This window comes from Parapusillimonas granuli (genome assembly GCF_013416525.1).
In the GTDB taxonomy this organism is placed as follows: Bacteria; Pseudomonadota; Gammaproteobacteria; order Burkholderiales; family Burkholderiaceae_B; genus Parapusillimonas; species Parapusillimonas granuli.
Window position 1 is genome coordinate 338,626 of record NZ_JACCEM010000002.1, and the last position, 57,671, is coordinate 396,296.

Annotated in this window: 49 protein-coding genes and 1 pseudogene (2 of these 50 only partly in view); 20 read left to right on the plus strand and 30 right to left on the minus strand. The window is 64.4% G+C overall.

The annotated features are described in order from the left end of the window. Together H0A72_RS04345 and H0A72_RS04350 are read left to right on the plus strand one after the other, a co-directional pair. Positions 1–345, plus strand: partial view of an LLM class flavin-dependent oxidoreductase gene (locus H0A72_RS04345; RefSeq protein ID WP_180153827.1) — the 3' portion only. It extends 642 nt beyond the left edge of the window; only the last 345 of its 987 coding nucleotides appear in the window; its start codon lies off the left edge, out of view; its stop codon occupies positions 343–345. Positions 346–350: 5 nt separating this feature from the next. After that, positions 351–1,097, plus strand: coding sequence for a YggS family pyridoxal phosphate-dependent enzyme (locus tag H0A72_RS04350; protein ID WP_180153828.1), 747 nt, complete (start codon positions 351–353; stop codon positions 1,095–1,097). A gap of 6 nt (positions 1,098–1,103) precedes the next feature. Here the strand turns inward: H0A72_RS04350 and H0A72_RS04355 are convergent, their stop codons facing one another. The 3 genes from H0A72_RS04355 to H0A72_RS04365 are packed head-to-tail and all read right to left on the minus strand — an operon-like array spanning position 1,104 to position 4,186. After that, positions 1,104–1,661 carry a DUF924 family protein gene (locus H0A72_RS04355; protein WP_180153829.1) on the minus strand — a complete coding sequence of 186 codons (558 nt, stop codon included), beginning with the start codon at positions 1,659–1,661 and terminating at the stop codon, positions 1,104–1,106. Positions 1,662–1,717: 56 nt separating this feature from the next. Further along, positions 1,718–3,034, minus strand: a complete 1,317-nt coding sequence (locus H0A72_RS04360) for an NTP/NDP exchange transporter (RefSeq protein ID WP_180153830.1) — start codon at positions 3,032–3,034, stop codon at positions 1,718–1,720. Between the two features lie 18 nt (positions 3,035–3,052). Next, complete coding sequence (locus tag H0A72_RS04365; RefSeq protein WP_180153831.1) at positions 3,053–4,186, minus strand: DSD1 family PLP-dependent enzyme; 1,134 nt, start codon at positions 4,184–4,186, stop codon at positions 3,053–3,055. A 153-nt stretch (positions 4,187–4,339) separates the two neighbouring features. On the opposite strand from H0A72_RS04365, the gene H0A72_RS04370 reads away from it, so the two are divergent. Next, positions 4,340–4,759: a PaaI family thioesterase gene (locus tag H0A72_RS04370; protein WP_180153832.1), complete on the plus strand. Its 420-nt coding sequence runs from the start codon at positions 4,340–4,342 to the stop codon at positions 4,757–4,759. A gap of 16 nt (positions 4,760–4,775) precedes the next feature. On the opposite strand, the gene H0A72_RS04375 is transcribed toward H0A72_RS04370, so the two are convergent. Further along, positions 4,776–6,065: a PQQ-dependent sugar dehydrogenase gene (locus tag H0A72_RS04375; RefSeq protein WP_180153833.1), complete on the minus strand. Its 1,290-nt coding sequence runs from the start codon at positions 6,063–6,065 to the stop codon at positions 4,776–4,778. Beyond that, the gene (locus H0A72_RS04380) at positions 6,062–6,493 is read right to left on the minus strand and encodes a DUF2231 domain-containing protein (RefSeq protein ID WP_180153834.1); all 432 of its coding nucleotides are present in this window, start codon (positions 6,491–6,493) and stop codon (positions 6,062–6,064) included. The genes H0A72_RS04375 and H0A72_RS04380 overlap by 4 nt, the downstream gene beginning before the upstream one ends. Before the next feature lie 210 nt (positions 6,494–6,703). Here H0A72_RS04380 and H0A72_RS04385 point away from each other — a divergent pair, with 210 nt between their 5' ends. Continuing rightward, positions 6,704–7,921, plus strand: coding sequence for an MFS transporter (locus tag H0A72_RS04385; protein ID WP_180153835.1), 1,218 nt, complete (start codon positions 6,704–6,706; stop codon positions 7,919–7,921). Positions 7,922–7,931: 10 nt separating this feature from the next. Here the strand turns inward: H0A72_RS04385 and H0A72_RS04390 are convergent, their stop codons facing one another. Further along, entirely contained in the window at positions 7,932–9,998 is a 2,067-nt protein-coding gene (locus H0A72_RS04390) for a TonB-dependent receptor domain-containing protein (RefSeq protein ID WP_180153836.1), read from the minus strand. A 216-nt stretch (positions 9,999–10,214) separates the two neighbouring features. On the opposite strand from H0A72_RS04390, the gene H0A72_RS04395 reads away from it, so the two are divergent. Further along, positions 10,215–10,463, plus strand: coding sequence for a putative signal transducing protein (locus tag H0A72_RS04395; protein WP_180153837.1), 249 nt, complete (start codon positions 10,215–10,217; stop codon positions 10,461–10,463). A gap of 138 nt (positions 10,464–10,601) precedes the next feature. Beyond that, entirely contained in the window at positions 10,602–17,117 is a 6,516-nt protein-coding gene (locus H0A72_RS22310; protein ID WP_180153838.1) for an autotransporter outer membrane beta-barrel domain-containing protein, read from the plus strand. Positions 17,118–17,297: 180 nt separating this feature from the next. On the opposite strand, the gene H0A72_RS04405 is transcribed toward H0A72_RS22310, so the two are convergent. Next, positions 17,298–17,753: an NUDIX hydrolase gene (locus H0A72_RS04405; RefSeq protein WP_180153839.1), complete on the minus strand. Its 456-nt coding sequence runs from the start codon at positions 17,751–17,753 to the stop codon at positions 17,298–17,300. A gap of 241 nt (positions 17,754–17,994) precedes the next feature. On the opposite strand from H0A72_RS04405, the gene H0A72_RS04410 reads away from it, so the two are divergent. Together H0A72_RS04410 and H0A72_RS04415 are read left to right on the plus strand one after the other, a co-directional pair. Beyond that, entirely contained in the window at positions 17,995–18,615 is a 621-nt protein-coding gene (locus H0A72_RS04410) for a hypothetical protein (RefSeq protein WP_180153840.1), read from the plus strand. A 210-nt stretch (positions 18,616–18,825) separates the two neighbouring features. Further along, the gene (locus tag H0A72_RS04415; RefSeq protein WP_180153841.1) at positions 18,826–19,677 is read left to right on the plus strand and encodes an IclR family transcriptional regulator; all 852 of its coding nucleotides are present in this window, start codon (positions 18,826–18,828) and stop codon (positions 19,675–19,677) included. Between the two features lie 266 nt (positions 19,678–19,943). On the opposite strand, the pseudogene H0A72_RS04420 reads toward H0A72_RS04415, so the two are convergent. The 6 genes and pseudogenes from H0A72_RS04420 to H0A72_RS04445 form a co-directional block, all read right to left on the minus strand. Continuing rightward, positions 19,944–20,876 (minus strand): annotated as a pseudogene (locus tag H0A72_RS04420) (transposase); the annotation flags it as partial. A gap of 116 nt (positions 20,877–20,992) precedes the next feature. Then, complete coding sequence (locus tag H0A72_RS04425) at positions 20,993–21,814, minus strand: enoyl-CoA hydratase-related protein (RefSeq protein ID WP_218953163.1); 822 nt, start codon at positions 21,812–21,814, stop codon at positions 20,993–20,995. Then, entirely contained in the window at positions 21,807–22,811 is a 1,005-nt protein-coding gene (locus H0A72_RS04430) for a Bug family tripartite tricarboxylate transporter substrate binding protein (RefSeq protein ID WP_180153842.1), read from the minus strand. Before H0A72_RS04430 ends, H0A72_RS04425 begins: the two co-directional genes overlap by 8 nt. Before the next feature lie 22 nt (positions 22,812–22,833). After that, the gene (locus tag H0A72_RS04435) at positions 22,834–24,000 is read right to left on the minus strand and encodes an acyl-CoA dehydrogenase family protein (RefSeq protein ID WP_180154041.1); all 1,167 of its coding nucleotides are present in this window, start codon (positions 23,998–24,000) and stop codon (positions 22,834–22,836) included. Then, entirely contained in the window at positions 24,000–25,250 is a 1,251-nt protein-coding gene (locus tag H0A72_RS04440; protein WP_180153843.1) for a CaiB/BaiF CoA transferase family protein, read from the minus strand. Before H0A72_RS04440 ends, H0A72_RS04435 begins: the two co-directional genes overlap by 1 nt. Next, on the minus strand, positions 25,247–27,058 hold the full coding sequence (locus tag H0A72_RS04445; protein WP_180153844.1) for an acyclic terpene utilization AtuA family protein: 1,812 nt from the start codon (positions 27,056–27,058) through the stop codon (positions 25,247–25,249). Before H0A72_RS04445 ends, H0A72_RS04440 begins: the two co-directional genes overlap by 4 nt. A 374-nt stretch (positions 27,059–27,432) precedes the next feature. Between H0A72_RS04445 and H0A72_RS04450 the strand changes: the two genes are divergently transcribed. Then, positions 27,433–29,193, plus strand: coding sequence for a SulP family inorganic anion transporter (locus H0A72_RS04450; protein WP_246814990.1), 1,761 nt, complete (start codon positions 27,433–27,435; stop codon positions 29,191–29,193). Between the two features lie 73 nt (positions 29,194–29,266). On the opposite strand, the gene H0A72_RS04455 is transcribed toward H0A72_RS04450, so the two are convergent. Beyond that, complete coding sequence (locus H0A72_RS04455) at positions 29,267–30,136, minus strand: MBL fold metallo-hydrolase (RefSeq protein ID WP_180153846.1); 870 nt, start codon at positions 30,134–30,136, stop codon at positions 29,267–29,269. Positions 30,137–30,223: 87 nt separating this feature from the next. Here H0A72_RS04455 and H0A72_RS04460 point away from each other — a divergent pair, with 87 nt between their 5' ends. Further along, on the plus strand, positions 30,224–30,535 hold the full coding sequence (locus tag H0A72_RS04460; protein WP_180153847.1) for an ArsR/SmtB family transcription factor: 312 nt from the start codon (positions 30,224–30,226) through the stop codon (positions 30,533–30,535). Here H0A72_RS04460 and H0A72_RS22315 read toward each other — a convergent pair. Next, positions 30,523–30,657 carry a hypothetical protein gene (locus tag H0A72_RS22315; RefSeq protein WP_281389233.1) on the minus strand — a complete coding sequence of 45 codons (135 nt, stop codon included), beginning with the start codon at positions 30,655–30,657 and terminating at the stop codon, positions 30,523–30,525. The genes H0A72_RS04460 and H0A72_RS22315 overlap by 13 nt on opposite strands. Between H0A72_RS22315 and H0A72_RS04465 the strand changes: the two genes are divergently transcribed. From H0A72_RS04465 to H0A72_RS04490, 6 genes are read left to right on the plus strand one after another with little or no spacing between them, the layout of a single operon-like run. After that, complete coding sequence (locus H0A72_RS04465) at positions 30,656–31,714, plus strand: efflux RND transporter periplasmic adaptor subunit (protein WP_180153848.1); 1,059 nt, start codon at positions 30,656–30,658, stop codon at positions 31,712–31,714. The genes H0A72_RS22315 and H0A72_RS04465 overlap by 2 nt on opposite strands. Positions 31,715–31,721: 7 nt before the next feature. After that, on the plus strand, positions 31,722–35,024 hold the full coding sequence (locus H0A72_RS04470; protein ID WP_180153849.1) for an efflux RND transporter permease subunit: 3,303 nt from the start codon (positions 31,722–31,724) through the stop codon (positions 35,022–35,024). Continuing rightward, positions 35,021–35,230 carry a YgaP family membrane protein gene (locus tag H0A72_RS04475; protein ID WP_180153850.1) on the plus strand — a complete coding sequence of 70 codons (210 nt, stop codon included), beginning with the start codon at positions 35,021–35,023 and terminating at the stop codon, positions 35,228–35,230. The genes H0A72_RS04470 and H0A72_RS04475 overlap by 4 nt, the downstream gene beginning before the upstream one ends. 2 nt (positions 35,231–35,232) lie before the next feature. Continuing rightward, the gene (trxA, locus tag H0A72_RS04480; protein ID WP_180153851.1) at positions 35,233–35,664 is read left to right on the plus strand and encodes a thioredoxin; all 432 of its coding nucleotides are present in this window, start codon (positions 35,233–35,235) and stop codon (positions 35,662–35,664) included. Between the two features lie 8 nt (positions 35,665–35,672). Next, positions 35,673–37,073, plus strand: a complete 1,401-nt coding sequence (locus tag H0A72_RS04485; RefSeq protein ID WP_246436771.1) for a TolC family protein — start codon at positions 35,673–35,675, stop codon at positions 37,071–37,073. Between the two features lie 31 nt (positions 37,074–37,104). Continuing rightward, a complete protein-coding gene (locus H0A72_RS04490) occupies positions 37,105–37,728 on the plus strand; it encodes a class I SAM-dependent methyltransferase (RefSeq protein WP_180153853.1) in 624 nt (207 codons plus the stop codon). 66 nt (positions 37,729–37,794) lie between these two features. On the opposite strand, the gene H0A72_RS04495 is transcribed toward H0A72_RS04490, so the two are convergent. The 6 genes from H0A72_RS04495 to H0A72_RS04520 form a co-directional block, all read right to left on the minus strand. Further along, positions 37,795–39,366: a DHA2 family efflux MFS transporter permease subunit gene (locus H0A72_RS04495; RefSeq protein ID WP_180153854.1), complete on the minus strand. Its 1,572-nt coding sequence runs from the start codon at positions 39,364–39,366 to the stop codon at positions 37,795–37,797. Beyond that, on the minus strand, positions 39,363–40,613 hold the full coding sequence (locus H0A72_RS04500; protein WP_180153855.1) for an HlyD/EmrA/EmrK family protein: 1,251 nt from the start codon (positions 40,611–40,613) through the stop codon (positions 39,363–39,365). The genes H0A72_RS04495 and H0A72_RS04500 overlap by 4 nt, the downstream gene beginning before the upstream one ends. A gap of 67 nt (positions 40,614–40,680) precedes the next feature. Next, positions 40,681–41,667: a Bug family tripartite tricarboxylate transporter substrate binding protein gene (locus H0A72_RS04505; RefSeq protein ID WP_180153856.1), complete on the minus strand. Its 987-nt coding sequence runs from the start codon at positions 41,665–41,667 to the stop codon at positions 40,681–40,683. A 27-nt stretch (positions 41,668–41,694) separates the two neighbouring features. Next, entirely contained in the window at positions 41,695–42,462 is a 768-nt protein-coding gene (locus H0A72_RS04510) for a maleate cis-trans isomerase family protein (RefSeq protein WP_180153857.1), read from the minus strand. Between the two features lie 71 nt (positions 42,463–42,533). Further along, positions 42,534–44,000, minus strand: coding sequence for a dihydroorotase (locus tag H0A72_RS04515; protein WP_343060094.1), 1,467 nt, complete (start codon positions 43,998–44,000; stop codon positions 42,534–42,536). A gap of 9 nt (positions 44,001–44,009) precedes the next feature. Beyond that, positions 44,010–45,074: a CobW family GTP-binding protein gene (locus H0A72_RS04520; RefSeq protein ID WP_246436773.1), complete on the minus strand. Its 1,065-nt coding sequence runs from the start codon at positions 45,072–45,074 to the stop codon at positions 44,010–44,012. 83 nt (positions 45,075–45,157) lie between these two features. Here H0A72_RS04520 and H0A72_RS04525 point away from each other — a divergent pair, with 83 nt between their 5' ends. Then, entirely contained in the window at positions 45,158–45,928 is a 771-nt protein-coding gene (locus H0A72_RS04525; RefSeq protein ID WP_180153859.1) for an IclR family transcriptional regulator, read from the plus strand. A 12-nt stretch (positions 45,929–45,940) separates the two neighbouring features. Here the strand turns inward: H0A72_RS04525 and H0A72_RS04530 are convergent, their stop codons facing one another. The 3 genes from H0A72_RS04530 to H0A72_RS04540 all read right to left on the minus strand — a co-directional run bounded on the left by H0A72_RS04530 (position 45,941) and on the right by H0A72_RS04540 (position 47,149). Next, the gene (locus tag H0A72_RS04530) at positions 45,941–46,453 is read right to left on the minus strand and encodes a DUF4351 domain-containing protein (protein WP_180153860.1); all 513 of its coding nucleotides are present in this window, start codon (positions 46,451–46,453) and stop codon (positions 45,941–45,943) included. Between the two features lie 28 nt (positions 46,454–46,481). After that, positions 46,482–46,634, minus strand: coding sequence for a hypothetical protein (locus tag H0A72_RS04535; protein ID WP_180153861.1), 153 nt, complete (start codon positions 46,632–46,634; stop codon positions 46,482–46,484). Between the two features lie 65 nt (positions 46,635–46,699). Then, on the minus strand, positions 46,700–47,149 hold the full coding sequence (locus tag H0A72_RS04540) for a GNAT family N-acetyltransferase (RefSeq protein WP_180153862.1): 450 nt from the start codon (positions 47,147–47,149) through the stop codon (positions 46,700–46,702). 62 nt (positions 47,150–47,211) lie between these two features. Here H0A72_RS04540 and H0A72_RS04545 point away from each other — a divergent pair, with 62 nt between their 5' ends. Continuing rightward, positions 47,212–49,059 (plus strand): ABC transporter ATP-binding protein, encoded by a 1,848-nt coding sequence (locus H0A72_RS04545; RefSeq protein WP_180153863.1) that lies wholly within the window; start codon positions 47,212–47,214, stop codon positions 49,057–49,059. Between the two features lie 31 nt (positions 49,060–49,090). On the opposite strand, the gene H0A72_RS04550 is transcribed toward H0A72_RS04545, so the two are convergent. From H0A72_RS04550 to H0A72_RS04565, 4 genes are read right to left on the minus strand one after another with little or no spacing between them, the layout of a single operon-like run. Next, complete coding sequence (locus H0A72_RS04550) at positions 49,091–50,296, minus strand: MFS transporter (RefSeq protein WP_180153864.1); 1,206 nt, start codon at positions 50,294–50,296, stop codon at positions 49,091–49,093. Positions 50,297–50,351: 55 nt separating this feature from the next. Continuing rightward, a complete protein-coding gene (locus tag H0A72_RS04555) occupies positions 50,352–51,371 on the minus strand; it encodes an alcohol dehydrogenase (RefSeq protein WP_180154043.1) in 1,020 nt (339 codons plus the stop codon). 55 nt (positions 51,372–51,426) lie between these two features. After that, positions 51,427–52,263 carry an isocitrate lyase/PEP mutase family protein gene (locus H0A72_RS04560; RefSeq protein WP_180153865.1) on the minus strand — a complete coding sequence of 279 codons (837 nt, stop codon included), beginning with the start codon at positions 52,261–52,263 and terminating at the stop codon, positions 51,427–51,429. A 19-nt stretch (positions 52,264–52,282) separates the two neighbouring features. Beyond that, positions 52,283–53,500, minus strand: coding sequence for an MFS transporter (locus H0A72_RS04565; RefSeq protein WP_343060095.1), 1,218 nt, complete (start codon positions 53,498–53,500; stop codon positions 52,283–52,285). 220 nt (positions 53,501–53,720) lie between these two features. On the opposite strand from H0A72_RS04565, the gene H0A72_RS04570 reads away from it, so the two are divergent. Then, positions 53,721–54,389, plus strand: a complete 669-nt coding sequence (locus H0A72_RS04570; protein ID WP_180153867.1) for a 7-cyano-7-deazaguanine/7-aminomethyl-7-deazaguanine transporter — start codon at positions 53,721–53,723, stop codon at positions 54,387–54,389. 118 nt (positions 54,390–54,507) lie between these two features. After that, entirely contained in the window at positions 54,508–55,962 is a 1,455-nt protein-coding gene (locus H0A72_RS04575) for a phospholipase D-like domain-containing protein (protein WP_180153868.1), read from the plus strand. A 12-nt stretch (positions 55,963–55,974) separates the two neighbouring features. Here the strand turns inward: H0A72_RS04575 and H0A72_RS04580 are convergent, their stop codons facing one another. Together H0A72_RS04580 and H0A72_RS04585 are read right to left on the minus strand one after the other, a co-directional pair. Further along, complete coding sequence (locus H0A72_RS04580) at positions 55,975–56,901, minus strand: Bug family tripartite tricarboxylate transporter substrate binding protein (RefSeq protein WP_425502472.1); 927 nt, start codon at positions 56,899–56,901, stop codon at positions 55,975–55,977. Positions 56,902–57,064: 163 nt separating this feature from the next. Continuing rightward, positions 57,065–57,671: the final stretch of a malonate--CoA ligase gene (locus H0A72_RS04585; RefSeq protein ID WP_246436774.1), read on the minus strand. It continues 926 nt past the right edge of the window; 607 of the gene's 1,533 nt are visible here — the last part of the coding sequence; the start codon falls outside the window, past its right edge; its stop codon occupies positions 57,065–57,067.

The following is a 57,671-nucleotide window of genomic DNA, read 5'->3' on the forward strand; positions in this document are numbered from 1 at the left end:
GTGATGCTGGGCTTCAACGTCTTTGCCGCCGACACGGACGACGAGGCGCAGTTCCTCGCCACCTCGTGGCAGCAGTACTTCGTGAACCTGCGCAGCGGCCGCCCCAGCCGCCTGCCGCCGCCGGTGCGCGGCTATCTCGAACAGCTGGGCCCGCAGGCGCGGGAACTGATCGAGCACGTTCTGTCGTGCTCGGCGATCGGCTCGGCGGAAACGGTCGCCGGGCGGCTCAAGGAATTCCTGGCCGCGACGGGCGCCGACGAGCTGATGATCACATCCAACATATTCGATCACGCGGCAAGGCTGCGTTCCTATGAAATCACCGCCCAAGTGCGCGATGCGCTTTGAATGACATGACAGAAGCAGACACCATTTCCTCCCGCCTCGCCCGCATGCGCGAGCGGATCCGGGCGGTCGCGGTCCGCGCGGGCCGCGACCCCGACGCCGTGCAGCTGCTGCCCGTCAGCAAGACTTTCGGCGAGGCCGCCATCCGGGAAGCCGTCGCCGCGGGCGCGCGGCGCTTCGGCGAGAACAAGGCCCAGGAGATGCGCAGCAAGTATGAGCCGCTGATCGACTGCGGGATCGAATGGGTGATGATCGGCCATTTGCAAACGAACAAGGCGAAGGACGTTGCCCGCATCGCGTCCGAGATCCAGTCCCTGGACCGCATGGACCTGGCCATGGCGCTGGACCGCCGCCTTCAGAAGGAGGGCCGCGCGATGGACGCGCTGGTGCAGATCAAGACGTCCACGGAGCCCAGCAAATACGGTCTGCCGCCTGAGGAACTGCCGGAATTCCTGCGGCGCGTCGCGCGGGAGACGCCGACCCTGCGTGTGCGGGGGCTGATGACGCTGGCGATCAATGCTCCCGATCAGGACGCGGTGCGGGCGTGTTTCCGGACGCTGCGGGAACTGCGCGATCGGGTGCGCGAAGAAGGGATCGGCAATGTGGAGCTGGAGCGTTTGTCGATGGGCATGAGCGGCGATTTCGAGATCGCGATCGAAGAAGGGTCGACGGAAGTCCGCATCGGCACGGCCATTTTCGGGGGCCGGGTCTATGGCGATTCTTACTATTGGCCCGAGGACCAGGCCGTGCGTTGACCGGCCCTAGCCGGCGAAGCCCCCGGCATCGATGAACGCCCGCTCCGCGGCCGTCGTCTCGCGCCCGAGCATGGGGTTGCGATGCGGAAAGCGCCCGAATCGCCGGATGATGTCCAGGTGATCCTCGGCGAACGGCAAAGACGGCCCGCCCAGAACCCGATAGAGCGCCACCGACCGCTCCTGCGCATCCAGCCGCTCCGAATGCATGAACGGCAAATAACAGAAGCCGCGCAGATCCGGCGGGATTTCCTGGTCGAGCCCGGCGTCCACCATGCGCCGGGCGAAATGCAACGCAAGCCCGTCGGCGGCGTACATATGGCCCGTGCCCCGGAACGCATTGCGCGGAAACTGGTCCAGCAGGATCAGCAAAGCCAGCCCGCCCTCGGCGCCATCCGCCCAGCCGTCCAGCTCCCGGCGGGCCGCCGCCATGTGCAGGCCAAGAAAACGGTCGCGAAAAGCCTGGTCGAAGGCATCCGACTTGGTGAACCATTTTCCCGGCCCCGCCTCGCGCCAGAACGCCACGACCGACAGCGCTTCGGGCGCCGCGCCCAATTGATCTTGCATGGATTTCCCCTCGTCGAAAACAGGATTCCGCTACCTTACCGCGCTTGGCATCGAGGCTACAAGCCGCCATGGCCCGACGCCGAAGCGCCTTCCAGCGCCCGTTCGCGCCGCCCCAGGAAATAGCCGCAAGCGCCCCAAAGCGCCGCCAGCACCGCGGCGAAGAGCATGGCCACGGTGGGCGTTTCGCTGATGACGTCTATGCCGCGCTTCAGCCAGCCGCTGACCGCGTCGCCGCCCCGGTACACGACCGTGTCGATGAAATTCTTCGCCTTGTACTTTTGCGCCGGCGGGACCACGGTGTAGAGCATTTCGCGCCCCGGCCTCACCAGCGCGTACTCCCCCACCCTGCGCATGACCATGACCACGACGAAGACGGCGAACACCGGCGTCATCGCCAGGGCCAGGAAACCCAGGACCATGGCGGCGGGCACCGAGACGAGCAGCACGCCGACGCCCAGCCGCTTGGCCACCCGGCCCGTGAAGAAGGCCTGGATGATCAGCGACAGGGCCTGCACCACCGCGTCGATCATGCCGAACACCCGCGTCTGGGCGGCCCGGTCCGGGAAGTATTCCGCGACCAGCCGCGCTTGCTCGAAATACAGAAAGGTATTGATGCCGGCCAGCAGCAGGACGAACACCGTGATGCCGAGCAGATAGGGAGAGCGCAGAGTCTCGGTCGCGCCCTCGAAGGGGTTGCCGCCCAGGGGCTCGCTGCGGGACGCATCCTCGCCGTCCGCCTGGACGGGATGGGCGTCGCGCCAGCGATGCAGGCCGGAAGCCGCCGCCGCGCTGGCCAGCAGCAGCATGGCCGAGATCAGCAGCAGGCCGCCGTGGCCCACGAACCCCACCAGCACCGCGCCGGCGATCGGCCCCGCCAGCCCGCCTATGCTCGCGCCCCCGGCGATCAGCGCGAAGGTGCGCTTGGCTTGCGGGACGCGCAGGACGTCGGCCAGCACGCTCCAGGCCAGCGATATCGCCACCAGGTTGAAGACGGACAGCCAGATATAGAAGCCGCGCGCCACCCAGAGATTGTCGGGGTCCAGCCGGAAGCTGGCGGCGAACCCCGCCAGCACCAGCGCGCAGCCGGCGTACAGCCAGGGCAGCAGCGTGCGCCGCGGCAGCCTGGAGGCCAGCCATCCGAAGACCGGCAAGACGATCAGCGTGGCGATGAAGGTGCCGGTGAACAGCCATTGCAGGTTCTTCACGCCGCCCGCCACGCCCATGGTCTCGCGCACCGGGCGCAGCATGAAGTAGGCGGTGAACAGCAGGAAGAACATCGACAGCCCGGCGACCACCGCCGGCGCTTCGTGCGGCTCCACATTGAACAGCCTGGCTATGCGGCGCAGGAAACGCTGCGACAAGTCTCTGGACATGGCTCCGCCTCCGGCCGTTCACCAGCCATAGAAACGCGGCCAGGCCTGGACGCCGCCCTCGGGCGGCAGGACCTGGTATTCGGGAAACTGGGCGGCGGTGGCGCAGGCGTGGTTGGGCAGGATGCGCAGGCGGGTGCCGATGGGAAAGCGTTCGGCGATGCCGAGGTCCGGCTCGCCGGCCCGGGACACGATGCCGTGTTCCTGGTTGGCGCCGCTCATGAGATAGCCGTCGAGCACCGCGCCGTCTTCGGCGCACACCTGGCCATAGCCGAAATCATGCTTCTGCTTCTGCGTGCCGCGGTCCCGGCTCATTGCCATCCAGCCCGCATCGACGATGGCCCAGCCTTTTTCTTCCTGGTGGCCTATCACGGTGGTCAGGACGCTCATGGCGATCTCGTCGGTCGTGCACACGCCGACATTGTGCATCACGAGATCGAAGAAGACATAGACGCCGGCGCGCACTTCGGTGACGCCTTCCAGCCGCGCGGCCGACAAGGCCGTGGGCGTGGAGCCGACGCTCACGCCCGGGCAGGCCATGCCATGGTCGCGCAGGCGCTGGGCGGCGAGGACGGCGCCGGCGCGCTCCTGTTCCGAAATGGCGAGCAGGGCCTCGCGGCTGTCGCAATCGTAGCTGGACCCCGCGTGGGTCATCACGCCGCCCAGCCGCATTCCGGCGTCATGCAGCGCCCGGGCCGCGTCCAGCAGCACCGCATCGCCGGGCTTGATGCCCGAACGGTGGCCGTCGGTGTCGATTTCTATCCATACTTCTAACGCCGCCCCGTGCCGTTTGCCGAAGCTGCCGATCTCGCGCGCCATCGCGACGCTGTCCGTGATGATCTTGAGGTCGCATCCGCGCCGGCAAAGCGCAAGCGCCCTGGGGAGCTTGTCGGGCGTCATGCCCACGGCGTAGAGGATGTCGGCGATGCCGCCCTCGAAAAACTGCTCGGCTTCTTTCAGGGTTGAGACCGTGATGCCCCGCGCGCCGGCGGCGATCTGCGCCTGGACCACGGGCAGGCATTTCGCGGTCTTGGCATGCGGGCGGAAGCGCAGGCCGAAGGCGTCCATGCGGCTTTGCATGCGCTCGATGTTGCGCTGCATGCGCCGGGCGTCGACCACGGCGGCGGGTGTGCTCAGCTGACGGATAAGGGTCATGGGCGGCCTTTCGAGTGGAGCCGTGCGCCCCGGCGTGCGGGCGCATCGCGAAGGATCAACCATACTCCATGGCGGCGCGCCCGTGTGTATCAAAAGCACGACAAGTACAGGAATCGGCGAGCGGCGGGAAGGTCTCGTGGTAAAAGACCCTTCATGAACGAACTCGAAAAACTCGTATCCGACAGCTTCCACGCGCAAGGGCTGATGCGCACGCTGGGCGCGGAACTGGCGCTGGTCGCGGACGGCGAAGTCCACATCGCGCTGCCGTTCTCGCCGACGCTCTCCCAGCAGCACGGCTATGTCCACGCCGGCGCCGTCACCAGCGTCGTCGACAGCGCTTGCGGCTACGCGGCGCTGACCAAAGCCCCCGCCGGCTTTGAAGTGGTCACGGCGGAATTCAAGGTCAATTTCCTGCGCCCCGCCATCGGCGAGCGCTTCCTGGCGATCGGCAAGGTGGTGAACGCCGGCAAGCTGCTGGCCGTCTGCACCGGGGAAGTCCGGGCCTTCACGGGCGCGTCCGCCAAAGTCGTCGCGCTCATGCAGGCCACCATCGTTTCCGTGGGGCCCAGATAAGGCCCGGCCTTTTGCCCTATTTCTTCGGCGCCACGCGCCAAACGGTGTTGGACAGGTCGTCGGCGATGATGAGCGCGCCGCGCGGGTCCACCGTCACACCGACCGGGCGCCCGCGGGTGGTGCCGTCGTCGTCGCGAAAGCCGCTGACGAAATCCACTGGCGGCCCGGCCGGACGGCCGTCGCGAAACGGCACGAACACCACTTTGTAGCCCACCGGATCCGGCCGGTTCCAGCTGCCGTGCTCGCCCACGAAGACGCCTTCGGCGTATTCTGGCCCCAGCGCCGGATCGGAGAACGACAGGCCCAGCGCCGCCACATGGGATCCCAGGCTGTAATCCGGCTTGATCGCCGAGGCGACCTTCTCCGGATTCTGCGGCCGGACGCGTTCATCCACGTTCTGCCCCCAGTAGCTGTAGGGCCAGCCGTAGAAGCCGCCTTCCTGGACGGCCGTGAGATAGTCCGGCACCAGGTGGGCGCCGATCTCGTCGCGCTCGTTCACGACGGCCCACAGCCGGCCCGTTCCGGGCTGGACGGCGAGCGCGGTCGGGTTGCGCAAGCCGGTGGCGTAAGGCTTGTGCGCCCCGCTGGCGGCATCCACCCGCCATACCATGGCGCGGTCGACCTCGGCCGTCATGCCGCGTTCGGTGATGTTGCTGTTGGAGCCGATGCCGACATACAGATAGCGTCCGTCCGCGTCGGCGGCCAGCGCCTTGGTCCAGTGGTGGTTGATCGCCGACGGCAGGTCCGTGACTTTTTCCGGCGGGCCGCCGGCCCGGGTCTGGCCTTCCTCATAGTCGAAACGGACCAGCGCATCCTGGTTGGCGACGTACAGCTTGCCCTCGACCAGCGCAAGCCCGTATGGCGCATTGAGATTGTCCGCGAATACCGTCGCCAACTCGTAAACGCCGTCGCCGTCGGCGTCGCGCAGCAGGGTCAGGCGGTTGCCTCCTTTCACCGGGCTGGTGCCCCGGGCCTTGATGTAGCCGGCGATCACGTCCTTGGGCTTGAGGCTGGGCGCTCCGCCGCCCCGGCCCTCGGCCACCAGGATGTCGCCGTTGGGCAGCACCAGCGTCTGGCGGGGAATCTTCAGGCCCTTGGCGATGGCAGCGACGGTGTAGCCTTCGGGCACCGTGGGCAGCCGGTCGCCCCATTCGGCGGGCTTGGCGATGACCATGTCGGGCAGCAAGCCGCGCTCCGGCGCCGGCAGTTCAGGGTTGGGACCGTATTGCGCCGGCTGGGCTTCCGCGCCGCGCGCGCCCAGCAGCGCCGCAAGCGCGACGGCGGCATGCATGGCGATGTGTTTCATGTCTTCGCTCCCATGCGCGGGGTGCTGAAGCCGAACCATGCCGCCAGGCAGGCGAGCACGGCCGCGGCCACCGAGAGGATCAGGCCGCCGGGCATGACGGCCCATGCATCCCGGGCATGCGCCAGGGCGCTGAAGAGGCCGGCCGCCCAGGCGGCCAGCAGCAGGACCGCGTACAGGCCGATGCCGCGCGCTCGGCGATGGGCGCGCAGCAGGTCCACGACCGCGAAGATCAGCGCGATGCCGGCGAAGACCAACCCGCCGGCGACGAGCCAGGAAGCGAAGTTGGCCCACTGGATTTCATAGGTCGACGCGTAGGCGTAATCGCTCAGAGCGGCGCCCAGAAACAATGGGACGGTCCCGGCCAGAAACACCGCATGGACGGGATGGATCGCTTCGGAATACCTGCTTTCAACAATGATGACGGTCATCAAGACTTCCTCCTCGTACGACTGGGCCGGACGCTCGCGGCGCCGCGAGCGGACAGCAAGCGACGTGCCATGGACGCGCGCGCCGGCGGCCCGGCTCCGGACATCGTCTTTCGGCAAGCGGCGCGCCCGTCCCGGAGCGCCTCCGTTTGCCGCCTTGCCGTTCTTGGATCAAACTACGAGACTTTCATCGAACAGCTTCACGAGACATCCATGAAACGGGCGGCGCCTGACTGGCTTGTACCTATAGCGGCAATTTTTGTTCTCCAGACCATCGCCTCCTTCCTGTCGCGATTCATTCCCATCATCGCCCCGGCCGTTTCCGAAGAATTCGGATGGAGCGGCAGCTCCATCGGCTATCTGACCGCCGCCAATTCGCTGGGCGGGCTGGCCGTCCTGATCGCGGGCTCGGCGCTGTTCAAACGGATAGGCGGCATGCGGACCCTGCAGCTCACGCTGTTCGCCGGCGCCGTCAGCATGGCCTTCTTTCTGCATCCCGCCGTGGGCGTCGCCCTGGCGGCGTGTTTCGTGATGGGGCTGAGCAACGGCGCCGCGAACCCCGCCGGCAGCGAAGTCCTGCAACGGTTTTCCCCGCCCGGCAAGCGCAACCTCGTCTTTTCCATCAAGCAGGCCGGGGTTCCGCTGGGCGGCGTCATCGCGGGGCTGCTGATCCCGGTCATGGTCGCCTACGCGGGGTGGCGGACCGCCCTGTTCGTCTGCGCCGGGCTGGTCGTCCTGCCGACCATGCTGACATGGCGGGTGAGCGCCCGGATCGACGAAGCCCCCGCCATCGGCCGCCCCTGGCTTGGCCGGCCCAGCCTGCAATCGCTGCGGGCGCTCGATGCGCCGCTGCGGTCGCTGCTGCGCAGTCGCGGCCTGCTGAAGATATCGGTGGTGGGCAGCCTGTTCGCCGTTTCGCAAAGCTGCTGGTTCACCTTCACCGTGGTCTATCTGATAGACCGCCTGGGATTCTCGCTGGGACAAGCGGGCGTGGTGTTTGCCGTGATGCAGACGGGCGGCGTGATCGGCCGCATCGGCCTGGGCTGGCTTTCCGATTACTTGCGGTCGGCCACCGCTTCGCTGTCGCTGGCGGCGCTGTTTTCCGCGGCGACGACGGCGCTGCTGGGAGCGAGCACGCCCCAGTGGCCTTTATGGACCATCGTCCTGCTGGCGTTCATCGCGGGCTCGTCGGCCGCGAGCTGGAACGGCGTGCAGATCGCCGAAGTGGCCAGGCGTTCGCCGCCCGACCAGATATCGGAAACCGCGGCCGGGTCCAGCATCTTGGTGAACCTGGTGAACATGCTGGCCCCCACGGCGTTCGCGGCCTTCGTCGCCGTCACCGGGCGCTATGACTACGCCTTCGCCGCCGCCGGCGCATGCACGCTGCTGGTGCTCGCCGTCCTGCCCCGGGACAAGAAGCCCGGGGCATGAGGGCCGGCGCTCAAAACTCGACCCGGATCCCGGCCATGATGCTGCGGCCCTGGATGGGCGCCGCCCGGGAAATGAACGAGGCATGGTTGTAGCCGAGCTTGTCCAGCAGATTGCTGCCCCTCAGGTAAAGCAGATAGTCGGTGCCGGCCATCTTGCCTTTGTACGAGACGCCCGCGCCCAATAGGCCGTAGCCCGACGTGGCCTGCTCGTAGCCGGCAATGCGGCTCTGGCGCAAAACCTGCGTGTACTCCAGGAAACCGCCCCAGCGGCCCCAGTCCAGGCTGGTGCGCGCACCCACCCGGGCGGCGGGTATGCGGGGCAGGTCGCCCGCGCCGCCGCGCAGCTTGCCGCGCACGTAATCGCCGAAGACGGCCACCGACAGATTGGGCGAAACACGGTACGAAGCTTCGGCCTCCACGCCGGCAAAGGACGCGTCGCCCTGCGTGTACTCGATCAGGCGGAAGTCCTCGTGCCGGTCCAGCGTGTTGCCGTAGATGTATCCGTCGATGCGGCTGAGAAAGAAATTGACCGCGAAGCGCAGGTCGCCGTCGGTCTTGCGCAGGCCCAGGTCCACCGTACGGGCGGTTTCCTTGCCCAGGTCGGCGTTGCCCTTCTCGTAGGTCAGCGTGGCGAAGTGCACGCCGCGGGCGTAGAGCTCCTGCGCATTGGGCATGCGCTGCGAGCGCGAAACCGAGAACGCGGCGGCGTAGCCCGGCACGAAGTTCCAGGTCGCTCCCGCCGACAGCGAGGTGGCGCCGCCGTCGTAGTCGGGCCGGGTGCCGGTTTCCGGGCTGACCGATTGCCGCTCGTGGCGCGCGCCCAGTTCGAAGCGCCAATCGTTCCAGCGATAGGTTTCCAGCAGGAAGGCCCCGGTCGATTGCGTGCGCGTCTTGGGAATGAAGCTCTCCGAGCCGCCGAAAGAAGCGAAGTCATAGCGCGATGCCTGCATGCCGATCACGCCGTCCCACCCGCCCAGCGGCTTGTGGCGCAGTTCCAGGCGACCGTCATAGCCCCGATTGGTGAACGTCGTCCCCAGCCGGCCATCGTCGCGCTCGTCGTGCCGGTAGTCCGTGTATCCGCCGCGGAACCGCAAATCGGAGAAGCCCGCGAACGGATCGCGCAGCTCGCCCCGCACGTCCAGCCGCTTGCTGCGCAGATGCGCCGTCGCGGCATGCTCGCCGTGGCCGTGATCATGACCGTGGTCGTGGTCGTCACCGCCGTCGTCATGGCCGTGCCCGTGGCCGCCGCAGTGCAGCGTCGAGCCGTGAGGATGGCAGTCCTCGTATTCGTGGCTGTGGCCGGGCAAGCCGTAGTCGTCCTCGCGGTACGAATAGGCGGCGCCGATATAGCCGCGGCTGCCCACGAACGACAAGCCGACGCTGCCCGTGGCGCTGTCGGCGTTCGAGTTGGCCACCCTGCCGTCGGTCCAGTCCGCCACGCGATAATCCCCGGCGCGGCGCCTGGCGCCCTCCACGTGCACGGCGATATTGCCCTCGCCCGCCGTCAGGCCCACCGCGGCCGCGCGCTCCTTCGCCGCGGTGGATCCCAGCATCTCGGCCGAGCCGCTGAAGCCGTTTTCCGGCACCTCGGTGGGGATCTTGTCGTCCAGCACGTTGACCACCCCGCCGATGGCGCCGCCGCCATACAGCAGCGCCGAGGGCCCGCGCAGGATCTCCACGCGGCGGGCCAGCAAGGTATCGACGGTAACGACGTGATCGGGCGATACGCCGGACGCGTCCGCCACTTCCGACCCATCGCTCAGGACCTTGACGCGCGGCGCCGTCTGCCCGCGGATCACGGGCCGGCTTGCGCCGCCGCCGAACGTATCGGCGCGCACGCCCGGTTCGCCTTCCAGCAGCTCGCCCAGCGTGCCTCGCCGATTCAGCGTAAGGCGCTCGCCCCGCAGCACGCCGGCGGGCGTCGCCAGGCTGTCGCTGTCCAGCCTGAGCGGGTTGGCCGTCACGACGATGGGCGGCAGGCTCTCGACCGGCTCGGCCGTGGCGGCGGCCTGCGCATGGGCGGATGTGGTGGACGCCACGATCAGGGCGAGTGTCAAAGGGCGGTGGGTCGGTCGCATGAGGACTCCTGCAGAGAATGAAGATGAAGGATGGAGAACCAGGCCTTCGCTTGCGAAGGCCGCCGGAAATTGCAATGTTATAACATAACAATATCTGGCGGATTGCGCCGATGGCGCCACGATTGTGGCGCGCCCTGAAAGAACTTAAGATTTCCATGGGAAGCGAAACGCCGGCAAAACCGCCCGCCACGCCCGAGCCCGCACCGGAGGACCGCCATGCAGATCGTCTACAGAGCAGCCGATATCCTGGAAGCGCACATCGTCTCGGGCATGCTGACGGCCAACGGCATAGAGGCCTACGTCGCCGGCCATTATCTGCAGGGCGCCGTCGGCGACCTGCCGCCGCTGGGCTTCGCCCATGTCTCGGTCGCCGACGACGACGTCGAGGCGGCCATGGCGCTGATCCGGGAATACGAATCGGGGGCAAACCAGGCGGATGAGCATGCCGCCGACGGCGGCGGCTGAACGGCCGGCGGCCGCAGCCGTCCCGGGGCCTGAAAAACAGCGGCCCGCGCGTCAAAAAAACCACAATGGATCCATAATGCTTACGATATACTAGGCGGCGTCTTACCAAATGTAACACTCCGCCAGAGACTCGATATCGTGAAGCCATCCCATGCCGGGCAAATCGAAGCAAGCTGCCGTAAACACGGCGAAATTTCCCTCAATCGGCTGTCCGCCTCGCTGCTGCGCAGCGCCGGCCTGACGGCTTTCTTCGCCTGTCTCGGCGCCATCGCGGCCGGTCCGGCGCGGGCCGACTGGCCGGTCTATCAGGTCTACCGCGGAGCCGACGGCCGCGACGGCGAAACCGCATTCGCCTGGACGTCCGCCACCGAGGGCAAAAACGCCCCGCCCTCTTCCTGGGCACAGCACGGCCCCATTCCGGCCGGGAGCGGCGCAGCCGGCCAATCGGCCCTGGAAATCGGCTCCATCGGCGGCGCCGGCGGCTCGGTCTACTCCAAAGGCGTGTTCCACAACCTGCCCGGCAAACCCGGCGGCAGCGGCGGGGCCGTCGCCCTCGACGTCTCGAAGTCCGCGGACATCACCTGGACGGTGAATTACGCGGTGCAGCCTTCCGGGGCATCCAAACCGGTAATCTCCGTCTATTCGGTGGGCGGCACCGGCGGGCTGGGCTACACGTCCTGGACCGAAACCGAAGGCGGCATCGCGCGCGGCGGCGACGGCGGGCCGGTAAGCCTGAGCATCGCTTCGCGCGTCACCGCGACCAGCGGGCCCAATCCCCAGAACCTGTCGGTGCCGGCCGTCAAAGTGCTGTCCCAGGGCGGGGCGGCGGGCGTCGGCAAGGTCGACGGCAGGCCGTCTTCCGACGGCACGTATGAAAGCCGGGTCGACACCGACCGCGGCGGCTCGGGCGGCGCGGTCACCGTCACCCTGGCGGAAAGCGCCAGCATCAGCGTGACCGGGGCGCTGGCGCCGGCCGTATCGGCAAGCTCCCTGGGCGGCAACGGCGGGCGCGCCAGCAACAGCGGCGGCTACCCGTCGAATGCGGGCGGCGGCGGCGGCATCGAGTTCACCAACCGCGGATCCGTCGCGTCGAACGGCAACAATTCGGCCGCCGTCATCCTGCAGAGCGTCGGCGGCACGGGCGGCAGCGGCGCCAACGGCGCCTTCGCCTCCGGCACGCCGGGCGCCAGGGGCGGCGCGGGCGGCCGCATCAATGCCCTCAATGCCGGCGCCATCGCCACCAAGGGCGACTACAGCTTCGGCATCATGGCCCAGTCGGTGGGCGGCATCGGGGGAAGCGGCGGCGGCGCCGCCTTCGTATCGGGCGGAGACGGCGGCGGCGCGGGCCTGGGCGGCCAGGTCAACATCGTCAACCGCGGCAGCATCGCCACCACCGGCGCCGGCGCAAGCGCCATCATGGCGCAGAGCATAGGCGGCGGCAATGCCCTGGACGCCTTCCATGCGTCCAAGCCGGCCATCAGCGGCGGCGGGGGCGGTTCGGGCGGCAACAGCGGCATCCTGCCTTTCACCAGCGGCGGCACGGGCGGCATGGGCGGGGTCGGCGGCGCGGTCTATGTCGAACACAGCGGGACCATCACCACGGCGGGCGCATCCGCCTATGGCGCCCTCTTGCAAAGCATAGGCGGGGGCGGCGGCACGGGCGGCGCGGCATCGAGCTCCGGGGCCTTCCTGGCGGTGGCGCTGGGCGGGGCCGGCGGCAGCGGCGGCAATGCCGGCGACGTCACCTTCAACGGCTCCCTGGGGCGCATCGACACCGCCGGCAAATACGCGACCGCGGTCCTGGCCCAATCGGTGGGCGGCGGCGGCGGAACGGGCGGCTACGCCACGTCCAGATCCGTGGGCTACGGCCTGTCCGCCTCGTCCTCGACGGGCGGTTCGGGCGGCAAGGGCGGCTCGGGCGGCACGGTCAAGATCGTCAACAGCACCGCGATCCGCACGGGCGGCGAAGCCGCCGTCGGGCTGCAGGCCACCAGCATAGGCGGCGGCGGAGGCTCGGGCGGCGGCGCCGGCGCCTTTGCCGTGGCCCTGCCCGCGGTCACGCCCTCGGGCGAACCCCTGCCCTCCATCACCGTCTCCAACGCCATCGGCGGTTCCGGGGGCGACGGCGGCCAGGGCAAGAGCGCCGGCGTCGACAACAAGAACGCGGGCATCGAAACCTTCGGCGCCGGCGCCACCGGCATATTGGCGCAGAGCATAGGCGGGGGCGGCGGCAACGCGGGCAACGCATTCGCCTACGGCCTGGCCATTGCCGCGCCCGGCGCTTCGGCGTTCAACGCCACCAACGCCGTCGGCGGCAGCGGGGGCGGCGGCGGCTCGGGCGATTCGGCCAGGGCCTACAACGACGGCAGCGTCTACACCCATGGCGACGGGGCCATGGGCATGCACGTCCAGAGCATAGGCGGCGGCGGGGGCAACGCCGGATCCGCCTCCGCCTCGGCCGACGCGCTCAGCCTCTACCGGACGGTCGCCTTCGGGCAGACCATAGGCGGCACCAATAGCAAGGGCGGCGGCAAAGGCGGCGCGGCCTACGCCGAGAACCGCGGCCGGATCGAGACCCGGGGCGTCGGCGCCACGGGCATTCTGCTGCAAAGCATAGGCGGCGGCGGAGGCAACGGCGGCGCCGTCACGAGCTCCGCGTCATCGGGGCTGTCCTTCGACAAGACACTCAACAGCCTGGTTCAGAAACTGCCGCTGGCCGACTCGGTCACCATGGTCAACGCCATCGGCGGCAACGGGGGCAACGGCGGCGACGGCGGCGCCGTCAACGCGGTGCTCGCGTCCTCGGGGCTGATCCGCACCCGCGGCGCCCAGTCCGACGGCCTGCTCGCCCAAAGCATAGGCGGGGGCGGCGGCACGGGCGGGGGCGGCTCCGCCGCGTCCGAAGGCACGCTGTCGCTGACCTTGTCGATGGGCGGCAAAGGGGGCGCCGGCGGTTCAGGCGGCGCGATCGGCATTTCCAACGCCGGCACCATCGAAACCTACGGGGACGCCTCCTACGGTATCTTCGCGCAGTCGGTGGGCGGCGGAGGCGGCAACGGCGGCAACCTGACGGCCGCCCCCGACGACACGCCCGATACGGTCGGCGAGGTCTGGGCCGTCCTGAAAAACGCGGTCGGCGTGGACGCCTACAACAAATGGGCGGCCGACAAGAGCAATGCCGAAACCAAAGAGAACCTGGACGCGTTCATCAAGGACATCCAGGACTCCAATGCCTACAAGTCGCTGGCGGACTCCTTCAAGAATTCCGACTTCTACAAGCAGATGCAGTCCTCCGGGAAAAAAGTCACCGACTACCTGGACAAGCAGTCCAAGGGTTCGGTGAAGCGGCCCGACGTGTCCTTGACCCTGTCCATGGGCGGCGACGGCGGAAGAGGCAACCAGGGCGGCGCCGTCAAGCTTACGCACGAAGGCTACATCCTGACCGCCGGGCAGATTTCGCACGGGATCATGGCCCAGTCCATCGGCGGCGGCGGCGGCCAGGGCGGCCTGGCCTACTCTTCCGGCACCAACAAGACCAATCTCGCCGCCACCCTGGGCGGCAAGGGCGGCGAAGGCAACGCCGGCGGCTCCGTCGAAGTCAGGCATTCGGGCACCATCCATACCTACGGCGCAACCTCTTACGGCCTGTTCGCGCAGTCCATCGGCGGCGGGGGCGGCAACAGCGTCGGCGCGTTCAGCAGCGACAACAAGAATCTGGTGCTGAACTTCACCGCCGGCGGAACCGGAGGCACGGGCGCCAACGGCGGCGAGGTCAAGGTGTTCAGCTACGGCACCACGCGCACGCACGGAGACGAAGCGCATGCGATCGTGGCGCAAAGCGTGGGCGGCGGCGGGGGCGCGTTCACCATGAGCTCTCCCGGCGGCAAAACCGGCGCGCCCGCGGCGGCGGACGACAAGGCGGTCTCGGCCGCCACCGTCGCTGGGCTGCTGAAGGCGGTCGGCATCGAGAAAGTGCCGCCCGCCTCGCAGGACCCGGCCGACAAGAAGCCGTCGGCCAAGTCCGGCAGCTTCACGCTGGGCGGCTCGGGCGGGGCGTCCGGCAGGGGCGGGGCCGTCTCTGTCGTCCATGGCGGAACCATCACGACCTCCGGCACGGCCGCGTTCGGCATCTTTGCGCAATCCATCGGCGGCGGCGGCGGCATTTCCAATGCGGCGGGCAGCACCGGCGGGGTCAAGTACGCGGCATCCTATGGCGGCAGGGGCGGGTCCGCCGGCAACGGCGGCGTCATCAACGTCAGTTTCAGCAACAACGCCACCATCCAGACTTCCGGCGACCACGCGACGGCGGTATTCGCCCAGTCGATCGGCGGCGGCGGCGGTTACGGCGGCGCGTCGGTGCTGCAGGGCCGGACGCTGCCCGTGTTCGGCGGCGCCGGGGGGTCCAGCGGCGACGGCGGCTACATCGAGATCCGCGGCACCGAAGGCACAACCACCATCCGGACGGCGGGCGACAAGGCACACGGCATTTTCGCCCAGTCGCTCGGCGGCGGCGGAGGCACGGTCAGCGATGCCCTGAAGACCGACGCCACGGCCCGGGCCGCGCTCGAGGCAACGGCGTCCGCGCTTGCCGACATCGTCAAGAAGAACGGCGGCTCCGGCACGGTGCTGGACAACATCGACCAGGTTCCGGCCGATCTGCAAGGCATCGTCAAGCTGTTCGGCAACGACAAGGACACGGTCAACAGCGCGCTGGCGGCGCTGAAAGGCAGCCTGGACCAGCGCAGCATGTCGCAGGGAACGGGCGGCGACATCTGGGTCAAGCTCAACGGCGACGTCAAAACGGCCGGCTCCGGCTCTTACGGGATTGTCGCTCAAAGCGGCTTCCAGCAAAGCACGGGCGTCCTCGACCCCGGCCGCCCCGGCGGCAACATCACCGTCGACTATTCCGGCACCCTGCAGGGCGGCTCGGGCGAAGGGGCGGCCATCGTCGTGGACGGCGGCAGGAGCAACACCATCGTCATCGGCGCCGGCTCGCACGTCAGCGCGCTTTCCGGCAAGGCCGTCACCTCGACATTCGGCGAAGACACGGTACGCAACTACGGCACCCTGGCGGGCGACATCGAACTGGCCCACGGTGGCACGAAGGAGCGCAACGAGTTCAGGAACGAATTCGGCGGCACCTACATCAGCAATGCCCGCGGCGGAACGATCAGCATCAGCAACGGCTACGGCTGGTTCTACAACCACGGAACCTTCGATGTCGGCGGAGTCGGCAAGATCGCCACCGCCACGGTCAAGAATGCGGAGTTCCTGCTCGGCGGCACGCTGCTCGTCGACGTCAACAGCGTCGCGGCCGCAGGTACTCCCAAAGCCGACCTGCTGCAGGCGTCCAGGCTCACCGTCGACGGCGTCACGATCCGGCCGAACGCCGTCGAAGGTCTGCTGCCCGGCAGCTTCACCGTGGTGTCGGCCTCCTCGCTCCTGACGGGCAGGCCGGCTACCGCGGCAGGCAGCCCGGAGAGCCCCATTTCCTGGTCGGCGGCGCAGAAGGGCAACGATATCTCGATTTCCCCTTCCGCGGATTTCATCGGGAAAGCCGGCGGCGACCTCACGGACACGGAGCGCTCGCTGGTCGGCGGCCTGCAGCAAGCCTGGGATACGAGCAATGTCAACATGGCCGGGCTGTTCGCGGACATGTCCAACATCGATTCGGCCCAGAAGTACACCACCATGATCAACAGCCTCGCCACGACGGAAGACCTGGGCCAGTCGGCCATGCAGCAGACGCTGACGGGACGCAGGTCCCTCAATGCCGCGCTCAGCTGCCCGGTGTTCGACGGCGCCGGCGTGAGCCTGCGCGAAACCCAGTGCGTGTGGTCGCGCATCATCGGCTCGCGCATGAAGGACGACAAAGGCGGGACCGGCGACGGCTTCTCGCGCAACGGCATGAGCTACCGCATGGGCGGGCAATGGCGGGTCGGCCCCGACTGGTTCCTGGGCGCCACGGCCGCCTACAGCACCAGCTCCATGCACACGAACGACGACCTGACCGCCATCAAAGGCAAGAGCGGCGACGTCTCCGTTTCCTTGAAACACCAGGCCGGCCCATGGCTGCTGGCGGGAGCCCTGCACGCCGGCTACGGCAGCTACGATTCCAGCTCCATCTTCACGATAGGCAACGACGTCTGGGGCGCGTACAACAAGAACGAGGTCTGGACGGCAGGGGTCAGGCTGCGGGCCGCCTACGAGCAGACTTACGGGAATTGGTACCTGCGCCCCTATGTCGATCTCGACGTTCTGCATACCTACATGCCGGGCTATACGCTCACCGGAGACGGCGCGACGCTGCAGGCCGATTCCATGAAGGAATGGAGCGTCGCGCTCGAGCCCACCCTGGAGGCGGGCACCCGCATCGACCTGAGCGGCAACGGATGGCTGCGCCCCTATGTCTCGGTGGGCGCCACCTTCCTGAACAACAGGGCGTTGAACAGCAAGGTGACGTTCTCCGAAAACGGCGGCCCGGGCGTCAACTTCAACTCGGCCACCTCGCTGCCCAGGCGCATGCTCAACCTGGGCGCCGGCGTCCAGCTCTTCGCCCAGGACAAATACGAGTTGCGGGCGGAATACAAGGCCCAGATGGCGTCGGGCTTCCGCAACCAGGAGCTCAGCTTGCGCGTGGCGATTCCGTTCTGAGTCAGGCTCGGGGCCTGTTGACGGGCCCTAGCCGGCGAGCTCTTCGACGCTGCGCCGGCCCCTGGGCCAGGTACCCGAGCAATTCCAGCCGATGCGTATGGCCTATGGCCTGCGCGATTTCAGCCAGGCTGGCAAGGATGGCTTGTTCTCGGGCCCGTTCTGTAACACGTATGCTCCGAGTCAGGTATGGCGGGATGCGTCGCGGACGATGCGGACGACATCGACATTCAGGCGAGGGTCCGAGTCGTCCAGATCCACCAGCCGGAACCATTGTGCGTCAAGAGCGTCATCCGCCGCGACGGGCTCCCCCGCAATCCACTTGCACAGCACGGCGACCAGGACGAAGTGCCGGACGAGCCGCCCGCCCTCGTCGTGGTGCAGGACATCGAAGGCCGTCAGCACCCTGTCGGCGTCCGCGCGAACCGAGGTTTCTTCCGCCAGCTCGCGCACGGCGGCGGCTTCGATGGTTTCGCCGGGCTCGATCTTGCCGCCCGGAAAGCCCCAGCGGCCGGCATTGGGCGGATTGGCCCTGCGCACCAGCAGGACACGGCCTTCCCGGATGACGACCGCCACCGCCGCCGGGACGGGGCGGACCGCGGGCGCGCCATGGGCGGGCAGATGGACGGCATTCGGCATGGATGGACCTTTCTCATCGCTTCATTGAACACCGGCGATGCATCATATTTTTCAACATGGCATGCCTTATCTCCGGTTTGCCGGCCGGCTTGCAACAAACAGGCTGCCCGCCGCCTCGCTATCATTCAATCATATTTGAGTATGATTTTTTAAACGGCCGGGACTGTCAAGCCATGCCCGCAAGAGCCGGGCAAACTGAGGTAGCATTCGCCCCAGGATTTGACGATGAGAAAGGTAGGGAATGGACATCACCTTAACGCTGTCGATGGTGGCCGTTGCATGGCTGGTGCTGCGCGCGCGCTACCAGCGCACGCATATCGCCTTGCTGGGCCGGCATCTGGCCGGCCTGCAGCTCGAGCGCCATATGGAAACCCTGACGCAGGGCTATACCCGCGCCATCCATGAGCAGGCCGAAGCGCGCCAGCTCCAGGTATTGGAAACCTTCGCCCAGACCGAGCGCGCGGTGGCGGCCCAGGCCAAGTCGCTGGCCGACGCCATGCAGAAGGAAAGCGCGCAAGCCGCCGGCATGGGCGCGCTTTCCTTCTGCGTCCCCTATATAGAGCGCTTTCTTCCCTCGGCCACGCGGGATTTTCGCAAGCTGCTGCGCATCCATGCGGCGGGCCTGCGCCATGTGGTGGACAATGAAGACCGCTGGGACCCGAAAAGCCGCGCCTACCATCTTGCGGCGGAGCTGTATCTGCTGCAGCACAGCTGCCATTGGTTTTGCAAGTCGCGCGCCATCGCCGACGCGCGCTTGAAGCTGCGGCATCAGGTCGATCATCGGAAGGTGCTGGACTCGGTGTCCGCCCCGACCCGGTCGGCGTACCTGCAATGGCTACGGAGCGGCGACGATCGTCCGTAAATGGACTACAAAAGCCCTACGTTATCGGCCCGATAGAAGCCCGTTCGGTGCCGTATAACCCCGGGGAAATACCCTGTATTTACAATTTTGTCGGAGCGATAGAATCTGGCATCAGTGCTCTCGCTTTATCGTTATGAATTGGTCCGTCCACTGCATTTCACCGAGACCCGAAATTCAATATTCCAACGCTACTGAACATGAACCGTTGACATGACCGCATCGAGCAGGAACACACAAGCCGCAGCGCCTTCGCAGCCAGAAAGCGCCCCAGCCACAACCATGGCGCCCTTGCGGACCATGAACGTGCTTGGCATACTTGCCAAGCACCAGGAGGGCTTGTCTCTGACGCAAATGAGTGAATTCCTGGGAATGCCCAAAACCAGCCTGTTCAGCCTGCTCAAATCACTCAATCAAGGCGGCTATGTTAGCTCCACGAACGGGCTTTACAATCTGGGTGCCGAAGCGTATCACCTCGCCACCATCATCTCGAAAAGAAGCCCGTTTCCCGATTGTCTGCGGCCCGAGCTGGCAAAGCTTCATCAAGCTTGCGGAGAAACCGTCAGCATAGGCATTCCTGCTGAGTCTTGGGAAGAGTTCATTTATATAGATGTTATTGAGGCGGACAGCAGCCTTAGGTTCCGCGCCAATGTCGGTGCGCGCCGCCCTTTGTATTGCACTTCACCCGGACTGGTTCTACTCGCCTTCGCACCCCGGCACATACAAGAAAAATACATCAAATCTGTCAAGCTAGAGCAGATCACCCCCACGACGATCACATCCAGGAAAGTACTGGCTGCAACGCTCGAAGACATTGCACACCGCGGTATAGCGATAAGCAACGGATCGGTAGAAGGCGCCACCGGGATGTCGGCCCCTATTTTCGATGTCCATCACAATCTCCGTGGGGCGGTAGGGCTTGCCGGCGTGTCCACAAAGATTTTGCGGAACGAAGCCCGATACACAGAACTGCTGCTCGAAACAGCATCAAGAATGTCGTGTATCCTGGGCTTTGACGGGGAATATCCCCCCGCGCCAAGTACCATGGCCGCCGCGGTATCTTAAGAAGGGGCAGTGACTTGTTTCGAAGCCACTGCCACAATCAGACTATCTAGTCGGTCCTGATTTATTCATTTCCGCATGCGTCAGCCGCCCGACCAGCGGCTTTATGCCGCCCAGGCTGGTGCCAGCCATTCACCCCGGCGGCGGTTTAATCCGCGCCTGAGCCGCCAACGGGTCATCGTTTGCCAAGACCACCCTGTGATCGGTTCCTTTTTCAGGCGCAAAAAAATTCGCCACAGGAAGCCAACACCCTTCTTGGCGATCATAATCAGAATCGTGGCCTGTTCCATCTGGACACGCAGCGTATGGCCGTCGTAGGGGTTGCGGTGGAAGGCCTGCGCACCCACGATCAGGTTGCACCTTGAAGGTGCTGACGATACCCACCTTCACCCCGAACTCGTAGGGATGGCGCCCCTTGCCCTTGCTGATGCAGGCGACCTCTGGCGCATGCCAGGCGTACAGCTTGGGCGGCCCACAATGGTGCGTTGACGCCGAATCGCTCGGCGCATGCGCTTGAACTGGCGCGCGTGGACATAGCGCCCAGCCTGGCGACTGAGCGCCTGACCTTCCTTGGCAAAGGTCTGCTTCAACGCAATGCCGGCCTCCTTGGCGGCTTCCACCAGCTTGGTGCGCGCCACTTCCAGCAATCGGCTGTCCGTGGGGTGGGCAATGGCCTTCTCCTGCACTGTCGTATCCACGATCACCCGGCTCGGCTCCTGGGGCTTGATCAGCTTCAGGTCCGCCACGTTGATGGTCTGGGCCAGCAGTTCCTCCACCCCTTCTTCACCGAGCAGCTTGCGAAACTTCACCAACGTCGTGGCATCGCAGGGCTGGCGATCCTCGTAGTAGGCCTGGCCACTGAAGAACTGCCAGCGTGGCGTGTCGGCCCAGCGGGCCACGACACCCTCATCGGATTCGTTGAAGGCGTGCTTCAGGTACAGCAACGAAATCATGACGCGCAGCGGCACGCGAGGGCGTCCCGCATGGCGGGGTGACGCAACATGCTGGGGCTTCTCGCCAAACAGATCAAGATCGGGCATGGCCTGGCCGGCGTGGGCCTTGCGAACGAACAGGTGCGCCACGCGCGCCTCGATCTCCTGCCAGGGCATGCGCGAGGCCAGTACCGCCAATGGATGGCGCAGGTCGATCATCTGGTCAATGCGGGCGCGGAAAAAATCGTCGGTGGCCGGACAGGCGAACATGATGGAAAAACTCCCAGAAAGCAGCCTCCATTGGATCGCAAACTGGGAGTTCTGGCTATCGGGAATGGCCTGGAGAACCCGTGTTTATGCGGGTGGGGGACGTTATTCAGGGATGACTATCTACCCGTCCAGACCGGAAGACGCTTCTCCCGAAATGCCGCCAAACCCTCTTTCGCATCCTGAGTGCTGGCCATAGAAGGAACCATCGCTTGTGCGAACTCGAGCCCCTGGTCGATGCCCATATCCTGCATTGCCTTGAAGGCTTGCTTCCCCAGGCGGATGGCAGTCGGAGATTTGTTCAAAATTCTGCCCAGCAGCCACTCCATCTTGTCGTCCAGTTCAGGCTTTTCTACAACATAGTTCACGATGCCGAGGTCGAGCGCTTCTTGCGCCGTAAAGGGTTCGCCCGTGATACACATTTCCGTGAGCTTTCTGACGGGCACCACGCGTTGCATGAATGGATAGATCATCATGGGGATCAACCCGATCTTTGTTTCAGGAGTTCCCATCAAAACATGCGCACTTGCAACGGCCATATCGCAAGCGCACAATAGTCCGAATCCGCCCGCCATCACGTGGCCGTTCACACGGGCAATGATAGGCAGGCGACATGCAAGCATGCTCCTGAAGAGATTCACCAGATAATGTGTTGGATCAGAATAGTCGACGGCAAAGGCGAACCCCTCCGTCTGTTTCTGCAAATCCGCCCCCGCACAGAATGCGTCGTCTCCGGCCCCGGTCAGCACGATTGCCCGGCATCCTTCAAGGTTTTCCGCGGCTCCGACCGCCTTGCCGATTGCTTCAACCACCTGAGCATTGAGAGCGTTCCGTCGCTTGGGGCGATTGATCGTGACCCATAGGACATCCGCCCGCAGCTCGACGACGACTTCGCCACCACACTGCGCTCCGATAACTTCGTTGGCTGCTGGATCAATCAATTTTGGCTCCTGCAAATTTGACTATTTCATCCCAGCGGCTTATCTCTTCACGCATATAAGCGGCAAACTCCGTATCCGTTCCCCCGAGCGGGGTATAACCTCTTCGCAACAATTCATTCCGGAAATCATCTTTCTTCAAGGCGCCATTCAAGGCATGATTAATCTTGTCCACGATCTCCTTAGAGGTCCCCTTGGGCGCCAGCAACGCGAACCAGGTGGAGGCGACGAGGTCCGGATATCCCAGCTCTTTCGTGGTCGGTGTGTCAGGCAAGCTCGAGGATCGCTCATCCGCCATTACCGCCAATGCTTTTAGCCTGCCTTCTTGCACCAGAGACGCCACCGCTATTGGTTGTGGAAACGCAGCCTGCAGGCGTCCAGAAACCAAGTCTGTGACCACCGTCCCTGGCGAGGTGTATGGCACATGCAGTAATGATGCGCCAGCCATCTTTTTATAGAGCTCGCCGGCCAGATGCCACGAGCTGCCGCTCCCTGTAGACCCGAAACTCAACTTCTCAGGGTTGGACTTGGAATACGACGTCAGTTCGTCCAGGCTCTTGACAGGCAGTTCCGCAGTGACAGCCACCACATTGGGGATCGAAGCGATAAGAGCAATAGGCTCGAAATCCCTGACCGGGTCGAAGGGTTTGGAGCCGTACATCGTTACTGCAGACACCAAAGTTCCCGTCCATGAAAACAACAAAGTATATCCATCGGGTTTGGCGGCGGCGACCGAGGCAGCGCCAATATTTCCATTGGCGCCGGGCTTGTTTTCCACCACAAAACTCTGGCCAAGTTCCTTGCTGAGCTCTGTAGCCACCATCCTGGCCAAGGGGTCGGAACTGCCGCCCGAGCCAGCCGGCATGATGATGTGCACTGCCCGCGATGGCCACTGCGACTGCGCTTGGCCAGTTGATGGCGCCATTGCAAGCATCACGCCGCCCAAGACTGCTGTCCAAAGCGAGCATCCGCAGATGGTGGATAATTTATTCAATTTCATGTTGTCTCCATTACTTATATAATCAGTATGATTTCGGTAGAGAAAGGACTCTCTCTGCTATATACGAAAGAATCATCTCTCGGCTGACCGGCGCGATGCGGGCGATCATGATTTCACGCAGATATCGCTCCACGTGATATTCTTTTGCATATCCGAATCCTCCATGAGTCAATATTGATTGTTCACAAGCCTTGTAGCCGGCCTCGGCGGCAAGGTATTTTGCGGCGTTTGCTTCCGCACCACAGCTTTTTCCAGCGTCGTATAAGTCACCGGCTTTCAGCATCATCAGATTGGCCGCTTCCAGCTCCATCCAGTTGACCGCAAGCGGATGCTGAATGCCCTGATTCATCCCTATTGGGCGGCCGAAGACCACTCGTTCAGCTGCATATGCGGCGGCTTTCTTCAGTGCCACCCGGCCGATGCCGATGGCCTCCGCAGCCAGCAGGATTCGCTCGGGATTCATGCCGTGAAGAATGTATCGAAAGCCCTTGCCTTCCTCGCCGATACGATCCTCGACTGGGATCCTCAGTTCGTCGATGAAAAGCTCGTTGGAATCCACGGCTTTCCGGCCCATTTTTTCTATACGCCTCACGCTGACCCTGTCTCGATCGAGATCGGTGTAAAAAAGCGTCAGGCCGTCCGTATGGCTCTTGCACTCCTCGAGTGGAGTACTGCGGGCCAGCAACAAGATCTTGTCTGCCACTTGAGCGGTGGATATCCATACCTTCTGCCCGTTCACGATATACCGATCGCCTTTTAGCACAGCGCGTGTTTTCAGCTGTGTTGTGTTCAAGCCGGTATTGGGCTCCGTAACACCGAAGCATGATTTCACCTGACCGCGTACCGAGGGAGGCAGCCATCGCTGTTTTTGCTCCTCCGTTCCAAATACGACGATAGGCATGAGCCCGAACAAATTAATATGGAAGGTCGCGCAACCGGCCATGCATGCACCGGTCTCAGCAACGGTCTGCATCAGAATCGCTGCTTCTGTTACCCCTAGCCCAGATCCTCCATACTGCTCAGGAATCGCAATCCCAAGCCAACCCGCTTCCGCCACAGCCTGATAGAACGCTTCGGGAAACTCGCCATCGAAGTCGCGTTGCAGCCAGTACTCGTCCGTAAAAGGGGCGCATGTCTGCAGCGCTGCGTCTCTGATCGCAATATGTTCTTCGGGCATTTCAAATTGCATTAGCATAATTTCTCCTCCGGACTCTCTTTCAGTATCAACGCGCCGTCCTCAGCCAAATCCGATATTTCTCGATCAGAGAATCCACCTTCCCTCAATATTTCGATCCCGTGCTCGCCCTGCAACGGTATCGTCCTGCTATGCCGCGGTTGCGTTCGAGACCACTTCTGAGGGTGGCGTAATGTTCTAAGCCTTCCTTCGCTAGGATGCTCTTCATAGCCAAAGTAATTGATCGCAACCAGGTGTTCGTCGTTAAAAATCGAGGCCTGATCATGTACCGGCGTCACGGGAATATCCGCCGCACTCAATTGATCCAACCATTCGGAGGTCGTTTTCGTGGATAAGATTTCTTCCAGCTCGGAATAGAGCTCGTCTACGTATTCGGAGCGTGTTTTCAAACTAAGCAGCCTTCGGTCCGCATCGAGTTCGCCTTCCCGCCCCAAGAGTCGGTAGAAATTGCGCCATTGCTGATCCGTATAAACCATGGCGCAAATATAGCCATCCATCGTCTTATACGGCCGGCGCGCCTGGGAGAGCAGGCGCGCATAGCCACCTTGATCCAGCGGAGGATCGAATGTCAGTCCGCCGAGATGGTCGGAGAGAACAAACCCGACCATGGTCTCAAACATAGGGACATCAATACGCTGGCCCATTCCACTAATCGACCGTTCATACAGCGCCGCAAGTGTGGCGTTGACTGCCGCCATGCCAGTAATACGGTCCACCATGGCTAAAGGAACATACCGTGGCGGACCACCCGTAGACTGGGCGACAAAGGATGCGACGCCGGTCGCGCCTTGCATCAGATCGTCGTAAGCCGGCTTGGCCGCGTACGGACCGTCTTGCCCATACCCGAATACCCCCACGTAGATGAGCTTTGGATTGACTGCGGCGAGATCTTCGTATGCAAGCCCCAGTCTGGCCATCGCCTGCGGCCGAACGTTATAGAAGAAGACATCGGCGGTTTCAGCCAAGCGCAGCAGCGCATTGCGGCCGACCTCCTTCTTCAAATCGAGGCATATACTTCGCTTGCTGCGGTTCGTGTTCAGAAATATTGGCCCCATGCCATTGCTGCGAGATGGCCCAATCAAACGAACGACGTCGCCATCCGGGGCCTCAACTTTGATTATGTCCGCCCCCATTTCCCCCAGCAGCTGTGTTGCATACGGCCCCATAAGCACCGATGACACGTCTATTATCTTCACTCCGCAAAGGGGACCCGCGCTGGCCTCTCGAATCGAATTGGCCCTCATACCGCGACCGCCATGCCATCACAAATCAAATGCTGCGGCACTTGGATAGGGAAATCCAGAAGAATCTGTGCGTGGGATTTTCCTTGGGGATCGTACCGTAATGACGCTACACCGCCCCCGCCCAAAGCCTCGTCCATCAGGAAGTTGAATCCATCCAAGCCTGGCCATTCGTACCTTGTTACCTCGCCTCGCACTAAATGCGACATGTAGCTCTTCACTTTTTCCTGGGTGAGTTGCCTGCGCAGCAATGGCACATACTCCGGACGCCGCGCGAGAACTGCGATATTCGACCTGTCCCCCTTGTCGCCGCTTCGAGCATATGCAAGAGACACTAGAGGTATCACGCGCACTGCCGCGCCGTCACCATCGACACCATAATTTCCGACATCTTCATGCTCGCAAACTGCATTAGCCTCAACCTGGTGGCAGCTTTGTTCGTCCAGAGCCGCTTCCTTTCCGTCCACCAGAATCGAAAGAGCGATTTCTTTTTTATCGAGCAAGAATGAAAACAATCGCACAACAGGCTGTATTTTCGGGCGCCCTCCAAAAACACCTCCAATGCCCTGGACCGTTCCTGTGGAAGCCGGATAGATTTCCCGCGAAAATATCTCGAGCGCTTCTTTTCGGCCATGTCGCACACCAATCTTCAGCATCACCTCTCGCGTATCCTGGGTCTTCGCCAAGCTGCCATATGCTTCCTCCGCTCCTATGCACTCGACGGAAGTCTCGTCATAATCTTTAAAGCCCTCACGCTCGAAAATGGTTCTCGTCCGTTGCAGAATTGCATTGGCTATCGCCTTGGACTTGGCAACCGCACTGTCACCGCGCACCAGCAGCGTAGCGATGCAGCGAAAACCATCCTCGTATGTAGCGCAAACTTTGTGTGTCGCGGTAGCGGGCCGCCCAACCGCGCCTTTCACCATTACGCGATCTACGCCCACTTGCCTGACTTGCACATGACGCCAATCACACACCACATCGGGCAAAATGTAGGCCGCTGGGTCCCCGGTCTCATATGTGATTTGCTCCGACACCCCTTGCACTGTGACTGCTCCCCCGGTATCTGGGAGTTTTGTCACGACAAATGTCCCGTTTCTTCGGCATTCCGCGATCGGGAATCCGATAGAAGCCCATGAATCTTTTGTTTTCTCCCAATCGGTTTCAAAGCCCCCTGTAACCTGAGGCCCGCATTCCAATACATGCCCGAGCAGGGATCCTGCGGACAGCAGATCTAAATCCGTCTCGCGCCACTCAAATTCATGAATGAGCGGCCCCAAGCCCAAGGCGCTATCGACGCATCTGCCCGTTACAACAATGTCTGCGCCATCTTTGAGCGCCCGCGCGATAGGAAAAGCGCCGATATAGGCGTTAGCGGACAAGATGTTTTCCGGCATCTTGATCCCGGTGAACATTTCGGTCACATCGCCGGCAATGAAACGATTTTTTTTATCGATGACGTCGTCCCCCAGAATCGCAGCGACCTTTAGGTCCACACCTTGACGCGCCAATTCCGCCAGTACTGCATCAACGCAGCCACGTGCATTGACTCCACCGGCATTGACAATGACTTTCATCCTCCGCTCAGCCAATTCCTTGGCATAAGGCCTGATGATCTGATCGACGAAGTCCGGAACGTATCCCAAGGCGGCGTTTTTTTTCTTCGCTCTAGCCAGGATCGACATGGTGACTTCCGCTAAATAGTCCAGAATTAGATAGTCAATCCCACCGTCCCTTATCAATTGCCTGGCTCCTTCAGGAGTATCCCCCCAGAAGCCTGAGCCGCAGCCAATACGCACCATGTCCAGCATCCCAGCCTCTCCTTTACCTTTATTTTCCTATATCGGAATATCAATTCTGATAAAAGAATTTTGATCCTTTTCCGCTTGCCGCGCACTAAGTATTTACCCGGCTTAAGGCGATCGCCTAGCGAGCTGCGCGCCTTGGCAACAGCTGCTTTTCGACGATAAACAATGGATCGGAAGGCAGCTTCAGAGCCGGCAAAAGACGTATTTCTCTTTCTTGTTGGGTATCGACTAGGCCCTCTTGCCGCAGTACGGCCGGCAACCGCGCCATCGCCGCAGCTGCCCTCGTATCGAGCATTGGCTCGTAATTTTTCCGAAGGATACTTAAGAATCTTTTAATATATGAAAACCTAAGCCATGGAACGGAAAGAGCTCCGCAGATGAACGCAAGCCCGACGACCCGCAGGCCTTCGGCCATAGCCCGATGGGTTCCCATGCTGACGTGGGCCAGGGCCTACGACCGCGGCCAATGGTCCGCGGACATGATCGCGGCGGGCGTGGTCACGCTGATGCTGATTCCACAGAGCCTGGCCTATGCCTTGCTGGCGGGCGTGCCCGCCGAGGCCGGCCTGTATGCAAGCATGCTCCCGCTGCTGTTCTATGCGGTGTTCGGCAGCAGCCGCACCCTGGCCGTGGGGCCGGCGGCGGTGACGTCATTGATGACCGCCGCGGCGGTGGGCCAGGTGGCGGCGGGCGGCGCCGCCTATTGGGACGCGGTGCTGGTGCTCACCCTGCTGTCCGGCCTGATACTGCTCGCCATGGGCGTCCTGAAGCTGGGGTTTCTGGCCAATTATCTCAGCCACCCGGTGATCTCCGGCTTCATTTCGGCGTCCGCCGTCCTGATCGCCCTCAGCCAGGCCAAGCACATACTCGGCATCCCGGCATCGGGGGACACCTTGCCCGACTTGCTTGCCGCGCTGTGGCGGGGCCTGCCGCAAACCCATGGCGCCACGGTGGCGCTGGGATCGGCGGCCATTCTGTTCCTGTGGTGGTCGCGCAGCCGGCTCAAGCCCCTGCTGGGCCGTCTCGGCCTCGGGCCGCGCGGGGCCGAAGCCCTGGCCAAGGCGGGCCCGGTCGCCGCCATCGCGGCCACCACGGCCGCGGTGTGGTTCTGGGACCTGGCCGATAAAGGCGTGCGGGTGGTCGGGGCCGTGCCCCAGGGCTTTCCGTCATTCACCCTTCCCACATGGAATCCCGCGCTCTGGGCGGAACTGGCCGTGCCCGCGCTGCTGCTCAGCATCGTGGGCTTCGTCGAATCGATCTCGGTGGGCCAGACGCTGGCCGCCAAGCGGCGCCAGCGCGTCGAGCCGGACCAGGAACTGATCGCATTGGGGGCGAGCAATGTGGCGGCGGCCTTCAGCGCCGGCCTGCCGGTGACCGGCGGCTTCTCGCGTTCGGTGGTCAACTTCGACGCGGGGGCGCAGACGCCGGCGGCGGGCGTCTATACCGCCGTCGGCATCGCCGTCGCGACCCTGCTGTTGACGCCCTTGCTATACCACCTGCCCCAGGCGACGCTGGCCGCGACCATCATCGTGGCGGTGCTGTCGCTGGTGGACCTGAAAATGCTCCGGCGCACCTGGCGCTATTCGCGCTTCGATTTCGCGGTGGTCGCCATGACGCTGGCCACGACCCTGATGGCCGGCGTGGAGGTCGGCCTGGTCGCCGGGGTCGGCCTGGCCCTGACGCTGCATCTGTACCGCAGCAGCCGCCCCCATGTGGCGGTGGTCGGGCAGGTTCCGGGCACCGAGCATTTCCGCAATGTGTTGCGCCACCAGGTGCGCACCAGCCCGCGGGTGCTCGGCGTGCGCGTCGACGAAAGCCTGTACTTCGCCAACGCGCGCTACCTGGAGGACCGCATCAATGAAGCGGTGGCCGAGCAGCCCGAACTGCGCCACGTGGTGCTGCAATGCTCGGCCATCAACGACATCGACGCCAGCGCGCTCGAAAGCCTGGAAACGATCGAGACGCGCCTGCGCGAGGCCGGCATCCTCTTGCACCTGTCCGAAGTGAAAGGCCCGGTCATGGACAAGCTTTCCGACACGCTTTTCCTGAAGCAGCTCAGCGGGCGGGTCTACCTGACCCATTACCAGGCCATCACCGACCTGGCGCCCGACAGCCTGGCCCGGGGCACGTCAAGGTAAAAAGCCCCGGGGCCCGGCCACGCCTGAATGAATGGGCGCAGGCGGCGAGCCCCGGCATGCGCCCGCGCCGGCCTCATTCCGCCATGCGGATGGGAATCTTGAGATAGCGCACGCCATTGGATTCGGCCTGGGGCAATCGCCCCGCCCGGATGTTGACCTGTATCGAGGGCAGCAGCAGCGCGGGCGCCGCCAGGGTCGCGTCGCGCTTCTCGCGCATGGCGACGAATGTTTCTTCGTCGACGCCTTCCCGTACATGTATGTTGTAGGCCAGCTCTTCGGCCACGGTCGTTTCCCAGGCATAGCTGTCGCGCCCGGGGGCTTTGTAGTCGTGGCACATGAACAGGCGGGTTGCGGGCGGCAGCGCCAGCAGCCGCCGTATGGATCGATACAGAGTGCGCGCGCTCCCGCCGGGGAAATCGGCGCGCGCCGTGCCGTAGTCCGGCATGAACAGGGTGTCGCCCACGAACACCGCATCGCCGATGCGATAGGCCACGCAGGCCGGGGTATGGCCCGGCGTGTGCATGACCTCCACCGTCAAGCCGCCGATGTCGAAGGTTTCGCCGTCTTGCAGAAGGCGATCGAACTCGCCGCCGTCGCCCGAGACATCGTCCAGATTGAACACCGGCCGGAAAATCGCCTGCACTTCACGGATGTGCTCGCCGATGGCGACGCGCGCGCCGGTGCGCTGCTTGATGTAGGGGGCGGCGCTCAGGTGGTCGGCGTGGGCGTGGGTTTCCAGGATCCAGGCAATGGCCAGGCCGCCGTCGCGCGCCGCCGCCAGCACGCGTTCCGCGGAAGCGAACGAGGCCTTGCCGCTGCGGTGGTCATAGTCCAGGACCGGATCGATCACCGCGGCTTGCCGCGTCTCTGGATCGGACACGAGATAGCTCACCGTATTGGTTTGCTCGTCGAAGAAGGCCTGGATATGAGCTTGAGGTTGCATGCGCCACTCCTTACAAAAAGGGACATCTTTCCCAGCGATTATATATTAGAATATTCTAAATTAGTGAAATCGAATTCAAGGTGAGCCATGGCATTGAGCGATGATGACCAGAGATTCATCCGGAACGGCGCCTCCAAGGCGGCGGCCCTGCTGCGCGCGATCGGCAACGAGCACCGGATGCTGATGCTGTGCCTGCTGATCGAACACCGGGAACTGACCGTCGGCGCCATGCGCGAGCACGTGCCGCTGAGCCAGTCGGCGCTGTCGCAGCACTTGGCGAAGATGCGCGAGGAAGGGCTGGTCGCCTTCCGCCGCGAATCCCAGACCCTGCACTACCGCATCGACAATCCGGACGTGGAAAAACTGATCTGCACCCTCAAGACGATTTACTGTCCTTGAGCGGCGGCAAGCGCCGTGCCGCCGCCGCGGCGCTTGCCAATCCGTTCATTTATATTAGAATATGCTAAATTAGAAAATGTTGAAATATAAATACTGAAACGATAGCCGGAAGTATCACTCATGCGCCACGTTCGCCCCCTAGTCTCGTTCGCGGTTGTTGCCTGGATCGCGTGCCTGAACGCCTCCGCCCAGACGCCCGCCCCGTCTTTAGAGCTCACAACGGCGGAAGCCGCGGCCGGCACGGCGTCTTCGGCCTTCGACGGCGTGGTGGAAGCCGTCCACCAGACCGTGGTCGCGGCCCAGGTGCCGGGCGCCGTCGTCGAACTCGACGTCAAGGTCGGCGACCGCGTGCAAGCGGGCCAAACGCTCCTGCGCCTGGACGCCCGGGCGGCCGAACAGACCGCCACCGCAAGCGACGCCCAGGTCCGGGCGGCGCAGGCGGCGCTGGACCTGGCCGCCAAAGACCTCAAGCGCCAGAAGCAGCTGTTTCAGAAGGACTACATCAGCCAAGCGGCCATGGAGCGCGCCGAATCCGCCTACAAGTCGGCCCAGGCCCAGGCGAATGCGCTGCTGGCGCAGGCCGGCGCATCGCGCACCCATAGCGCCTACCACATCGTGCGCGCCCCCTTTGCGGGCGTGGTGTCCGAGGTGCCGGTATCCCTGGGCGACATGGCCATGCCCGGCCGGCCTTTGCTCACGCTGTACGACCCGGCGCGTCTTCGCGTCACCGCGGCCGTGCCGCAATCGGTGGCGGCGCAGCTGCCGGCCCGTCCCGATGTGCGCATCGAACTGCCCGGGCTGCCCGCGGCCGACGCCTGGCGCGCCCCCGCAAACGTCCAGGTCCTGCCGACGGCGGACGCCTCGACGCACACCGTGCCGCTGCGCGCGGACCTGCCCGCCCGGCCCGAAGGCGTGGCGCCCGGCATGTTCGCGCGGCTATGGCTGCCGCTCGCGCGCAGCGGGCTCGCGGCCGGCGTCACGCCGGTGGCCGTGCCCGCCCAGGCCATCGTGCGCCGCGCGGAACTGACCGGCCTGTACGTGCTGGATCCGCAAGGCAGGCCCGTGCTGCGCCAGGTCCGCCTCGGGCGCGCCCTGGACGGCCGAGTGGAAGTCCTGTCCGGCCTGGCGGCCGGCGAGCGGGTCGTGACCAATCCGCAAGCCGCGGCGCGGGTCCGCTGAGATGGCCATGATGAACACGCAATCCGCCGCCGCCATGGGGGTTTCGGGCCGCATCGCCGCCTTCTTCCAGCAGGCGCAGATCACGCCGCTGCTGGCGCTGCTGGCGCTGCTGCTGGGCCTGTTCGCCGTGGCGGTGACCCCGCGCGAAGAAGAACCCCAGATCAACGTCACGATGGCGAATGTGCTGATCCCCTTCCCCGGGGCCGCCGTGCGCGACGTCGAGCAAATGGTGGCGGTGCCGGCCGAACAGGTGCTGAGCCAGATCCTGGACGTCGAGCACGTGATGTCGGTGTCACACCCCGGCCTGGCGGTGCTCACCGTGCAGTTCGAAGTCGGCGTGACGCGCACCGAGGCGCTGGTGCGGCTGTACGACACCATCCACTCGAACGCCGACTGGCTGCCCAAGGGCCTGGGCGTGCTCGACCCCATCGTCAAGCCCAAGGGCATAGACGACGTGCCCATCGTGACGCTCACGCTGTTCAGCAAGAATCCGTCCAGCGGCGCCTTCGACCTGGAACGCGTCGCCCATAGCGTCGAGACGGACCTCAAGCGCGTGCCCGGCACCCGCGAAGTCACCACCATCGGCGGGCCCGGCCGGGCGGTCATGGTCGAGATCGACCCGGTACGCATGAACGGCGCCGGCATCACGGCGGCGGAAATCCGGCAGGCCCTGCTGTCGGCCAATCTGGGCCTGCCGGTCGGCGAACTGCTCGTGGGCAATCGCTCCATGGCCATCGAATCCGGCCCCTTCCTGCGCCATGCCCACGAAGTCGCCGACCTGGTCATCGGCGTGCGCGACGGCAAGCCCGTCTTCCTGCGCGACGTGGCGTCGGTGCGCGACGGCCCCCCGCCTCCCAGCCGGTACGTCTGGCACGGGGTCGCGGGCAAGGACGGCGCGGCGCCCGCCGAGTATCCGGCGGTCACCATCGCGGTCACGAAGAAAGCCGGCGAGAACGCGATCGACGTGGCCGACGCCGTGATGAAGCGCGTGGACGACCTGCGCAACACCGTCATTCCCGGCGACGTCGAGGTGGCCGAGACCCGCAACTACGGCGCGTCCGCCAACGACAAGGCCCAGACCCTGATGCAGAAGCTGCTGTTCGCCACCGCCTCGGTGGTCGCGCTGGTGTTCTTCGCGCTGGGCCGGCGCGAGGCGGCCATCGTCGGCAGCGCCGTGGTCCTGACGCTGACCGTGACGCTCTTCGCATCGTGGGCCTGGGGCTTCACGCTCAACCGCGTGTCGCTGTTCGCGCTGATTTTCTCGATCGGCATCCTGGTGGACGACGCGATCGTCGTCGTCGAAAACATCCACCGGCACCAGCAGCTGTATCCCGGCAAGCCGCTGGCCGCGATCATTCCCGGCGCCGTGGACGAAGTGGGCGGGCCCACCATCCTGGCGACGCTGACGGTGATCGCCGCCCTGCTGCCCATGGCTTTCGTCACCGGGCTGATGGGGCCCTACATGAGCCCCATACCCATCAACGCCAGCATGGGCATGCTGCTGTCGCTGGCCATCGCCTTCGTCGTCACGCCCTGGCTGGCGCGGCTCTGGATGAAACCCGCGCCCGCCGCGGCGCACGGGCCCGGCGCCCATGCCGGCGTGGCCGCCCGCATCGCGCCGGCCTTCGAGCGCATCTTCCGCCCGCTGCTGGACGAACGGCGCGGCGGCCGCAACCGCGCCTTGCTGGGGCTGGGCGTCGCGCTGCTGATCGCGGCCTCTCTGGCCCTGCCGGCCACCGGCCTGGTGCTGCTGAAGATGCTGCCATTCGACAACAAGTCGGAATTCCAGGTGGTCGTCGACATGCCCGCCGGCACGCCGGTCGAACAGACGGCCGCGGTGCTGCATGAACTGGGCGGCTATCTGGCGACGGTGCCGGAAGTCACCGACTACCAGGCCTACGCCGGCACCGCCGCGCCCATCAACTTCAACGGCCTGGTGCGCCAGTACTACCTGCGCACCGGCGGCAGCGTGGGCGACCTGCAAGTCAACCTCGTGGGCAAGTCCGCGCGCAAGGACCAGAGCCACGCCATCGCCACGCGCCTGCGGCCCGAGCTGCAGAAGATCGGCGCGCGCTACGGCGCCAATGTCAAGGTGGTCGAAGTGCCGCCCGGCCCGCCGGTGCTCTCGCCCATCGTGGCCGAGATCTACGGGCCGGAGGCGTCCGGCCGCCTGCAGGTGGCCAAGGCCGTGCGCGCGGTGTTCGAGCGCACGCCCGGCGTGGTCGACGTGGACGACAGCAGCATCGCGGCGGCGCCAAAGACGATGCTGCTGGTGGACCGCCAGAAGGCCTCCATGCTGGGCGTTCCGCAGCAAGCCATCGTGAGCACGCTGCGGGCCGGCCTGGCCGGCGAAGCCACGGCCTATCTGCACGACGAAAGCAAGTATCCGGCGGCGGCGGTCCTGCAGCTGCCGCCCGAGCTGCACGGCGATCTCGACGCGCTCCTGCAGCTGACGGTGCGCAGCGCCGACGGCAAGCTGGTGCCCATACGCGAACTCGTCACGCTGCGCGACCAGCTGATCGAACAGCCCGTCTACCGCAAGGACTTGCTGCCGGTGAATTTCGTCGTGGCCGACATGGCCGGCGCGCTGGACAGCCCGCTGTACGGAATGTTCGAGATGCGCGGCGAACTGGCGGGGATCGCCACGCCGGGCGGCGGCACGCTGCAGGAATACTTCATTCGCCAGCCCGACGACGCCTACCGCGACTACGCCTTGAAATGGGACGGGGAATGGCAGATCACCTACGAAACCTTCCGCGACATGGGCCTGGCCTATGGCGTCGGCCTGGTGCTGATCTACCTGCTGGTGGTGGCGCATTTCGCTTCCTACCTGACGCCGCTGATCATCATGGCGCCCATTCCCCTGACCATCATCGGGGTGATGCCGGGCCACGCCCTGCTGGGCGCGCAGTACACCGCCACCAGCATGATCGGCATGATCGCCCTGGCCGGCATCATCGTGCGCAACTCCATCCTGCTGGTGGACTTCATCAAGCTGCAGCTGCGCGACGGCGTCGACTTCAAGGAAGCGATCGTGCGCTCGGCCATCACGCGCGCGCAGCCCATCGTGCTGACCGGCCTGGCCGCCATGCTGGGCGCCTTCTTCATTCTCGACGACCCGATCTTCAACGGCCTGGCGATTTCGCTGATCTTCGGCATCTTCGTCTCCACCGTGCTGACGCTGGTCGTGATTCCCATCCTCTACTTCGCCGCCTACCGGAATCGTCTGGATGCGATCCTGCAGCACGACGAGCCCAAAGAGTCCGCCGCTCCGTCCCTTCCTCTTTCCCCTAAAGGAGAAAATCCATGACTTCCTGGCAACTTGTACGCGTGTTCGCGGGTATCTTCATTCTGCTGTCGCTTGCGCTGGGCACGCCCGGCAGCCCGATCTTCATCAGCCAGTGGTGGCTGGCCTTCACCGCCTTCGTCGGCGTCAACCTGCTGCAAAGCGGGCTGACCAAGTGGTGCATGCTGGAGTCCATGCTGCGCAAGCTGGGCCTGCGTCCGGGAGCCTGACCATGCACATCGTCTGCCCTGCATGCGGGACCACCAACCGGGTCCCCGACGACTCCCCGCGGCGGGAACCCGTCTGCGGCCGCTGCGGCGCCGAACTGGCGGCGGCCAGGCCCGCGGCCCTCAGCGATGCCACCTTCGATCGCTACATCGGCCGCAACGACCCGCCGGTTCTGGTGGACTTCTGGGCCGAATGGTGCGGTCCGTGCAAGATGATGGGGCCGCATTTCGAGGCGGCCGCGGCGCAGGTCCCGGAAGTGCGCTTCGCCAAGCTGGACATCGATGCCAACCCGCGAGCGGCGCAGGCGCACGCCATCCGCAGCGTGCCGACCCTGGTCCTATACCGCGCCGGCAGGGAACTGGCGCGCCAATCCGGCGTCATGGCGCCGGGCGTCCTGACGCAATGGCTGCGGCATCAGCTGAACCAGAGCGAATGAGGCCCGCCATGAAACGTCTATCCCGGGCAATGCGGGCCTCGTTGCTTGCCGTACCCCTGGCTTGCCACGCACAGGCGCCCGCGGCCGTCGACCTGGCGGAGGCCTGGCGGGCCGCGATGCAAAGCGACAAGGAATACGCCGTGGCGCGCGCCGCGCATGCGGCGGCGCAGCCGCGCCGCGATCAGGCCGCTGCGCTGTGGCGGCCGAACGTCGGCCTGGTCGGCTCGGTGGGCGTGGCCACCCACGAATCCGAAACCCGCGGCGCGCAGTTCAGCGCCCCGGGCTTCCAGCAAACCAGCGGCGTGGGCTTCAACACCTCGGTGACCAGCGGCACCTCCACGCGCTGGGCCGTCGCGGCGAAACAGCCGCTGTACAACGAAACGCGCCGCGCCGAACAGCGCCAGCTTTCCACCTCCGTCGACCTGGCCGACCTGCAATGGCAGGCGGCTTGGCAGGCCTTGATGATCCGCACGGCGGAGCGCTATTTCGACCTGGCCCTGGCCGATGAAACCGTGCGCGTGCTCGGGCAGCAGCTCGATGCCGTGCAGCGGGCCGCGACCGAAGCGCGGGACCGCTACAAGCTGGGGGCGGCGCCCGTGACCGACACGCACGAGGCCGGTGCCCGCCTGGCGACCGTGCGCGCGCAGCTGCTGGCGGCCGAAAGCGACGTGCAGGTCAAGCGCAATCTGCTGGCGGACACCACCGGCCTGCCCGCCGGCACGCTGGCCGCGCGCCTGCCCGACGCCGGCGCCAAGCGCCCTTCGCCGCTGCAGCCGCTGGAATCCTGGCAGAACGAGGCGCAATCGGGCAACCCCGAGATCCGCGCGCAGGTGCTGGCGGCGGAGGTCGCCAAGCACGAAGCCGCCAAATACAGCGTGAAATCTTCCGCCAGCGTGGACCTGGTCGCCGAAGTGGGCCGCAACCGCCTGAGCGGCAGCGGCGACTTCGGTTCGGCCGCCAATAGCGGCAACAGCTGGGCCGTCGGCATCCAGCTGTCCGTACCCCTGTATACCGGCGGCTACCGCAGCGCCAAGGAAGAAGAGGCGCTGCGCCTGACGGGCAAGGCGATGGCCGAGGTCGCGCGCACGCGCGAGCGGGTCGCGCAGCAGGTGCGCTCGGCCTGGCTGGGCCTGAGCGTGGGCGCCGAACGGATCCGCGCGCTGGAACAGGCCATGCACGCCAGCCAGGCCCGGCGCGACGCCACGCGGCTCGGGCATGCGGTGGGCGAACGCAGCACGCTGGACCTGCTCAACGCCGAGAACGAGGCCTCCGCCTCCAGACTCGCCCTGTCCCAGGCGCGGATCGGCCTGCTGCTCGACCGCCTGCGCCTGGCCGCCCTGGTAGGCCGCCTGGACGAAGCCGCCTTGCAGGCGGCCAACGGCGAACTCGCTGTATCATCTGTCCGCTGACAAGAAAGACTGAACTCATGGTAGGTTTGCAATGACACACGCATTCGACGACGCCGCCCAGACCTGGAACCAGCGCTTTTCCGGCGACGACTACGTCTTTGGCCGGGAGCCCAACGAATACCTGCGCGCCCAGGCCCCGCGCCTGCCGGCCGGCGGCCGCGCGCTATGCGTGGCGGACGGCGAGGGCCGCAACAGCGTGTGGCTGGCCCGCCAGGGCTTGCGGGTCGACGCCTTCGACATCGCCCAGGCCGGCGTCGCCAAAGCCCGCAAGCTGGCCGCGGAAGCCGGCGTCTCGGTGCAATACCACGTCGCCGGATGCGATGAATGGCCCTGGCAGGCAAACGCCTACGACGTCATCGCCGCGATCTTCATCCAGTTCGCCGACCCCGAAATGCGCGCGCGGCTGTTTGCCAACATGGTCCAGGCATTGAAGCCGGGCGGGCTGCTGATCCTGCAAGGCTATACGCCCAAGCAGCTGGAATACAAAACCGGCGGCCCCGGCGTCCTGTCGCATCTATACACCGCCGACATGCTCCGCGAGGCCTTCGCCGCCCTGCGCATCGTGGAATTGGTCGAATATGAAGCCGAGCTGAAGGAAGGCGACCGCCACACAGGCCGCTCGGCGCTCGTCGGGCTGGTCGCCGCCAAGGATTGATTTCATGGCGAACGCCGGGCTGGAAGCGCGAGACGCAGCGTTGTGTGCCATGGACGCAAATGGCTCTCAGGATTGTTCCACAGCCTTTTCGGGTTTCTCCCAGTTCGCCCGCCACAGTGGCACCAGAAGCAGCACAAAACAAAGCGCGGAGAACTCGAATAAATCATTCACAGCCAACGTATGCGCTTGCTGCTCCAGCGTGCGTTCAACATTGGCCAGGCTTTGCAGTGGAGTCATGCCTGCGGTAATCAGAGTATGCTCATATTCAAGCCATAGAAGATTACCGTCGAAGATGGCTTCCACCAGCCGGCTGCGGTGCACCGAGGCCCGCCAATCCCAGGCACTGATCATCAGTGATGTTCCGAAAGCGCCCGCAATATAACGCAAGCCAATGCTGATGCCCGATGCCGAAGCAATCCTGTCAGCCGGCACACAGCTAATGATAATAGCCATCAAGGGAACGAAGAACAATGCGTTGCCCACTCCTTGCACCAAGCTGGCGACCATCATGGAGACGAGGTCGGTATCTGTGCTGAAGCGCGCCCGCAGCCACGATGCCAGGGCAAATACCAGGAAAGCAATGCTGACCAGCCGGCGCGGGTCCGAGCCAGAAATCGCACGACCTGCCAATGGCGCGGTCAATAGCGCGGTCAGGCCCACCGGCGCCATCACAAACCCCGCCAGTGTGGCGCTGTATCCCATGTACTGTTGGAGCCAGAGTGGTAACAGCACCAGGTTGCCAAGAAACAATGCATAGGCACAGGCCATCGTCCAGCTTCCTATCCGGAAATTGCGGACATTAAAAAGGCTCAGATCGACGATGGCCTGCTGCTCGGTACCTTCCCAGATCAAGAATGCGGCCAACCCGATGAGCGTCGCCAACGCCAGCAGAACGATCAACGTGGAAGCGAACCAGTCGTAGTGGCGACCTAGGTCCAGCAGCAACTGGAACGAACCGACCCAGACGATCAGCAAGCCGAGGCCTATGCCGTCGACTCGAGCCATTCTCATCGAGGTCTCCAGTCCTCGAAATACGCGCCAAGCAACCAACACGGATACGATGCCGACGGGTACGTTGACCAGGAAGATCCAATGCCAAGACCAATTATCACTCAACCAACCTCCCAGCAGCGGCCCCACCACGGGCGCGCTGAGTGTGGTCATTGCCAATACCGACAGCGCGAAGCCGAGCCTTCTTGGGGGATAGATGCGCAACAACAAAGCTTGGCAGAGCGGGATCATAGGCCCGGCGAATAGGCCTTGAAGCACGCGAAACAAAACCAGGAATTCGAGATTTGGGGCCAATGCGCACAGCAGCGACATCAGCGTAAACAGTGCCACACTGGCAAGGAAAAGCCGCACCGTGCCGAGCCGCAACACTAGCCAGCCAGTCAACGGCAACGCGATGGCATTGGCGACGCCGAAACTGGTGATGATCCATGTGCCCTGGGTCGGGCTGGCCCCCAGGTCACCGACGATCGTAGGCAACGACACGTTGGCGATGGAAATATCGAGCACGCTCATGAAGGTCGCTAGCGAAACTGATACCGTGCCTGCGAGGCGACGCAGACCTTCCAATGGCCATCCCGCCGGGGCGGCTTGCGCCACAACGTCCCGAGGGCCCGGCACCGCGCTCATGATGCCCCAGGAAACTGTGCGTCGATGATGGCTCGCGCAGCTTGGTCGGCATGTTGCTCCAACTGGGCAAGGCTATTGTCACGAGTCACCGGCGACGGCCGGCAGTCCTCGCTGATCGTGGCAGTGGCATTGGTGTCCACGATTACCCGCATGGAGAGCCCGATGCGCAATGGGTGCTGGCGCAACTGAGCGGGATCCAACTTGATATGGACCGGCACCCGTTGCACGATCTTGACCCAGTTCCCTGTCGCGTTTTGTGCGGGCAGTAGTGCGAAAGCCGCGCCGGTGCCCGCGCCGATCCCCGCAACGCAGCCGTCATATACATGCTGACGACCGTATAAGTCAGCATACAAGCGTGCCGGCTGGCCCAAGCGAATGTCCCGCAGCTGGTTTTCCTTGAAATTGGCTTCGACCCATAGTTGATCGAGAACCACGATGGACATCAAGTTCGCACCTTCCGCGACCCGTTGACCGACCTCGACATGCTTCCGTGCAATCTGACCGGCTACCGGAGCGCGTATTTCGGTGCGGCGGACGGCGAGCCATGCTTCGCGCATTTCGGAAGCCGCCTGCTGAATTGCCGGATGCTGCCGCGGGCTATGCTCGCCGACTAGAGCCAGATGCGCGTCGAGTTCGGCGGAGGCGGTATTGAACGCGGCCTCGGCCGCCGCCAGATCGCTTCGAGCCACGGCGAGTGCAGCTTCAGCAGTACGCAACTCTTCAGTGGAAACAGCCCCTCCGGTCTGCAAGGACACCCTGCGCCGCGCGCTGTCGCCGGCCCGCACCAGCTCTGCGCGAGCACGCTCAATTCGACTGCGATGCAAAGCCAGCGACGACTGCAACATAGCGGTCTTGAGATACAGTGCGCGCGTATCGCGCACCACCAGCGCGAGCTGCGCTTCTTTCAGCAGCAAGCGATTGCGAACGTCGATCGCGTCCAGCAAGACCAATAATTCGCCCTCCCTCACCTGGCCAGTCTCCTCAACGAACAGCGACGCGATGGTTCCGTCTATCTGAGGAGTGATCAGCACGATATTGCCATGGACATAGGCGTTATCGGTGGAGGCTTTGCCGGCGACGAAGAAATGTTGCCACAACCACCAGGCCGCCGCTGCGATAAGGACTCCAGCCGCCAGAAGCCGCAAGCCTTTCCTGCGCCTGGCCCGCCGTTCGCCCTCGGTGCCTGCTCGCTGCTGGGCGTTTTCGCCTTGCGGCGCTTCTGACGCGTTGGCAACAGGATCGGACATGGTGGTCACCTTGATGGTACGGGCGAGAGTATAACCACCCCCGCGGCAACATGGTCGCCCCCGAGACTCACTCCGGTTTGATTCCGGCTTGCTCCATCATCGGACGCCAAAGCTCTACATCACGTTGTATGCGCTCGGCAAAAGCTTGTTTGACCTGACCGTCTTGCGGCAGGACTCCCGCGCCAACGAGCTTTTCGCGGACCGTAGCGTCCTTCAGCATTCTGGAAATTTCTTCAGCCAAGCGGTCGACCACGGCTGCCGGCAACCCGGCCGGGCCGACCACACCGTTCCAGGTCTCAATTTGATGACCTGGGATGATTGAAGCAATGGTCGGCACCCCGGGCAATTGTGGAATCGGCTCCAGGCTGGAAACGCCGAGGAATCGGACCCGGCCGCTGGATGCATGGCTCATGATTTCCGAGATATTGGCGGAGTAAAGATCGGTGTGCCCCCCGAGCATATCAGCCAGTGCGGGGCCGCCTCCTTTGTAAGGAACCAACGTTGCCTCAATACCGGCTCGCTTCAGGAAAATGAAAGCCGACAAGTGTGACAGCGACCCGACTCCAGCATGTCCGACCGTGATCTTGCCAGGGTTGGCACGGCCAAACGCGATCAGGTCTTCAAGCGACTTGAAGCGCGACGCGCTGGTAACGGTCAGCACGAGCGGGTTGCCACCGACATTGGCAATCGGCACAAAATCCTTGAAGGGGTCATACTGGATCTTGTAAAGAAAGGGTGCGAGCGAAATCTGAGTAATCGTGGCAAAGAACAGCGTGTAGCCATCCGACGGGGAACGCGCTACGTGGTTTGCCGCGATGATTCCACCAGCTCCGGCGCGATTCTCCGGCACCACCGAATTATTGATGGCACGCGACAGCCATTCCGCTGTCAACCTCGCCATGAAGTCGGTATTGCCTCCCGGGGCGTACGGAATGATCAGGCTGACCGGCCGCGCAGGCCAATTGCTTGCCCTTACTGTCAGTGGTAGCGAGCCTAGTGCACCTCCCCCTGCGGCGATGGCGAGGAACTGATTGAAGCGACGGCGATTCATCATTGTTTTTCCCATTCAAGGTCATAAATGTTAGTTGCCTGCTGCGATTGGATCGGTAAAATCCCGTAGCAGGCGGCCATGGTCGGCGATGCTTGTATTGATGCCCAGCGTACGAAGGCAAGCCCAGAAACAAGCCGTATTGCTGCTGATCACTGGCTTTCCCAACGCATCTTCAATTGCCTCGATGACGTCGATCGTCGCCAGGTTGGCGCAACTGATAAAGACTGCTTCCGCGTCCGGCGTGTCGACCTCAAGCGCCATCCGGAACACGGCTTGCGGGGAGACATGGCCGATGCAGCGGCGTTCCTGCTGATTGCCACCCATTTCCAGTCCCAGATATTTCGTCACCGTGATCCCGTGCTCCTGCAGGAAGTCGACTTCACGCCGATTTACGAAATCGAGATAAGGCGTTCCCATCGCTACTTTCCTGGCTCCCAGCGCCTTCAATGCCAAAACCACTGCTCCCGCCGTAACTAAGGCAGGCGTACCCGTCTCTGCCGACATTGCATCAGTGAGTTGAGATAGGGGAACGATGACCGAACCGGCCGTGCATCCATAGGCCACGATATCGACTTCTGCAGTCGCGAGCTCGCGCGCCGCGCGGCCGAGCTCGTCAGCCATGCGATGATAGGAGGCCTCGTCCATCTCGCCCGTCAACAAGACTCGGGCCGTATGAACCGTAACGCCGGGCGGGGCCAACCGATAGAATTCCGGTTCGTTGATATTGTTGCTGGAGGGCGTGATCAGACCAATTTTTCCGCGCCACCCATAAGGACGACTTAGCTGCAATGCCTTCATGGACGCCACCGTTGTCGTAATGATTGAGGATGGCCACTGCATCGGCAATGGCCCCATGCGTGCGAGAATGACTAAGCAGCCGCAAACACCGCCGCTTCTCGTACGGCACGCGCGTGTTTACCCCAACCTTTTTCTCCCACTACTTTTCCGTCCACATACACGGTATGGCCGCGCACCAGGGTGCGCACCGGCTTTGCCTTAAACCTGCGACCAGCGTAGGGGCTCCATCCCACCAAGCTCAGCACGTCCTCGTCACGAACCTCATACTCACGTTCGAGGTCTACCAACACCAGATCCGCATCGAAGCCCAAGCGAATCTGGCCTTTGTTCTCAAGCTTGAACAATCGAGCGGGTGCGGTCGAACAAGCTTCTACTACGCGCTCTAAAGACAGCTTGCCCTCCAGTGCGGCGGTGAGGAACATGCTGAGATAAAACTGTGTGGACGGTGTGCCGGTGTGCGCCTTCCATCCATCGGTCCAGCCAATTTCCTTTTCTTCACGTGTATGCGGGGCGTGATCCGTGGCAATGATGTCGATGGTGCCGTCGCGTACTCCTTGCCATAGGCCTGGCACGTTCTTTTCCGGCACCCAATAAGACAGCGCGTAGGATCCCAGGCGCTGAATCGCACTCCAGTCGCAGCCAAGGAAGAGCGCCCATGGGTTCAATTCGCAGGTCACCTTCTGGCCAGCAGCCTTCGCTTGGCGAATGAGATCCACACTGCCCACGGTCTGGGTATGCAGAATATGGAGATGGCAGCCGGCGGCCCGCTGCAGCCTCAGCAAAGTGGCGATCGCGGTCTCCCATATCACGCCATCGTGTGCGGCATAGGCCTTTGCGTACGCCAGCGCATCCCGTTCCCCTCGTTGCCAATATTCGTGCTCGATAACATCCATCAACGCCTGGTCATGCGGGTGCACCATCAGCGGCACATTCAAGTCCGCGCAGCGCTTCATGATGGCAAGAATCTTGCCATGATCATGAACTCCGATCCCCGGCATATGGGGATAATCGCGCCCCGTGTCGACAACCATGAAGATCTTGAACGCCGCCACGCCGGTACCCGCCATGCCGGCGATTTCGCTGTCTATGGTCGGAGCGGGATTGAAGTTCCAATCGACGACGGCATCACTGCGATAGATGGCGTACTGCTTTTCGAGTAGCTCGAGCGAATTGGGCGGTGGGACTACATTGGGCATGCCTACGCTGGTGGTGACACCACCAGCGGCGCACTGCATCGTGGCAGTATGGATGGTATCCTTGTACTCGAAGCCCTTGGCCGAGCCTTGACGATGATGCGAATGCATGTCGATCGCGCCGGGCAACACCGCCAGTCCTTGCGCATCGATCGTTTCCGTTGCGGTGGGCTCAGTCCCAGGTTCGTAAATGCCCACGATCTGGCCATCGCGAATGCCAATAGAAGCGTGGTAGCGACCTTCAGCGGTGATGATCAGGCCGTTCTTGATAATAGTGTCCATAGAATGTTCTCCTTCGGGGATGGATGCGGGTTGATGTAGGCGGCCACGTACTGGTGCCGGCACGTATCAAAATCAGGAATGAATTGGCTGGCGCTGGCGTAACGTGTCGAAGACTTCGGCCACGAATTCGCGCGAAAGGCCGCGAGTGATGAAGACTATTCGCGAGCCGATAGCGCCTTGCGGCCAATCGGAAAGCTCAGCAGGAGGATGAAACAGGCGTTGTACCGCTTGTACGACGATAGGCCGTTCTCTGCCGACCACGTTGATGATGCCTTTGACGCGCAGTAACTGGTCGCCATGGGCAAGCACCAAGGCATCCAGCCAAGCACAGACATGTTCCCAATGCAGGGGCTCGCTATAACTCAGGCAGAAACTGCCGATATCGTGGGAATGGCGGCTAACGTCATGGTGAACATGGCCGTCCGCCAAGGCTTCATGTTGGTACGCGCCGCCATAGCGATCCGCCTTGAGCCATTCCACGACAGCGGCCGGGCGAGTAGAGGGATCGTAGATATTGATGCCTTCCAACAGTGTCGCTGGCGGAGGAGCGTCTGTACGCGAAAGAGTCAGTCCAGCGCCGGGATTGAGGCGGCGGACTTGCTCGGCCAACGCGCTGCCGTCCACCAAATCATTCTTGCTCAAGACCAGTTCGTCCGCGACGACGACCTGCCGCATGGCCTCAGAATGCGCGTCGAGCGTGTATCCGCCGTTGACGGCATCCACCACCGTAATCACGCGACCAAGGACGTAAGCGCGTGCCACCGGAAAAGTAATCAAGGCCTGAATTACAGGCACGGGATCCGCCAAGCCGGTGGTTTCGACAAGCACCCTCGAAAAACGTGGAATTTCGCCTCTTTCGCGCTTGACATGCAGCTCGCGAAGCGTTTCGACCAAATCACCACGCACGGTGCAGCATAGGCAGCCGGTGCTGAGTTCAATGGTGTTGTCATTGCTGCTCGCAATTAGTTCATGGTCGATTCCCACCTCGCCGAATTCGTTGACGATCACCGCAGCATCGGCCATGGCGGGATCGCGTAGCCAAGTGTTCAGCAATGTGGTTTTGCCGCTACCGAGAAAGCCGGTAAGCAAGCTGACCGGTATTCGGCCGTCAACGAAGGAAGAACTTTGTGTCATCATGGTAATCTACAAGCCCAATTTAATTCGCATTATTTGCGAATTTTGGATTATTACCAATCAGTGCAAATTTTGCAAGCATTAAGATGAAGCCAAAAATTCGTCCACGCAACCGCATCCTGCATATCTTTCAGTTATTCGAGCAGCAGCACACTTGGTCAGTAGAAGAAATCGCGCACGAAATGGGAACGTCCACTAGTTCCGCATATCGCGACGTGCAAGAGCTGAGCCAAGCCGGCTTTCTAATACCGATTGTCGGTTCGCGCTATGTGCTGGGCCCTGCATTCGTTCAGTTCGATCGAGTGGTGAGAATCAGCGACCCGCTGATTCGCTTGGGCACGGCTCAAATGCGGGAGCTGCTAGACCGCACCACCCAGCGCGCTGTAGCGGTGCTCAGCCGCCGCTATCGGGACCAAGTCATGTGCGTGCACCAGGAAACCGGCAACGCACCCTACCCGCTCACTTCGTACGAGCGCGGCGTAGCAATGCCTTTATTCGTCGGCGCAACGTCCAAGGCCATCCTGGCGCATTTGAACGATCGGACACTGGAAAAGATCTATCTGGAGAACGAAGAAGAAATAAAACGCAGCTTGCACTGCACGAACTGGAAGGAATTTCGGGACCATTTGGCCGAAATACGCAAGGCCGGTGTAGCGGTCACGACGTCGGAGGTAGCAAAAGGACGAGTCGGCATTGCCGCACCAATTTTTGCCAGCAAACAGGTGATCGGGGGTTTAAGCCTGGTCGTGAATGAACCTGACTTCGAAGACGAATGCCAACGAGCCGCCGTGATTTCGGCGGCACAGGCGATCACCGATGCCCTTGCCAAAGAGGAGCCATGGATCGCTCGCAGCTAGAGTGTTTTCAATTTAACTGCTTGCATGCCCGCAGGCGGATGAAATAGTCCTTCCATAGGCCATACGGCACCGAGGCAACCCAGCGTCGGGGGAGATCACGAAGCAAACACTTGTTCGATGGAGTCGGCGTCGACGAAATGTCTCCAGATCTGAATCACTACCCGTGCGGATGCGCTGAACCAGGGTATCGGGCAAGGGACCGAATTTGCGGGTCAGCAGGCGTTCCAGCAGCGCCGCTTGGCCAGATAGCTCGCCTTCTTGTCGCAAGCCCTGAGCAATGCCTTCCTGACGGCCTTCTTGAAACCCTTCTTCGCGCCCTTCCTTGCGCCCCTCCAGGATCCCCATGCGCTTCCACTGCCGGGCCCACATGCCCGGCTTCTCACTGATCAACATGGCAAGCTCCCGCAAACTCGTGACCTGGGGCACCGCCTCTTGCGGCTGGGCCCGCGACAGCACCAGGTGCTGGATATAGGCGGCAAGGCTGCGGTTCAGCTCCTCAAACCCCGCCCCTTGCACCGCGTCCATCAAAGTGTGCAGTATTTCCGGGATTTGCTCATGGCCGTGCTGTGCCGTGCTGTGACATGGCCGTGCTGTGCTCCAGCCGAAAAAGCAGCCCCGCCAGGTTCGCATCGGGCAGGCCGCCCGCGCGCAGCAGCGCGCCTTCGTCGATCAGCACGTAACGCAACTGCAGCTGATAGCTGGACAATTCAGGCGCCGTCGCCCACGCGCCGGTAGGCGGCGTCGGGCCATGCCCGCCGCCCGGCGCCCTTGTCAGCCCAGCACCTTCCGATACTGTATGAAACCCGAACGATCGGCGACACGGTCGTACAGCTGTATCGCCGTCTGGTTCGACTCGTGAGTCAGCCAGTACACACGCGACGCCCCGCAGCGCCGCGCATCCGCATACACATGCTCGATCAGGGCGCGCCCGACGCCCTTGCCCCGCGCGTCCGGTGCAACAAAAAGATCCTGAAGGTAGCAATAATCCCCCGTCGTCCAGGTGGATCGATGATAGATCCAGTGCACCATTCCAAGGGCGCGCGCTCCTTCCATGGCAAGCGCGGCGTGCATCGGCTGGCCGGGTTCCAGGAAGCGCTCCCAAGTCTTGGAGGTGACGGATTCTGAAATATCGACCTCGTAGAATTTCTGATAGCCTTTCCATAAAGGCAGCCAGATATCAAAATCGTTCTTGTCTATGGCTTTGATCTCGACCGATTGCATAGCGTTCTCCTTTGATGCAAGGGCATTAATATAGACGCATTTTCACTGTTCCGGAGGCACGTTTGCTTCAGCGGTTTGAACTTCTGCTCGACCCCTTCCCGCCCGATGAACCGCAGCCGCCCCCCAAGGGCTTGTTCTCCTTTCTGTGGGCCTGCACACAGGGCTCGCGCCGCTACCTGGCCGCCCTGGCCTTGCTCAGCGCGGCCGTATCGATTTACGAAGCCTGGCTGTTCGCCTTTCTTGGGCAGGTGGTGGACCTGCTTTCCGTCTGGCAGGCGGGCGCCGCGGCATCTTCCAACGAGCGCCGCGTGCTGTGGGGCATAGCCGCCGTGCTGGCGCTGAGCGTGGGCCTGGTGGGCTTGCGCACCATGGTGCAGCATCAGGTGCTGGCCATCAACCTGCCGCTGCGGCTGCGCTGGAATTTCCACCGTCTCATGCTGCGGCAAAGCATGTCCTTTTTCTCGGATGAATTCGCCGGGCGCGTCACCGCCAAGGTCATGCAGACGGCGCTGGCCGTGCGCGAAGTGCTGCTGACTTTCACGGAAATCGTGCTGGGCATCAGCGTGTACTTCATCACCATCGTTGCGCTGGCGGGCGGGTTCGACCTGCGGCTGATGCTGCCCTTCATCGGCTGGATCCTGCTGTACGGCCTGGCCATGCTGTATTTCGTTCCCCGGCTGGGCAAGGTGGGGCAGGAACAGGCCCATGCCCGCTCATCCATGACCGGGCGGGTCAGCGACGCCTACTCCAACATCGCCACCGTCAAGCTGTTCTCGCACACCAGGCGCGAAGCCCAGTTCGCCCGCGCCGCGATGGAGGATTTCAAAGAAACGGGCTTCCGCCAGATGCGCCTGGTCAGCCGGTTCGAAATCGTCAACCAGGCCCTGGTGGCGGCCCTGATCTTCACGTCCGGCGGCTATGCGCTGTGGCTGTGGCATGGCGGCCAGATCGGCGTGGGCGCCGTGGCCGCGGTCATGGCCATGGCCTTGCGCGTCAACGGCATGTCGCAGTGGATCATGTGGGAAATGACGTCGCTGTTCGAGAACATCGGCACCGTGCAGGACGGAATCGCCACGCTCTCGCGCGTTGCCAAGGTGCAGGATGCGCCGGGCGCCCCCGCCCTGAAGGTGACGCGCGGCGAAGTCGAGTTCGACCGGATCGGCTTCAACTACAACGGCGAACGCCAGGTGCTCGACGGCCTGAGCCTGACGGTGCGGCCCGGCGAGAAAATCGGCCTGGTCGGGCGCTCCGGCGCGGGCAAGTCCACGCTGATCAATCTGCTGCTGCGCTTCTACGACCTGGACAGCGGCCGGATACGCATCGACGGGCAGGACATCTCCCAAGTGACGCAGGACAGCCTGCGCGGGGCCATCGGCATGGTCACCCAGGACACCTCTCTGCTGCACCGATCCATCCGCGACAACATCGCCTATGGGCTGCCCGACGCCGACGACGCCCAGGTCCGCGCCGCCGCCGTCCGCGCCCAGGCCGATGAATTCATCCGGCACCTGAGCGACCCGCAAGGCCGCAGCGGCTACGACACCCTGGTGGGCGAGCGCGGCGTCAAGCTTTCCGGCGGCCAGCGCCAGCGCATCGCCATTGCGCGCGTCATGCTCAAGAACGCCCCCATCCTGCTGCTCGACGAAGCCACCAGCGCGCTGGACTCGGAAGTGGAACTGGCCATCCAGGAAAGCCTCAAGGAAATCATGAAAGGCAAGACCGTGATCGCCATCGCCCATCGCCTTTCCACCATCGCCGCCATGGACCGGCTCGTCGTCATGGATCAGGGGCGCATCGTGGAGGAAGGCAGCCACGCCGAATTGCTGAGGAAGAACGGCATCTACGCCCGTCTGTGGCGCCACCAGAGCGGCGGCTTTCTGGGCGAGGAAAGCGCCGAGGCGGCCGCCTGAAGCGCCCCTCCCCGGCGGCCGGCGGCGCATGCTACCCGGCGCGGGCGGGCGCTCTTTTCCTCATGGCCAGCGCAAGCGCCACGACCGACAGGGCCAATGGCGGAAACGACGCCCATAACACCGTATCCCAGCCATAGGCCGACAGGATGCCGCCGGACGAGAACGACCCGATCGCCATCAGGCCGAAGACGATGAAGTCGTTGAGCGACTGCACCCGGGTCTTTTCCTCGGGCCGGTGGCATTCCAGGACCAGCGCCGAGGCGCCCAGGAAACCGAAGTTCCAGCCCAGGCCGAGCAGTATCAGCGTCCACCAGAAATGCATGACGTCGATGCCGCCCAGCCCGACGGCCGCGGACAGGCCCGTCAAGAGCAAGCCCACCGTCGCCACGCGCCCCGCGCCGAATCGCGTGATCAGGCCGCCCGTGAAGAAGCTGGGCGCATACATCGCGATGACGTGCCACTGCAGGCCCAGGTTGGCCGATTCCTGCGAATGGCCGCACAAGCGCATCGCCAGCGGCGCGGCCGTCATCAGGAAATTCATCAGCATGTAGGACACGGCGCCGGAAATCACGGCGGCGACGAAGCGCGGCTGCCTGGCGATGACCGCGAGCGGGCGCCCGCCCGCCAGTTCCGCCGCCGTGGGCGCGGGCAGGCGAACGCCCAGCAGGATCACCGCCGACGCCGCGGCGACCGCGGCCTGCACCAGGAAAGTGGCCGCGAACATGTACGGCGGCCATAGATCCATCGTCCAGGTCACCAGCTGGGGCCCGACGACGCCGGCGGCCACCCCGCCGGCCATGACGAGCGACAAGGCGCGCGCGCGCCGCTTCGGTTCGACGCCGTCGGCGGCGGCGAAACGGAACGACAGCACCACGGCCGCATAGCCCCCGCCCAGGAAGGTCCCCAGGCAGAACAGCCAGAACGAGCCGATGATGACGGCCAGCATGGCCAGCAGCCCGGTCAGCACCCCGGCGGCGGTTCCCGCCAGGAAGGCGGCGCGCCGCCCATGGTGCCGGGCGATTTTTCCGGCGGGCAAGATGCACGCCGCCATGCCCACCACGAAGATGGAAATGGGCAAGGTGGCCAGCATCGGCGACGGGGCGAGCGTATTGCCGACGATGGCGCCCGTGGCGAACACCACCACCGAATTCGCGCCCGCCAGTGCCTGGGCGATGGAAAGCCGCCAGATGTTGCCGCGCTGCACGTTTTCAGGGAGTATGGAAGAAGAATCGCTCATGAACTGGGGTTGTCTTGTGTCGTTGGGAAGGTGGGCGTTTCGAAGGATGCGGGGGCTATGGCGCCATGGTCAGCACCATGCGGAACTTGACGTTGCCGGACTTCATTTTCTGGTAGGCCTCGTTGGCCCGCTCCAGCGGCATCGTCTCGATTCGGGGCCGCGCATCCACCAGCACACTGAAACCCAGGGCCTTTTCGTTGTCGTGCGGCGTGCCGGTAATCGACCCCAGGATGCCGCGCTGCCCCCCGACCAGGAGGCCGGCGGCTACCTGCAGCGGGCTTTTGCCCGGGTTGAGCACGACCAAGCGCCCTTCTGGCGCCAGCCCGCCCAGCAATGCCGACACCATGCCGGCATCGTCTATCGTGCTCAGGACGGCCTGCGCCCCGCCCAGGCGCCTCAGCCTTTCCACCGCATCCTCCCGGCGGCTGTCCACATAGACATGGGCGCCCAGCGCCAAGGCGTCCGCTTCGATGTCGGCGCCGCGGCCGATGGCCGCCACCCTGAATCCCATGCGCCGCGCATACTGCAGCGCCATATGCCCCAGGCCTCCGATGCCCAGGACGGCGACGAGGTCCCCGGCCTGCGCGCCGCATTTCCTGAGCGCGTTGAACGTGGCCACGCCCGCGCACAAGATGGGCGCCGCTTCCGCCGCGTCCAGTTCGTCCGGAATCGACACCAGCCCGGTGCCGCGCGCCAGCATCAGCTCGGCATAGCCGCCATCGCGCGAGGCGCCGACGACAGGCTGATTCTGGCAGAGCTGGAAACGCCCTTGCCGGCATGGATCGCATTCCTGGCAATGGCCACCGAGGCGCCCCACGCCCACGCGCCGCCCCAGCTTCCAGGTGGACGGCACGCCGTCCCCCAGGGCCACGATGCGCCCCACCACCTCATGGCCGGGCACGCGCGGCGGCTGCGCGGCATCGGCTCTTTCGATGTCGGCGGCATCAGCCCCGCAGATGCCGCAAGCCTCCACACGAATCAGGACTTCGCCCGCAGCCGGCCGCGGCGTGTCGCGCTCCACGAGCTCCAACAGGCCCGGCCTGCTGATTTGCATGGCCCGGTAGGTTTTCTTCAGCTCCATGCCTTCGGCATCCTCATGGACCGAAACAGGCCGGGCGCTTCCGCCCCGGCTATTTCGCATATTTCTCGAAGCGCTGGTTCAATTCCGCGTTGCTGACCACGCCGGCGAAGTCGTCGAAGCTTCCTTGCCGGGCGATGCGCTGCGCGGCCTGCAGGAAGCCGTCCATGGCGAGCCGGGCCAGGGTGCCGCCCACGCTGATGCGCCTCACGCCCATCCGGGCCAGGTCGTCCACGGTATAGCCGAAAGCCGCGCTGTTCAGGAAGTTGACCGGCAGGCCGTCCGCCGCCTGGACGACGGCGGCGATTTCTTCCTTCGTCTTGATGCCGGGCGCGTACAGGCAATCGGCCCCGGCCTGGGCGTACGCCCGCAGGCGCCTGACCGTTTCCGCGAGGTCGGGCGCGCCGCGTATGAAGCCTTCGGAGCGGGCGGTCAGCAGCACGCGCCGGCCGGTCTGGTCGATGGCGGCGCGCGCCGCCTTGATGCGGGCGAGCGCCGTGGGGAAATCGTACAGCCCCGTTCCCTGGCCTTGCGGCGCATCTTCGATGGACAGCCCCGCCACGCCGGTGGCTACGCAGCGCACGACGTTGTCATGCAGACCCTGCGGGTCCTCGGCGAAGCCGTTCTCGAAGTCGGCGTTCAGGGGAATGTCCACCGCGGCGGCCAGGGCCTGGTAATGGGCCAGGACCTCATCCAGGCCTTGCGCGCCGTCGGGCAGGCCGTTGGCGTGCGCATGGCCGGCGCTGGTGGAGGCGATGGCCTTGAAGCCCAGGTCCTGGAGGCAGCGCGCCGTGCCGACGTTCCAGGGGTTGGGAATGACGAAGCAGCCGGCCTCGTGCAACTGGAAAAAGAGGTCCCGCTTCCGCGCGGTGCCGTCGGTGTCGGTCATGAGTGCGCCTCGAGGTCTGTCAGTGTTGAGGGGTGGCGGCCAGCCGGGCGCGCCGCTTGGACTGGGCCTGCCATTCCTGGCCCAGCGTCAGCATGACGGTCAGCACCATGAAGCCGGCGGCCGCCCAGAAGATGCCGCCGTAGCGGCCGTGATCGAGCAGCCATCCGAACATGACGGGCCCGACCGCGCCGCCGATGTTGAATCCGGTCATGACGATGCCGAAGGTCTTGCCCTCGGCGCCGACGGGCGCGGCCGCCCGCACGAGCATGTCGCGCGAGGGCGCGATGACGCCGGTGAGAAAGCCTGCCACGCCCAGCAGCACGACGACGGCGAGATCGCTCAGCGCGACGGCGGCGACGACGATGACCACCACCGCGGCCATGCCGAACGCCGCCGCCGCCACGAAACCGTGGTGGCGCGTGCGGTCGGCCAGGTAGCCGCCGGCCAGCACCCCCGCCGCGCTGGCGAACAGGAAGGCCGTCAAGGCGCTGTTCGCCCAGGAAAGCGGGACGCTGTATCCCTGCACCAGGGCGCTGACGGAAAAGCGGTCGATGGCGCTGGTGCTCAGGCTCAGCATCACGAAGAGCAGCGTCAGCACCATGATGGCCGGCGTGAGCACCGCCGCCGAACGCCCGGCCGCGCCGCGGGCCGGCGCCGCGCTTGGCGCGGGCTCGGGGGTGCAGCGTTCCGTCGTCGGCAAGGCCACCACGACCATGGCCAGCGCGCCGACCAGGGCCGAGGCGGCGAAGGCGGCTTCGACGTTCAGCAGCGAGGCTACGCCGATCAGCGCGACGGGCGCGAGCGCCCCGCCGAGATAGCCCGAGAAGGTATGGATGGAGAAGGCGCGCCCCATGCGCCCCGGCGCGATTCCCTTGGACAGCAGGGCATAATCGGCGGGATGATAGACGCCGTTGGCGATGCCGGCCAGCGTCATCGCCACCAGCAGCCACAGGTAGTTCGGCGCGATGGCCAGGGACAAAAAGCTGGCGCTGCCCAGCCCCAGCCCGCACAGCAGGACCATGCGCGGGCCGTAGCGGTCCACCGCGAAGCCCAGCGGCGCCTGCACCAGCGCCGAAATCACGTTGAAGACGCTGAGCGCCACGCCGAGCTCGACGAAGCTGACGCCCAGTTTCGCCGGCAGCAGCGGGAGCAGCGCCGGTATTACCATGATGTGAAAATGGCTCACCAAGTGAGCGGCCGAAACCTGGGGCAGCAGGCCTACCGTTGGACGCGACACAGTACTCGAATCTCCATGATGCGAACGGCGCGGGAGTCCCGTGGATACCGGCTGCCGTTTCCGCTTGCGTCGCTCCGCGCGACCAGCATGATGTGATAGTACCTCGTTCGCGCTCCTTCGGCGCAAGCCGCGCCGCCGGCGGCGGCGCCCTTCCGGCGTATAATGCCCGCTTGCGTCTCCCTCATGGGTTCCCTAACCCCATCCATCAAAAAGGCTCATCATGGCTTCCGTCTCCGTCCCGCCGTCGCGGGTGTCGTTCTATCTTGCGTGGCTGGTCGCGTTCCACATCCTCATCATCATCGCCAGCAACTATCTGGTGCAGCTGCCCATCGACCTCTTCGGTTTCCACAGCACCTGGGGCGCCTTCAGCTTTCCCTTCATTTTCCTGGCCACCGACCTGACCGTCCGCCTGATCGGCAAGACCGAGGCGCGCAGCGTGATCGCGCGGGCCATGGTGCCGGCGCTGATCGCCTCCTACATCGTGTCGGTGCTGTTCCATGAAGGCCGTTTCAACGGCGTCGGCGCGCTGGGCGAGTTCAACAGCTTCGTCTTTCGCATCGCCTTCGCCAGCTTCGCCGCCTACGTGCTGGGCCAGCTGCTGGACGTGCAGGTGTTCGACCGCATGCGCCGCAGCTACGTGCAATGGTGGGTGGCGCCGGCGGCCTCGTCCGTGTTCGGGCAGGCGCTGGACACGGCGGCCTTCTTCAGCATCGCCTTCTGGCGCAGCACCAACCCTTTCATGGCCGAGCACTGGGGCGAAATCGCCGTGGTGGACTATGTCATCAAGCTGAGCGTCAGCCTGCTGCTGTTCGTGCCCATGTACGGCATGGCCCTGAGCGCCATCGTGCGGGCCATGAAGCGGCGCGACGCCGTGCCGATCCAGGCCTGATTCGGGATTCGGCCGCATTAACCGATATACTTGGCGCTGTCCCGATACACGCACCGGCTCGTTCAAGGCCTTTCCTCCGCGTTGCGCGCGCAGGGGCATCACTGATGGCGTCTTCGACATGGCTTCATTGCAATCCCTGTTTTCCGAATACTGGCCGCATCTCGCTTTCCTCTTGAGCCTCGTCGTCGGCGGCACGGCGGCCGTGCACGCCGCCATGACCAAGAACGACGTCCGGGCCGCCATAGGCTGGGTGGGGGTCATACTCATGTCGCCCCTGCTGGGCCCCTTCTTTTATCTGGTCGCCGGCGTCAACCGCATCCGCCACGACCATATTTCGGAACAGCGCAACAAGAGCCTGAAGGAATCCCTGCCGATCCCGCCGCCGCCCCGCGCCGACATCGGCGCGATCCGCGCGCCGCAGTTCGATTCGCTGCGCGTGCTGGGAGACCGGATCAGCCGCTTTCCGCTTTGCGACGGCAACCACATACGGGTGCTGCGCGGCGGCGACCAGGCCTACCCCGCGATGATCGAAGCGATCGACGCCGCGGCAAGCTCCATCGCGCTGGAAACCTATATTTTCGACAACGACAGCGTGGGCAGGCAGATCGTGGACGCCCTGGCCCGCGCGCAGCAGCGCGGCGTCAACGTGCGCGTGCTCATCGATGCCGTGGGGTCGAAATACTCGCGCCCGCCCATCATCCGGCTGTTGCGCAAGAAGGGCGTGCCCTCCGCCCTGTTCATGACCAATCCGCTGGGGCTGCGCATGCCTTATGCGAACCTGCGCAGCCACCGCAAGATACTGGTGGTGGACGGGCGCATCGCCTTCACCGGCGGCATGAACATCCGGGCCGGCTTCACCACGGACGCCGCCGGCGCCAAGACCGCCATGGACACCCATTTCCTGGTCGAAGGCCCGGTGGTGCTGCAGCTGATGTCGGTATTCGCCCACGACTGGGAATTCACCACCAAAGAGAACCTGGCCTTCAAGGCATGGTGCAGCGACCGCTGGGACCCGCCGCAGCCGCTGGCCCCCGCGCGCTGCATACGCTCGGGCCCCGACCGCAACATGGTCGGCACCCACAACATGCTGCTGGGCGCGTTTGCCGTCGCGCAGCGGCACATACGCATACAATCGCCCTATTTCCTGCCCGACCAGGTGCTCATGGGCGCCATCAACACCGCCGCGCGGCGCGGCATCACGGTCGACATCGTCATACCGGGGCAGAACAACCTGCGCCTGGTGAACTACGCCATGACGGCGCAACTGGACCAGGTCATACACAGCGGGTGCCGCGTATGGCGCGCGCGGGGCAACTTCAACCACTCCAAGCTCATCACCATCGACGGCGCGTGGTCCTACGTGGGGTCGTCGAACCTGGACCCGCGCAGCCTGCGCCTGAACTTCGAGCTGGACATGGAAATATACAGCCGCGAAACCGCGGCTGAAATCGAAAGCCTGATCGACGCCGAAATCAGGAACGCCGACGCCGTGACGCTGGAAAGCCTGGCCGCCATCCCCTTCCGCAAGCGATTGCGCAACCGGGTGATATGGCTGGCCAGCCCTTACTTGTAGCCAGGCAGCCGCTTACTGGGGCTCCACGCCCGCCTGCTTGACCACCGCCGCCCAGCGCTTGATCTCGCTGTCGACGAACTTGCCGAAGTCGCTGCCCGTCATGTTGGGGACGGCCGTGCCATTGCTGGCCCACAAGTCCTTGATCTTCGGGGTGTTCAGCGCCTTGGTGATTTCCTCGGACATCTTCTTGACGACGTCGGGCGGCGTTCCCGCGGGCGCCCACATGGCATACCAGGTGGAGACCTCATAGTCGGGCACGCCCGCCTCCGCCGCCGTGGGGACGTCGGGGAAGGTGGGCGAACGCTGCGCCGACGCGACCGCCAGCGGCCGGATCGACCCGGCCCGGATGTGCGACGCCGAGGAGCCCAGGCCGTCGAACGCCATGTCGACCTGGCCGGTGATCAGGCCGGTGAGCATGGGGCCCGCGCCCTGATACGGCACGTGGGTGACGTCCACCCCGTTCTTGATCTTGAAGAGCTCGCCCGCCAGATGGTGCGTGCTGCCGACGCCGGCGGACCCGAAGTTGATCTGGCCGGGATTCGCCTTCATCTTCTCGAGCAGTTCCTTGACGCTGTTGACGGGCAGCTTGGAGGGATTGACCACGATCACTTGCGGCGGCTGCGCCAGCAGCGCCACCGGAACGAAGTCTTTCTGGATGTCGTAATTCAGCTTCTTGTAGGTGGACGGGGCCACCACGTGGTGCGCGCCGCCCATGAAGAAGGTGTAGCCGTCGGGGGTTGCGCGCGCGGCGATCCCCGCCCCCAGCGTGCCTCCGGCCCCGCCCTTGTTGTCGACCACGACGCTCTTGCCCAGTTGCTCGCCCAGCTGATGGGCCAGCGGCCGCGCGAAAGTGTCGGTGCCGCCTCCGGCGGGAAACGGCACGATGATGGTGATGGCGCGCTCCGGCCAGGCCGCGTGCGCGCCGCCGGATACGGCCATGGCGGACAGGGCGAGCGCCGCCGCGTATGCAAGACGTACTTTCTTCATGGATCTCCTCCAGGTTTTTCTATTTGACCGAGCGCGGAAAACCCGCGCCCGGAAACCCTGCGCGAACCGGGCAGGGCCGTTTACCACAACCACAAACAACGGTGCGGGCCGGGGCCTACACCTTCTTGAACTGCTCTCGCAGCACATTCTTCTGCACCTTGCCCATGGTGTTGCGGGGAAGCTCCGCCACCACGTGCAGCTGCTTGGGCACCTTGAAATTCGCCAGGCCGGCCTTGAGCTGGGCGAGCAGGCCGGCCGCATCCAGGGTATGGCCTTTCTTGGGCACCACCACCGCCACCACGGCTTCGCCGAAGTCGGGATGCGGCACGCCGATGACCGCGGATTCGTCCACGCCGGGCATGGCGTCGATGAAGAGTTCGATTTCCTTGGGATAGACGTTAAACCCGCCGGAAATGATCAAGTCCTTGCTGCGGCCCACGATGGTGAGGTAGCGGTCGGGGACGCCGTCGCCGCCCCACTGCCCGACGTCGCCGGTGCGGAACCAGCCGTCGCCGGTGAATTCCTCGCGGGTTTTTTCCGGCATGCGCCAATAGCCCGAGAAGACATTGGGGCCTTTGACCTGCACGTTGCCGATTTCGCCCGGCGGCAATTCCTTGCCCTGGTCGTCCACCACGCGCACCGACACCCCCGGCAAGGGCTCGCCGACCGTGCCGCCCAGCCGCTTGCCGCGCGATTCATCGTAGGGATTGGACGTGAGCATG

Bases quoted from the DNA above. Each gene is read 5' to 3' on its own strand.
- H0A72_RS04350 (WP_180153828.1), top strand. From the start codon at position 351: ATGACAGAAGCAGACACCATTTCCTCCCGCCTCGCCCGCATGCGCGAG.
- H0A72_RS04355 (WP_180153829.1), bottom strand. From the start codon at position 1,661: ATGCAAGATCAATTGGGCGCGGCGCCCGAAGCGCTGTCGGTCGTGGCG.
- H0A72_RS04360 (WP_180153830.1), bottom strand. From the start codon at position 3,034: ATGTCCAGAGACTTGTCGCAGCGTTTCCTGCGCCGCATAGCCAGGCTG.
- H0A72_RS04365 (WP_180153831.1), bottom strand. From the start codon at position 4,186: ATGACCCTTATCCGTCAGCTGAGCACACCCGCCGCCGTGGTCGACGCC.
- H0A72_RS04370 (WP_180153832.1), top strand. From the start codon at position 4,340: ATGAACGAACTCGAAAAACTCGTATCCGACAGCTTCCACGCGCAAGGG.
- H0A72_RS04375 (WP_180153833.1), bottom strand. From the start codon at position 6,065: ATGAAACACATCGCCATGCATGCCGCCGTCGCGCTTGCGGCGCTGCTG.
- H0A72_RS04380 (WP_180153834.1), bottom strand. From the start codon at position 6,493: ATGACCGTCATCATTGTTGAAAGCAGGTATTCCGAAGCGATCCATCCC.
- H0A72_RS04385 (WP_180153835.1), top strand. From the start codon at position 6,704: ATGAAACGGGCGGCGCCTGACTGGCTTGTACCTATAGCGGCAATTTTT.
- H0A72_RS04390 (WP_180153836.1), bottom strand. From the start codon at position 9,998: ATGCGACCGACCCACCGCCCTTTGACACTCGCCCTGATCGTGGCGTCC.
- H0A72_RS04395 (WP_180153837.1), top strand. From the start codon at position 10,215: ATGCAGATCGTCTACAGAGCAGCCGATATCCTGGAAGCGCACATCGTC.
- H0A72_RS04405 (WP_180153839.1), bottom strand. From the start codon at position 17,753: ATGCCGAATGCCGTCCATCTGCCCGCCCATGGCGCGCCCGCGGTCCGC.
- H0A72_RS04410 (WP_180153840.1), top strand. From the start codon at position 17,995: ATGGACATCACCTTAACGCTGTCGATGGTGGCCGTTGCATGGCTGGTG.
- H0A72_RS04415 (WP_180153841.1), top strand. From the start codon at position 18,826: ATGACCGCATCGAGCAGGAACACACAAGCCGCAGCGCCTTCGCAGCCA.
- H0A72_RS04430 (WP_180153842.1), bottom strand. From the start codon at position 22,811: ATGAAATTGAATAAATTATCCACCATCTGCGGATGCTCGCTTTGGACA.
- H0A72_RS04435 (WP_180154041.1), bottom strand. From the start codon at position 24,000: ATGCAATTTGAAATGCCCGAAGAACATATTGCGATCAGAGACGCAGCG.
- H0A72_RS04440 (WP_180153843.1), bottom strand. From the start codon at position 25,250: ATGAGGGCCAATTCGATTCGAGAGGCCAGCGCGGGTCCCCTTTGCGGA.
- H0A72_RS04445 (WP_180153844.1), bottom strand. From the start codon at position 27,058: ATGCTGGACATGGTGCGTATTGGCTGCGGCTCAGGCTTCTGGGGGGAT.
- H0A72_RS04450 (WP_246814990.1), top strand. From the start codon at position 27,433: ATGAACGCAAGCCCGACGACCCGCAGGCCTTCGGCCATAGCCCGATGG.
- H0A72_RS04455 (WP_180153846.1), bottom strand. From the start codon at position 30,136: ATGCAACCTCAAGCTCATATCCAGGCCTTCTTCGACGAGCAAACCAAT.
- H0A72_RS04460 (WP_180153847.1), top strand. From the start codon at position 30,224: ATGGCATTGAGCGATGATGACCAGAGATTCATCCGGAACGGCGCCTCC.
- H0A72_RS04465 (WP_180153848.1), top strand. From the start codon at position 30,656: ATGCGCCACGTTCGCCCCCTAGTCTCGTTCGCGGTTGTTGCCTGGATC.
- H0A72_RS22315 (WP_281389233.1), bottom strand. From the start codon at position 30,657: ATGAGTGATACTTCCGGCTATCGTTTCAGTATTTATATTTCAACATTT.
- H0A72_RS04470 (WP_180153849.1), top strand. From the start codon at position 31,722: ATGATGAACACGCAATCCGCCGCCGCCATGGGGGTTTCGGGCCGCATC.
- H0A72_RS04475 (WP_180153850.1), top strand. From the start codon at position 35,021: ATGACTTCCTGGCAACTTGTACGCGTGTTCGCGGGTATCTTCATTCTG.
- trxA (WP_180153851.1), top strand. From the start codon at position 35,233: ATGCACATCGTCTGCCCTGCATGCGGGACCACCAACCGGGTCCCCGAC.
- H0A72_RS04485 (WP_246436771.1), top strand. From the start codon at position 35,673: ATGAAACGTCTATCCCGGGCAATGCGGGCCTCGTTGCTTGCCGTACCC.
- H0A72_RS04490 (WP_180153853.1), top strand. From the start codon at position 37,105: ATGACACACGCATTCGACGACGCCGCCCAGACCTGGAACCAGCGCTTT.
- H0A72_RS04495 (WP_180153854.1), bottom strand. From the start codon at position 39,366: ATGAGCGCGGTGCCGGGCCCTCGGGACGTTGTGGCGCAAGCCGCCCCG.
- H0A72_RS04500 (WP_180153855.1), bottom strand. From the start codon at position 40,613: ATGTCCGATCCTGTTGCCAACGCGTCAGAAGCGCCGCAAGGCGAAAAC.
- H0A72_RS04505 (WP_180153856.1), bottom strand. From the start codon at position 41,667: ATGATGAATCGCCGTCGCTTCAATCAGTTCCTCGCCATCGCCGCAGGG.
- H0A72_RS04510 (WP_180153857.1), bottom strand. From the start codon at position 42,462: ATGAAGGCATTGCAGCTAAGTCGTCCTTATGGGTGGCGCGGAAAAATT.
- H0A72_RS04520 (WP_246436773.1), bottom strand. From the start codon at position 45,074: ATGATGACACAAAGTTCTTCCTTCGTTGACGGCCGAATACCGGTCAGC.
- H0A72_RS04525 (WP_180153859.1), top strand. From the start codon at position 45,158: ATGAAGCCAAAAATTCGTCCACGCAACCGCATCCTGCATATCTTTCAG.
- H0A72_RS04530 (WP_180153860.1), bottom strand. From the start codon at position 46,453: ATGGACGCGGTGCAAGGGGCGGGGTTTGAGGAGCTGAACCGCAGCCTT.
- H0A72_RS04540 (WP_180153862.1), bottom strand. From the start codon at position 47,149: ATGCAATCGGTCGAGATCAAAGCCATAGACAAGAACGATTTTGATATC.
- H0A72_RS04550 (WP_180153864.1), bottom strand. From the start codon at position 50,296: ATGAGCGATTCTTCTTCCATACTCCCTGAAAACGTGCAGCGCGGCAAC.
- H0A72_RS04560 (WP_180153865.1), bottom strand. From the start codon at position 52,263: ATGACCGACACCGACGGCACCGCGCGGAAGCGGGACCTCTTTTTCCAG.
- H0A72_RS04570 (WP_180153867.1), top strand. From the start codon at position 53,721: ATGGCTTCCGTCTCCGTCCCGCCGTCGCGGGTGTCGTTCTATCTTGCG.
- H0A72_RS04575 (WP_180153868.1), top strand. From the start codon at position 54,508: ATGGCTTCATTGCAATCCCTGTTTTCCGAATACTGGCCGCATCTCGCT.
- H0A72_RS04580 (WP_425502472.1), bottom strand. From the start codon at position 56,901: ATGGCCGTATCCGGCGGCGCGCACGCGGCCTGGCCGGAGCGCGCCATC.